At 65.6% G+C, this 57,671-nt stretch carries 42 protein-coding genes (1 of these 42 cut by a window edge); 23 read left to right on the plus strand and 19 right to left on the minus strand.

Annotation, left to right across the window (positions count from 1 at the left end; all coding sequences use genetic code 11):
• Positions 1–14: 14 nt before the first annotated feature.
• The 6 genes from QP997_RS02705 to QP997_RS02730 all read right to left on the minus strand — a co-directional run bounded on the left by QP997_RS02705 (position 15) and on the right by QP997_RS02730 (position 8,516).
• Positions 15–1,763, minus strand: coding sequence for a thiamine pyrophosphate-dependent enzyme (locus QP997_RS02705; protein WP_284846131.1), 1,749 nt, complete (start codon positions 1,761–1,763; stop codon positions 15–17).
• Between the two features lie 187 nt (positions 1,764–1,950).
• A complete protein-coding gene (locus tag QP997_RS02710) occupies positions 1,951–3,804 on the minus strand; it encodes a heavy metal translocating P-type ATPase (RefSeq protein ID WP_284846132.1) in 1,854 nt (617 codons plus the stop codon).
• Positions 3,805–3,937: 133 nt separating this feature from the next.
• Positions 3,938–4,813 (minus strand): patatin-like phospholipase family protein, encoded by an 876-nt coding sequence (locus tag QP997_RS02715; RefSeq protein ID WP_012359902.1) that lies wholly within the window; start codon positions 4,811–4,813, stop codon positions 3,938–3,940.
• Positions 4,814–4,820: 7 nt separating this feature from the next.
• Positions 4,821–5,747 carry a DUF808 domain-containing protein gene (locus tag QP997_RS02720; RefSeq protein WP_070760976.1) on the minus strand — a complete coding sequence of 309 codons (927 nt, stop codon included), beginning with the start codon at positions 5,745–5,747 and terminating at the stop codon, positions 4,821–4,823.
• A 74-nt stretch (positions 5,748–5,821) separates the two neighbouring features.
• The gene (locus QP997_RS02725; protein ID WP_284846133.1) at positions 5,822–7,732 is read right to left on the minus strand and encodes a DUF2339 domain-containing protein; all 1,911 of its coding nucleotides are present in this window, start codon (positions 7,730–7,732) and stop codon (positions 5,822–5,824) included.
• 37 nt (positions 7,733–7,769) lie between these two features.
• A complete protein-coding gene (locus QP997_RS02730) occupies positions 7,770–8,516 on the minus strand; it encodes a DUF4232 domain-containing protein (RefSeq protein ID WP_284846134.1) in 747 nt (248 codons plus the stop codon).
• A 155-nt stretch (positions 8,517–8,671) separates the two neighbouring features.
• Here QP997_RS02730 and QP997_RS02735 point away from each other — a divergent pair, with 155 nt between their 5' ends.
• The gene (locus QP997_RS02735) at positions 8,672–9,841 is read left to right on the plus strand and encodes an acyl-CoA dehydrogenase family protein (RefSeq protein WP_070757462.1); all 1,170 of its coding nucleotides are present in this window, start codon (positions 8,672–8,674) and stop codon (positions 9,839–9,841) included.
• Between the two features lie 195 nt (positions 9,842–10,036).
• Positions 10,037–11,266 carry a SulP family inorganic anion transporter gene (locus QP997_RS02740; protein ID WP_262369238.1) on the plus strand — a complete coding sequence of 410 codons (1,230 nt, stop codon included), beginning with the start codon at positions 10,037–10,039 and terminating at the stop codon, positions 11,264–11,266.
• A gap of 81 nt (positions 11,267–11,347) precedes the next feature.
• On the opposite strand, the gene QP997_RS02745 is transcribed toward QP997_RS02740, so the two are convergent.
• Complete coding sequence (locus QP997_RS02745) at positions 11,348–12,055, minus strand: Rv1157c family protein (RefSeq protein WP_148812527.1); 708 nt, start codon at positions 12,053–12,055, stop codon at positions 11,348–11,350.
• A 353-nt stretch (positions 12,056–12,408) separates the two neighbouring features.
• On the opposite strand from QP997_RS02745, the gene typA reads away from it, so the two are divergent.
• From typA to dapC, 6 genes are all read left to right on the plus strand, one after another.
• Positions 12,409–14,319, plus strand: a complete 1,911-nt coding sequence (gene typA / locus QP997_RS02750) for a translational GTPase TypA (protein WP_148812524.1) — start codon at positions 12,409–12,411, stop codon at positions 14,317–14,319.
• Between the two features lie 80 nt (positions 14,320–14,399).
• Entirely contained in the window at positions 14,400–16,271 is a 1,872-nt protein-coding gene (locus QP997_RS02755) for an ABC transporter family substrate-binding protein (protein ID WP_284846135.1), read from the plus strand.
• The gene (gene mshB / locus QP997_RS02760; protein ID WP_284846136.1) at positions 16,264–17,271 is read left to right on the plus strand and encodes an N-acetyl-1-D-myo-inositol-2-amino-2-deoxy-alpha-D-glucopyranoside deacetylase; all 1,008 of its coding nucleotides are present in this window, start codon (positions 16,264–16,266) and stop codon (positions 17,269–17,271) included. The genes QP997_RS02755 and mshB overlap by 8 nt, the downstream gene beginning before the upstream one ends.
• Positions 17,264–17,764, plus strand: a complete 501-nt coding sequence (locus QP997_RS02765; protein ID WP_284846137.1) for a hypothetical protein — start codon at positions 17,264–17,266, stop codon at positions 17,762–17,764. Before mshB ends, QP997_RS02765 begins: the two co-directional genes overlap by 8 nt.
• A gap of 76 nt (positions 17,765–17,840) precedes the next feature.
• Positions 17,841–18,158, plus strand: coding sequence for a ferredoxin (gene fdxA / locus QP997_RS02770; protein WP_012359913.1), 318 nt, complete (start codon positions 17,841–17,843; stop codon positions 18,156–18,158).
• Between the two features lie 97 nt (positions 18,159–18,255).
• Entirely contained in the window at positions 18,256–19,410 is a 1,155-nt protein-coding gene (dapC, locus tag QP997_RS02775; protein ID WP_284846138.1) for a succinyldiaminopimelate transaminase, read from the plus strand.
• A gap of 110 nt (positions 19,411–19,520) precedes the next feature.
• On the opposite strand, the gene QP997_RS02780 is transcribed toward dapC, so the two are convergent.
• Positions 19,521–20,945, minus strand: a complete 1,425-nt coding sequence (locus QP997_RS02780) for an amino acid permease (RefSeq protein WP_284846139.1) — start codon at positions 20,943–20,945, stop codon at positions 19,521–19,523.
• A gap of 166 nt (positions 20,946–21,111) precedes the next feature.
• Here QP997_RS02780 and QP997_RS02785 point away from each other — a divergent pair, with 166 nt between their 5' ends.
• Genes QP997_RS02785 through QP997_RS02800 form a run of 4 tightly spaced genes read left to right on the plus strand, consistent with a single transcriptional unit; the run spans position 21,112 to position 24,753 of the window.
• Positions 21,112–21,990: an LOG family protein gene (locus tag QP997_RS02785; protein ID WP_284846140.1), complete on the plus strand. Its 879-nt coding sequence runs from the start codon at positions 21,112–21,114 to the stop codon at positions 21,988–21,990.
• Positions 21,991–22,004: 14 nt separating this feature from the next.
• Positions 22,005–22,349, plus strand: a complete 345-nt coding sequence (locus QP997_RS02790; protein WP_070760952.1) for a DivIVA domain-containing protein — start codon at positions 22,005–22,007, stop codon at positions 22,347–22,349.
• 3 nt (positions 22,350–22,352) lie between these two features.
• Positions 22,353–23,840, plus strand: a complete 1,488-nt coding sequence (locus QP997_RS02795; RefSeq protein ID WP_284846141.1) for a leucyl aminopeptidase family protein — start codon at positions 22,353–22,355, stop codon at positions 23,838–23,840.
• 43 nt (positions 23,841–23,883) lie between these two features.
• Positions 23,884–24,753, plus strand: coding sequence for a methyltransferase domain-containing protein (locus tag QP997_RS02800; protein WP_070757441.1), 870 nt, complete (start codon positions 23,884–23,886; stop codon positions 24,751–24,753).
• A gap of 196 nt (positions 24,754–24,949) precedes the next feature.
• Here QP997_RS02800 and QP997_RS02805 read toward each other — a convergent pair whose 3' ends face one another.
• Together QP997_RS02805 and QP997_RS02810 are read right to left on the minus strand one after the other, a co-directional pair.
• Positions 24,950–26,560 carry a glycoside hydrolase family 32 protein gene (locus tag QP997_RS02805; protein ID WP_284846142.1) on the minus strand — a complete coding sequence of 537 codons (1,611 nt, stop codon included), beginning with the start codon at positions 26,558–26,560 and terminating at the stop codon, positions 24,950–24,952.
• Positions 26,561–26,675: 115 nt separating this feature from the next.
• Positions 26,676–27,356 carry an O-methyltransferase gene (locus QP997_RS02810; protein WP_284846143.1) on the minus strand — a complete coding sequence of 227 codons (681 nt, stop codon included), beginning with the start codon at positions 27,354–27,356 and terminating at the stop codon, positions 26,676–26,678.
• 185 nt (positions 27,357–27,541) lie between these two features.
• On the opposite strand from QP997_RS02810, the gene sigE reads away from it, so the two are divergent.
• From sigE to tatB, 3 genes are read left to right on the plus strand one after another with little or no spacing between them, the layout of a single operon-like run.
• A complete protein-coding gene (sigE, locus tag QP997_RS02815) occupies positions 27,542–28,162 on the plus strand; it encodes an RNA polymerase sigma factor SigE (RefSeq protein WP_148812509.1) in 621 nt (206 codons plus the stop codon).
• A 10-nt stretch (positions 28,163–28,172) separates the two neighbouring features.
• The gene (locus QP997_RS02820) at positions 28,173–28,646 is read left to right on the plus strand and encodes an anti-sigma factor family protein (protein ID WP_284846144.1); all 474 of its coding nucleotides are present in this window, start codon (positions 28,173–28,175) and stop codon (positions 28,644–28,646) included.
• A gap of 31 nt (positions 28,647–28,677) precedes the next feature.
• The gene (gene tatB, locus QP997_RS02825) at positions 28,678–29,256 is read left to right on the plus strand and encodes a Sec-independent protein translocase subunit TatB (RefSeq protein WP_284846145.1); all 579 of its coding nucleotides are present in this window, start codon (positions 28,678–28,680) and stop codon (positions 29,254–29,256) included.
• A 125-nt stretch (positions 29,257–29,381) separates the two neighbouring features.
• Here tatB and QP997_RS02830 read toward each other — a convergent pair whose 3' ends face one another.
• From QP997_RS02830 to QP997_RS02840, 3 genes are all read right to left on the minus strand, one after another.
• Complete coding sequence (locus QP997_RS02830; RefSeq protein WP_070760936.1) at positions 29,382–30,512, minus strand: Mrp/NBP35 family ATP-binding protein; 1,131 nt, start codon at positions 30,510–30,512, stop codon at positions 29,382–29,384.
• 177 nt (positions 30,513–30,689) lie between these two features.
• The gene (locus QP997_RS02835) at positions 30,690–31,223 is read right to left on the minus strand and encodes a DUF1003 domain-containing protein (RefSeq protein ID WP_284846146.1); all 534 of its coding nucleotides are present in this window, start codon (positions 31,221–31,223) and stop codon (positions 30,690–30,692) included.
• Positions 31,216–32,529 carry a magnesium transporter MgtE N-terminal domain-containing protein gene (locus tag QP997_RS02840; protein ID WP_187441046.1) on the minus strand — a complete coding sequence of 438 codons (1,314 nt, stop codon included), beginning with the start codon at positions 32,527–32,529 and terminating at the stop codon, positions 31,216–31,218. Before QP997_RS02840 ends, QP997_RS02835 begins: the two co-directional genes overlap by 8 nt.
• A 227-nt stretch (positions 32,530–32,756) precedes the next feature.
• Here QP997_RS02840 and QP997_RS02845 point away from each other — a divergent pair, with 227 nt between their 5' ends.
• The gene (locus QP997_RS02845; protein WP_262369236.1) at positions 32,757–33,323 is read left to right on the plus strand and encodes a hypothetical protein; all 567 of its coding nucleotides are present in this window, start codon (positions 32,757–32,759) and stop codon (positions 33,321–33,323) included.
• Between the two features lie 200 nt (positions 33,324–33,523).
• Here QP997_RS02845 and QP997_RS02850 read toward each other — a convergent pair whose 3' ends face one another.
• Together QP997_RS02850 and QP997_RS02855 are read right to left on the minus strand one after the other, a co-directional pair.
• Entirely contained in the window at positions 33,524–37,222 is a 3,699-nt protein-coding gene (locus QP997_RS02850) for a multifunctional oxoglutarate decarboxylase/oxoglutarate dehydrogenase thiamine pyrophosphate-binding subunit/dihydrolipoyllysine-residue succinyltransferase subunit (RefSeq protein WP_284846147.1), read from the minus strand.
• Positions 37,223–37,340: 118 nt separating this feature from the next.
• Complete coding sequence (locus QP997_RS02855) at positions 37,341–40,931, minus strand: ABC transporter ATP-binding protein (protein ID WP_284846148.1); 3,591 nt, start codon at positions 40,929–40,931, stop codon at positions 37,341–37,343.
• Between the two features lie 165 nt (positions 40,932–41,096).
• Here QP997_RS02855 and QP997_RS02860 point away from each other — a divergent pair, with 165 nt between their 5' ends.
• Both QP997_RS02860 and QP997_RS02865 read left to right on the plus strand, forming a co-directional pair.
• A complete protein-coding gene (locus tag QP997_RS02860) occupies positions 41,097–41,924 on the plus strand; it encodes a hypothetical protein (RefSeq protein WP_284846149.1) in 828 nt (275 codons plus the stop codon).
• Positions 41,925–42,077: 153 nt separating this feature from the next.
• The gene (locus tag QP997_RS02865; protein ID WP_284846150.1) at positions 42,078–43,385 is read left to right on the plus strand and encodes an NAD(P)/FAD-dependent oxidoreductase; all 1,308 of its coding nucleotides are present in this window, start codon (positions 42,078–42,080) and stop codon (positions 43,383–43,385) included.
• 102 nt (positions 43,386–43,487) lie between these two features.
• Here the strand turns inward: QP997_RS02865 and QP997_RS02870 are convergent, their stop codons facing one another.
• Complete coding sequence (locus tag QP997_RS02870) at positions 43,488–44,918, minus strand: amino acid permease (RefSeq protein ID WP_070759258.1); 1,431 nt, start codon at positions 44,916–44,918, stop codon at positions 43,488–43,490.
• Between the two features lie 248 nt (positions 44,919–45,166).
• On the opposite strand from QP997_RS02870, the gene QP997_RS02875 reads away from it, so the two are divergent.
• Positions 45,167–47,518 (plus strand): DEAD/DEAH box helicase, encoded by a 2,352-nt coding sequence (locus QP997_RS02875; RefSeq protein ID WP_284846151.1) that lies wholly within the window; start codon positions 45,167–45,169, stop codon positions 47,516–47,518.
• A 175-nt stretch (positions 47,519–47,693) separates the two neighbouring features.
• Here QP997_RS02875 and QP997_RS02880 read toward each other — a convergent pair whose 3' ends face one another.
• The 3 genes from QP997_RS02880 to putP form a co-directional block, all read right to left on the minus strand.
• Positions 47,694–48,179, minus strand: coding sequence for a hypothetical protein (locus QP997_RS02880; RefSeq protein WP_284846152.1), 486 nt, complete (start codon positions 48,177–48,179; stop codon positions 47,694–47,696).
• Between the two features lie 47 nt (positions 48,180–48,226).
• Positions 48,227–48,781, minus strand: coding sequence for an HNH endonuclease family protein (locus QP997_RS02885; protein WP_284846153.1), 555 nt, complete (start codon positions 48,779–48,781; stop codon positions 48,227–48,229).
• A 184-nt stretch (positions 48,782–48,965) separates the two neighbouring features.
• Positions 48,966–50,540 carry a sodium/proline symporter PutP gene (gene putP, locus QP997_RS02890; protein ID WP_070760917.1) on the minus strand — a complete coding sequence of 525 codons (1,575 nt, stop codon included), beginning with the start codon at positions 50,538–50,540 and terminating at the stop codon, positions 48,966–48,968.
• A 260-nt stretch (positions 50,541–50,800) separates the two neighbouring features.
• On the opposite strand from putP, the gene QP997_RS02895 reads away from it, so the two are divergent.
• The 4 genes in view from QP997_RS02895 to QP997_RS02910 are tightly spaced (at most 13 nt apart) and all read left to right on the plus strand, a layout consistent with a single transcriptional unit that may run on beyond the window.
• Entirely contained in the window at positions 50,801–53,980 is a 3,180-nt protein-coding gene (locus tag QP997_RS02895) for a DEAD/DEAH box helicase (protein ID WP_284846154.1), read from the plus strand.
• A complete protein-coding gene (locus tag QP997_RS02900; RefSeq protein WP_148812488.1) occupies positions 53,977–54,909 on the plus strand; it encodes an SWIM zinc finger family protein in 933 nt (310 codons plus the stop codon). Before QP997_RS02895 ends, QP997_RS02900 begins: the two co-directional genes overlap by 4 nt.
• Before the next feature lie 13 nt (positions 54,910–54,922).
• Complete coding sequence (locus tag QP997_RS02905) at positions 54,923–56,191, plus strand: metallophosphoesterase family protein (RefSeq protein WP_148812486.1); 1,269 nt, start codon at positions 54,923–54,925, stop codon at positions 56,189–56,191.
• Positions 56,192–56,203: 12 nt separating this feature from the next.
• A protein-coding gene (locus tag QP997_RS02910; protein ID WP_284846155.1) for an AAA family ATPase crosses the window boundary here: on the plus strand, positions 56,204–57,671 show its 5' portion. The gene runs 1,427 nt beyond the window's last position; only the first 1,468 of its 2,895 coding nucleotides appear in the window; the start codon lies at positions 56,204–56,206; the stop codon falls past the right edge of the window.

Below are 57,671 nucleotides of genomic sequence, written 5' to 3' on the forward strand. Positions count from 1 at the left end.
GAAGGTGCTTCCCGCTACTTCCGGAAGTTCACATCCGGCAGCAGCTCTAGCGCCTTCGCCCGGGCGAAACCATAAACCTGGGAGGGTTCGATTTCGCCCGGCACCGACACCTCGTCGGGGTTGGTGAGAACTTCGACCAGGTAGGGCTTGGGGGAGTGCACCGCAGTGCGCAGGGCTTCGGCCAGTTCCTCTGGCTCGGAGACCTGCACCGCCTCCAGGCCCATGGCACGGCCAAGTTCAGCGAAGTCTGGATTATCCAAATCAGTACCGTACTCCGGAAGGCCGACCTGTTCCATTTCCAGCTTCACCATGCCGAGTTTCGTGTTGTTGAAAACCACGACGGTGATAGGCAAATCGTAGGTCACCGCGGTGCGCAGATCGCCCGCCAACATCATGAGCCCACCATCGCCGGCCATGGCCACGACCTGGCGATCCGGGTACTCTGCCTGCGCGCCCAGCGCCATCGGCAAGGCGTTGGCCATCGACCCCAAATTATAAGAACCGATGAGGCGCCGGGTGCCACGCATCGGCAGCAGCCGGGAGGGCCACACCGTCGACATTCCGGTATCCGAGGTGAAGATCGCATCGTCGGCGCAGACCTCGTCCAGCGCGGTGGCCACACCCTCCGGGCGGATCCGCTTGCTGGGGTTATCGCCCAGCGAACGCAGTTTGCCGAGCAGCGTTTCATCGAAGTGCGGGTTAGCGAGCTTCTTCTGCCCGTCCAGCCAGCGCTCGTAGCGCTTACGCAGCCCTTCTGCCCAGTCCTTCGCATCCTTTTCGACGCCGGCGCTGCGCAGCGCGCCGATCAGCAGGCGGAGGCTTTCGGTGGCGTCACCGACCAGGGCGACGTCGATCTGGGCGCGGCGACCGATGTGGCTGGCGTTGATATCCAGCTGGATCATCTGCTTGCCGGAGGGGATCCACTCCCGGTAGGGGAAGTCCGTGCCGATCATGAAGATCGTGTCGGATTCCTCCATGGCCTTAATCGCCGCCGGGTTACCAATCAGCCCTGATTGGCCGAGCTGCCATGGGTTCTCGTCTTCAAGGAACTCCTTGCCCTTAAGCGTCAACACCATCGGGGAGTCCAGGATTTCGGCCAGCTCCAGCAGCTCCTCGCGGGAGTTCTGCGCCCCGCGGCCGACCAGCAGCGAGACCTTCTCCGCCGACTGCAGGGCGTTGACCGCCTCGCCGATCCGGTCGGCGGATGGGGTAGACCCCGTGGGCTTCGGCGCGAAGCGGGGGGTGGTGGCCTCCTTGGGCAGGGTCAGGCCGCCCACGTCGGCGGGGATGCTCAGAACCGCCACGCCACTCTGGGCGATCGCGGCGTTCACGGCCTGCTCGAAGAGGTAGGGCATCTGCTCGGCGGTGGTAACCGTCGCGGTGAAGACGGAGACGTCGTCGAAGAGGCGGTCGTTGTTGACCTCCTGGAAGAAGTTCGTCCCGATGGAGGCCTGCGGGACCTGGCCCACGATGGCAAGCACCGGGGCGTGGGACTTCTGAGCATCATAAAGCCCGTTGAGCAGGTGGATCGCGCCGGGTCCGACGGTGCCCATGACCACCCCGAGCTCACCGGTGAGCTGGGCCTGCGCGGAGGCGGCGAAGGCGCCGGCCTCTTCGTGGCGCACACCAATCCAGTCGATGCGATCCTCGCGCCGGATTGCGTCCGTAATGGGGTTGAGGGCATCGCCCACCACGCCCCAGACCTTGGAGACCCCGTGCTCGGCCAGAGCCTTAACCATCATTTCGCCGACTGTCATAGCCATGGGTTCAATCGCTCCTCGAATTCAGACCTAAGTTTCTGTTTTTTAAGAAGCAGTTGCGGCTGGTTGCCGGTCCGGGGCGACCAGCCACAGTGGTGCCCTTTGAGTCCCACTGTAACGGCCGGGTCAGAAGCCTGCAGAGCGTGCGCAGCGCCCCAGCATGGGGGCAGGCGAAGAGTGAGCGGTGCGGCTAACGCTGCGCGGAACCCTCGAGATTGGCCACTGGCGCCTGTAGCGCCCGCAGCGCGTACAGGATCGCCGCGAGGTCCACGACCTCCTGCAACAGGGCGCCCGCGACCGCCGGGATGTACCCGAATGCCGCCACCAGCATCAGCCCCACCGAGAGCGCGATACCGATGATGATCGCGGTCTTGGCGGTCCGCAGTGTGTGCCGAGCGACCTCGATCGCCTCGGCCAGGGGAGCGAGGCTGTCCTTCAAGATGACGGCGTCCGCGGCCTCGCCGACCGCCGTCGTTCCCCGCACGCCAAGGGCGATGCCGACGTCTGCCGCGGCGAGCACCGGGGCGTCATTGATGCCGTCGCCGACCATCATCGTCGGGTGGGGAGCGAGGTTGCCCGCCAGCTCCACCTTGTCCTTCGGCAGCAGCCCGGCGTGGACCTCGTTGATGCCTAGCTTTTCGGCGACGGCCGTCGCCGTCGGCTCTGCATCACCGGTGAGGATCGCGAGCTTGCCGACACCCTGGTTGCGTAGCCAGCGAATCAACGCACCCGCTTCCGGGCGCACCTGGTCGACCATGTGCAGTGATCCAGCGAACTGGCCGTCGACCGCGACATAGGCGACCGTCTCCCCGGATAGCGCCTCCGCCGCATGCGCCGCCGGGTCGGTCTGCTGGATGAAGCTCAGCTTGCCGACCCGGACCTGGTGCCGACCGACCTCGGCAGCCACACCATTCGTGGCGATTTCTTCGAAATCCGTGGCAGTGGGGACGGTGACCCCACGGGCCTCGGCGGCCTGCATGATCCCCTCGGCGAGCGCGTGGGTGGAGCCGCGCTCCGCTGCCGCGGCGAGAGCCAGAACTTGGTCTTCCTGCCAGCCATTGCTGGTATCGATGTGCTCCAGTTGCGGCCGACCCGAGGTGAGGGTGCCGGTCTTGTCGAAAGCGGCGGAGCGCACCGTGGCGAGCTGTTCCAGCACGCCACCGCCTTTGACCACCATGCCCCGCTCAGAGGCGCGCGACAGCCCACCCAGGAAGGCCACGGGGGCTGCGATGATCAGCGGACACGGGGTGGCCAGCACGAGCACCTCGGCGAAGCGGGTGGCGTCCTGAGCGATGAACGCCGCCACCGCAGCGAGGAGAACGGCGAAGACCGTGAATGGGAGCGCGAAACGGTCGGCGATGCGCACGACCGGGGCCTTTTCCTCGCGGGCCGTGGCCACCAGGTCGATGATCCGCTGGTATTGAGAATTCGCGGCCACCCGATCCGCCCGCAGACGAAGGGCCGCCTGGCCAGCCAGGGAGCCAGACATCACCTCGTCGCCGGTGTGCTTATCGACGCTGAGGGGCTCGCCGGTCAGCGCGGACTCGTCCACGCTGGCGTGTTCGGAAAGCAGCGTGCCGTCCACCGGGATCTGCTCGGCTGGGCGGACCAGGATGACGTCCCCGACCGCGATCTCCGACACCGCGATCTCCTCGACCTCGTCGGAATCCGCCGAGAGCAGGCGGAGCGCGTGCTGCGGGGCGCGGTTCAGAAGATTCGTGAGGTTGCGTTCCGCGCGGGCCTGCGCGTAATCCTCCAAGGCCTCGCCCCCGGTGATCATGAGGACGATGATCAGGCCCGCGACATACTCACCCACCAGCAAGGTGGCCGTCATTGAGACCACGGCGAGGATATCCAGGCCGGTGTGCCCGCGCAGCAGGTCGCGGATCATGTCCGCACCCACCCAGAGGATCACCGCCACGATGAATACTGAGGCGAGCCACTGGGCGGCGACTGGCTGCTCCATCAGCCGGAGCGCGCCCGTCGTGGCCAGGACTACCAGCGCGAGGTAGACCAGCCAGTAGCGTTGGAGATTTTTAAGCATACGCACATATTCGCCTATTAATGCGCGTTTCTCTAGCAAGGATAGCCTATCTGAACTGCGGTTATGCTGGGCTTCGGAAAGCTGAGGCTCGGCGGTCAGCCCCGGGTTCTTCAGGCCATTTCTGCGCAGCGGACTAGTCCCGCAGGAACTCCAACCACCGGGGGAGCTCGCGCATCGTCTGCTGCATCCCCAGCGCGTAATTTCGTCGCAGCGCGCGTACCTTGCGCTCGGTGCTGGTGACCATCATGTTCTCCGGGTAGAAGATCATGGCCTTGCCCTGGCGCTCCAGCTCGGTCATTTGCTCCCGCACCGCGTTATAACGCTCGTGTCTCGTCAATGCAGCCTCCGCCACCGCCGGGTACTTGCGGTTGAACAGGCGCACGAGCTGTGGGGACCCCATCGCCGGGCGCGTGTAGTTGCGAGGTTTCGTTGCCAGAATCAGGAATTTATCGAAGCCGGCCTCGATCGCATTCGGCAGCACGAGGCCACCCGTGTCACCCAGCGCGCCGTCCACGTAGGGCACCCCGTCGATGATGGTCGTCGGCATCAGGGCGGGGATCGTCGAGCTAGCCCGAACCTGTTTCATCAGGTCGCCGTCGTTGTGCTGGTCACCGCGACCCCAGGAGACCGTTTCTCCCGTGTCGGCCCGCAACGCGCTGATCGAAAAGGGGGTGTCGTCCGCGAAGAAGGTCTCGAAATCGAAGGGGATCGATGCGTTCGGCAGCGCGGCCTGCTCGTAGATGAAGTCCGAATTGAAGTAGCCGTTGCCCCGCATGAAGGACGACATCCCGCCCGCCGTGGGGTGGGCAGGAAGGGTGATGAAGCTCTCGCGGGCGCGCAGCCGGTCGCCGGAGAGGAAGTTCACGGTGTGCGAGGCACCTGCGCTCACCCCGCCGACCCAGCCGAACTTCACCTCATGGGCGAGTAGCTGGTCGATGCAGGCCGCGGTGTAGCTATTGCGCATGCCGCCGCCTTCCAGGACGAGGGCAACGTTTCTTGCATCCAGCATGTTTTCCCTACTTCTTCTTTATCGACGTCGCGATCGCCTTGCACACAGCGACGATGCCAAGCACGATGAACCCGGCGACGAGCCCAAACCCGAGGCTACACAGGGTTTCCGCGGTCCAGGAGGCGAAACCTCCCCAGGATTCGACGGCACCGCTCGCAGCTGCGGCGACCTCGTGTGGCCAATGCCAGCCGAGCTCGTCGAAGCCGGAGAGCAGGATGTGCCCGCCCACCCAGAGCATCGCGAAGGTGCCGATCACCGCGATGGTGTTCAGTATCTTCGGCATCGCCGTGACCAGGCCCCGGCCGAAGCGGGCGGCCGTGGGTTTGTCGGTGGCGATGAGCCGCAGCCCGATATCGTCGATTTTCACCAGCAGGCCCACGAAGCCGTAGACACCGAGCGTGATCGCTAGGGCGACGATGATGAGGATGAGGGTGCGGTTGAAGAAGGGTTCGGTGGCCACCTCGTTCAGCGAGATGACCATGATCTCCGCCGAGAGGATGAAGTCCGTGAGGATCGCCTGCTTTACCAGCGCGTCCTCCTCGACGACCTCTTCGCTCTCGGCGTCGTGATGGGCGACGATTCCGAGCTTCTCGGCGACCTTCTCCGCCCCCTCGAAGGAGAGATAGAACCCGCCCACCATCAACAGGGGCATCAGCGCCCACGGGGCGAGCCAGCTCAGCAGCAGCGCCAGCGGCAGGATGATCACGAGCTTGTTGAACAGTGAGCCCCGCCCGATGCGGAAGATGATCGGCAGCTCGCGGGCAGGGGTCACGCCCTGGACGAACTTTGGGGTCACCGCGGCGTCGTCGACCACCACTCCCGCGGCCTTCGCGCTCGTGCGTCCGGCGGCCGCAGCGACGTCATCCACCGTGGCCGCGGCCTTCTTCGCGATCAGCGCAACGTCATCCAAGAGGGCGGCGAGTCCACCTGCCATAGTCCGGTTGTAGCCTTTCGGTTCTGAGGCGGGGGCACAGTCGCGCTCGCCCGGGTTGCCAAGAAGGCCCAAGTTTAGTGTGCCGAGCGCTCCTTGGGGAGGAGCGGACCGATCGCGCCTGCTCCCAGGCACACATAGTTACCGTTCGCGGGGGTGGAGCGCTGCTGTGGGGCCGCCAGGACCTCGATCGTGTTCCCGCCCCCGGAGACCCGCACGTGCTGTTGGTTCAGTTCGGCGGGGACCGCGACCCGGTGCGCGCGGGCCAGGGAATCCTCGTAGCTTTCGAGCCCATTGGGGGTCAGGATGCGCAGCGTGACGGGGGTGCTCGCCGTGGTGTTCAGCACCCAGGTCCACTCGCCGAACTTCAGCGGCGCGCTGAGCTTGACCAGCGTCGGTTCGTTTAAGGGGATCCGCTGTCCGCATTTCTTGCCGCCTGGCTGCTCGTTGACCGCGAGTTTCAGGACGTCCGCGGCCACCAGCTTCCCCTCGTCGTTAAGGAACATGGGGCGTGGCGTCCCGGCTGACACGCCGGGCCAATCAGGCAGGGAGCGGGCGACCTCGCCGATGTCGACCCGCGGGCCGTCGTAGCGGTTCGCGATCATGGCTGGAACGGGTTGCGGCAGAAGCGGGGCGGGTGCAGCCCGCAGGCTGGACTTGACGGTGCGCAGCCACTCGGCGGTCTCATCGTCATGCCAGCTATCCAGATAGCTGACGGTCGTGGCGGTGGAGGAGGCGATGAATCCCACGGCGAGGACGGCCTGCACGATAGCGCGGGCCCGCGGAGTCTGGGACTTGCCCTTGGCACCATGACGGCGCGTGGTGCTTGTCCGCGGGGCACCATCAGCTGGTGCCGCGTGGCCAGCGATCCGATGGTCGGGGAGCGCTCGGGCCTCCGCCTGCACGGCAGCCGCGGTGCACAACAGGACGGCCGCGGTGAAGGCATCGGAGTAATAATGCAGCGAGGCGGTGATCACGTCCGCCGTGTTGGCACCAGAGCGGGCCAAGGCTAGGGCGAGAAAAACCAGCGCCAGGTAACCCAACGAGAGCACCAGCCCGCCGGCCCGCAGCCGAGTGCCAACGGGCCCCTGGCCATGCCGGACAAGCCACACCGCCACGAGTACGATGGCCCCGACCGCAGCGAGCCAGCCCACTGCAGCCGAGGGGGAGGCGAAGCTGCCACCAGGCGCCCAACGCTCAAAGCTCCACGGCCCACCGAGAACCCCGGGGAGAACTGCCTCCCGCAGCGCCCGCGGTACCGCACCCCACACCACGGACCCCGACGCCTCCCCGGTGGACGGCTCAGTCCGCGTCACCGCAACATAGAGCACCGCCCACGCGGCGGTGACCAACCACCCAGGCGCAAGGGTGAGGGCCCGCATGCGTCGCGACGCGACGTCCTGACACTGGGGATAGAGGAAGGACGGGAAGAACAGCGCCAAGGCGGTGAGCAGGGGGAGGATGGAGAGCGCCTTTTCCGTGAACAGCAACCCGACGAAGACTGTGACAGCCACCGCAGCACCGCGCACTGCAAGCCGAGCGCGAGAAGACGGCCTCGTCCGGCGCAGCAGCAACAGCGCCACAGCGCAGGTGATTTGCCAGGCCAGCGCGTTGATGGCCGCCGACCACCAGCCCAGCGCAGCCCCCAGGAATGGGGAGAAACAGAGCAGGGCGAGCACCAACGGGCGACCTCGAGCGACCCCACTGGCAGCCCACAGCACAGCAGACACAAAGGTGCCGACCACGATCAGCGTGGCCGGCAGCCACCATTCCAGAGCGGCGATGCGGTCGACCGCCAGTTGGAGGGCGATCGCGCCGGGCATGAGGTGCCCGTCGTGGGGGAGGAAGAGCCCCGTGAACGAGAGCTGCTCCGGGGCGCCGTAGGTGGCGGGGATCAGGAAGTCATCCCAGTACAGGGTGCGGCCAGCCACCCGATATGCGCTGAGCGCGGTGGCGGCGAGGATGATGGCGAAAGTGGCAAACCGCACTGACCTCGCTGCGCCCATGGAACCCCCTGGTCAGCTGCTACTGGGCGGCGCGCACTGGCTGCACGGACATGTACTTATCCTTCCCGGTGCAGCCCTCGAGCCCCTTGAGCTCGATATAGGCTGAGCGGGTCTCCTCCGGCGGGTAGACGCGGATCCCGTCGGCTGCCTTCGGGCTGCACTCCTCAGGGTCCAGCGCCCCGACCTTTGTGATGCGCACCGATGCGGTTGCGCGGTCACCCGGCTGGAGAGTCACCTTTTCGGACTCGCCGGACTCCTCGCGATCGGCGCTGGCGCCCAGCTGCGTGCCGTTGTTATCGGTCACGAGGCTGACCCCGGGGTATCCCTCGAGCGAGCATTCCTCGTCGCCAGTGTTCGTGAATACGATGTCCAGCAAGGTGCTGCCGGCCGCGCCCTGCATGTTGTCCGTGTCAATCTTCAGATCAGGGGTGGTGCACAGGCCGTCGCGCTTGCGCTCATCACCGGCGGCCGCCAGGCCAGCGGAAGCGGACTCGGCATTGGCGGTGGATTCGCGATCCGTCTGCGAGGACAGCGACTGTGGCTCGGCGTCCTCGGGGTTGTTGGCGCCCCCGCTACAGGCGGCGGTCAGTGCCAGCGCTGCTGCACCCAGCCCTGCAGCGGCGCGCCGGGCCCACCGGGAGGCGCGCGTGCCTGCGGGGGAGGAGGTGGCTGCGCCCAGTGAAACGGCAGGGATCGCGGGGTCGGTGCCCCTGCGGCCTGGCTGGGATGCGGATTTGGCGTTGCTGCGCGGCTCGGACTGAATCATGAATTTTAGGGTAACTAAGCTGCGGAAAAACCGAGAACCGGAAGGGATAAAAGTTGTGAAATCGTGACAATGCTGCCCCGGTATCCCGCGGCGCGCTACAGTGTCAGATAGTTATCTAGAACACAATTCCTAAACGCAATTTGTGGAGGTCACCTATGGGGTTCAACCCGGACTTCGAACCATTCAAGCTCCCAGAGGAGTACCAGGAGCTGCGGGAAGCCATCCGCGGTCTCGCGGAGCGCGACATCGCCCCGTACGCGCAGGACGTCGATGAAAATGAGCGCTTCCCGGAGGAGGCCCTCAAGGCGCTGAACGAATCCGGGTTCAATGCGATCCACGTCCCGGAGGAGTGCGGTGGCCAGGGGGCGGACTCCCTCGCGGCCGTCATTGTGATCGAGGAGGTCGCCCGCGTCTGTGGCTCGTCTTCCCTGATCCCGGCCGTGAACAAGCTCGGCACCATGGGCCTCATCCTCAACGGCTCCGACGAGTTGAAGCAGGAAGTGCTCCCGGATATCGCCAACGGTGAGCTCGCCTCCTACGCGCTGACCGAGCGCGAGGCTGGCTCCGACGCTGGTGCGATGAAGACCCGCGCGGTGCGCGAGGGCGACGAGTGGGTCATCAACGGTTCCAAGTGCTTCATCACCAACGGCGGGCGTTCCTCCTGGTACACCGTCATGGCCGTCACCGACCCGGAGGCGGGAGCCCGTGGCATCTCCGCGTTCATGGTGCACAAGGACGACCCGGGATTCCGCGTCGGTGGGCTCGAGCACAAGCTCGGCATCAAGGGCTCCCCGACCGCAGAGCTGTACTTCGAGGACTGCCGCGTGCCGGCTTCCCGCATGATCGGCGAAGAGGGGACCGGCTTCAAGACCGCCCTGCAGACCCTGGACCACACCCGCCCGACCATCGGCGCCCAGGCCCTCGGCATCGCCCAGGGAGCTTTTGATCAGGCCGTGGCCTATGTCAAGGAGCGCAAGCAGTTCGGTAAGGCCATCGCGGACTTCCAGAACACTCAGTTCATGCTCGCCGACATGAAGATGAAGATCGATGCCGCCCGGCTGATGATCTACACCGCAGCATCCAACGCGGAGCGCGGGGTCGCCGAGGGCGGGGAGCGACTGGGGCTGATGGCCGCGGGCTCCAAGGCCTTCGCCTCCGACGTCGCGATGGAGGTCACCGTTGACGCGGTTCAGCTGCTCGGTGGTTACGGCTTCACCCGCGACTTCCCGGTCGAGCGCATGATGCGCGACGCCAAGATCACCCAGATCTACGAGGGCACCAACCAGATCTGCCGCATGGTGATGGGTCGCCAGATTCTGGGCTAACGCCGCAGCGGGCCGTAGCCCATGATCCGCTCCGGAGCGCCACATAGCGCCGCCCGGGGCGGATTTTCTGTTTGTGCGCGGCAAGGATCAGTGCCGCGCATGGACTCAAGCAGGATGACCGCCACGCCTTCGAGTAGCTAACCCTCCTGGGGGCGGGGCCGTGGGGCATATCCGCAGCCCGTTATGCTTAACCACATGCCACGTACCGTTCCCCAGGGGCCGCCGTATCAATCGGTGGTGGGCTCCTTCCGCGAAGCCTTCAGCAGCCGACAGCGATTCCGCACGGAGGTGCTGGCCGGACTAGCCACCTCCTTCGCTCTGATACCCGAGGTCATTAGCTTCGCGATCCTCGCCGGTGTGAGCCCCGCGGTGGGGCTGTTTTCCACGGTGGTGCTGTGCTTCGTCATCGCGTTCACGGGTGGGCGACCGGCGATGATCACCGGCGCTGCCGGCGCCACCGCCCTAGTCATTGCGCCCCTCGTGGCCAGCCACGGGACGGATTACCTCATCGTGACGGTCGTGCTGGCCGGCATCATTCAGGTGATCTTCGGCCTGCTGGGTGTAGCCAAGCTGCAGCGCTTCATCACACCCGAGGTCATGGCCGGATTCGTCAACGCCCTGGGCATCATGATCCTCACCGCCCAGCTGGAGCACATCATCGGTGCCGACTGGCCGGTGTGGGTGCTCTTCGCCATTGGCATCGCCGCTCTGCTTATCTTCCCGAAGATCACCGCTGCGATCCCCGCACCACTGATCGCCATCGCGATCCTGACCCTGATGGTCGTGATTCTCGGCTGGCGGGTGCCGGATGTGGGGGACATGGGTGGTCTCACCGGTGGGCTGCCCGAGGTGCGCATGCCGGATGTCCCGTGGACCTGGGAGACATTCTTTCTCGTGCTGCCTTACGCACTGGGCTTCGCCGCCGTCGGGCTGGTGGAGTCGGTGATGACAGGCCAGCTGGTGGACGGGATGACCATGACCTCCTCCAACAAGACCCGCGAATCCTGGGGTCAGGGCGTGGCTAATATCGCCGCCGGTGCGCTGGCTGGAACGGGCGGCTGCGGCATGATCGGCCAGACGATGGTCAACGTTGAGGAATCCCATGCCCGCACCCGCTTCTCCTCGATTGCCGCTGGCGGGTTTTTGCTGCTATTCATCCTTTCGCTGCACCAGGTCGTCTCCGCCATCCCCATGGCAGCGCTGGCTGCGGTGATGGTCATCGTCTCTCTGAAGACGATCTCCTGGTACACCGTGAGCCCCAAGGGCTTACTGCGGTTGCCGTGGCAGCACTCGCTGGTGATGATGTGCGTCTTCACTGCGACCCTGGCCACCAATAACCTCGCGGTGGGTGTGGTTTTGGGTGCCGCGGTGGGCGTGGCGCTCACAAAAATCGCCCCCACGGAAAGTGGGGGCGAGGCAGCGTAGTCGCTTGTGTCTGGCACGTAGCCCGTGGCCTCGGAGGCCACGGGCTCTTTTGCTAGTCGGTGCGACTCAGCGCCGCCGCTCCTAGCGGACGTTGATCATCGCGACGGTCGGGCTGAAGCCACAGTTGGATGGGCCGAAGTCCTCCTCCACGGTGGTCACGCCGCCCTCAAGCAGAGCCAGGACGGTGCCCGGACCGGTCTTCGCAGCACCGTTGACGGTGCCCGGGCCCTTCGGGTTGATGCCGTTGTTGCCCAGCACGGTGGTGCCGATGCGGCCGTTGTTGATGTTCACCCAGTGGACGCGCATCGGGATGGCCTGCTTCTTCGCAGCCGGGCCCGTGCCCAGTGCGGTGAAGACGAAGTTCACCTCACCCGCTGCCACGCCAGGCAGTGGCAGGGCAGCCGGGCCCGGAACGGCCATGGCGGTACCAACGGCCTTGTTCTTGCCGCCGATGCACTTCATGGACATGGTCGGGAAAGCGAACTGGGTGAATGCCGGGCCGCCCTCCGGCAGGTAGACGCCAGGATCCTTGTCGCCATCGCCACGGAAGAAGCCGACCACCGACTCGAGGGCGGACTTGGCCTTGTCAGGCAGGCCAGGGGTGTTGGCGAACTGCTCGATCTGGTTCAGCACGTGCGGTGCCGGACGGCCGAGGTGATCGAGAGAGCCGACAGGAGCTGCCTGCGCTGGGCTGATGACGGCCGTGGCGCTGAGCGCCATCGCGGCGAGGGTCGTGGCGGCGCGGCGGCCCCACGTGCGCTTGCGAGAGGAAATGGCCTTGACGTTCATTCCGGGTGGTGCCTTCCAGTGCTGGTTGCGGAGTATTTCGGACCGGCAAGCCTGGTGCTGCTCATCACCGTTCTATGGGAGAGGGCAGTCAGCGCTTGCACGATTGTTGTTTGGTTTGGTTCACAATATCAGCACGGCGTGAAAAGTTGGGGAAAACGATAAAACTTTTCTGGCCGCCACCTGACCCCGGAAGCGGGGGAGTGCGCAGGGGTGACGAGCACGGGCTGGGATAACGCATGCAGAAAAACTTCGAGGCATGTGGAAAAATAGTGGAGTCAACCGCGGCGCTAACATTGGCTCCGTAGGAGTGGCCAATCGCTCATAGTCGATATTTTTAAGGAAGCGTTGAACTAGTGACCCATACCGAGTTTCGAAACGTCGCCATCGTCGCGCACGTCGACCACGGAAAGACGACTCTCGTCGATGCCATGCTGCGCCAGTCTGGCGCCTTCGACCCGCACGCGGAGGTCGAGGACCGTGTCATGGATTCTGGTGACCTGGAGCGCGAAAAGGGCATCACGATCCTTGCGAAGAACACCGCGATTCGCCGCAAGGGGCTCGGTAAGGACGGCTCCGACCTCGTCATCAACGTGATCGACACCCCAGGCCACGCCGACTTCGGCGGCGAGGTTGAGCGCGCCCTGTCCATGGTGGACGGCGTGGTGCTGCTCGTCGACGCATCCGAGGGGCCGCTGCCACAGACCCGCTTCGTGCTCGGCAAGGCACTGGCCGCCAAGATGCCGGTCATCATTTGCGTGAACAAGACCGACCGCTCGGACGCCCGCATCGACGAGGTTGTCGAAGAGGCGCAGGACCTGCTCCTCGAGCTGGCTTCCACCCTGGAGGACGAGGAGGCCATGGAGGCCGCCGAGTCCCTTCTGGAGCTGCCGGTGCTTTACACCTCCGGCCGCGAGGGCAAGGCGTCCACCGAGAATCCGGGCAACGGCAACGTCCCGAACTCCCCGGACCTGCAGCCCCTCTTCGACGTCCTGTACGACACCCTCCCGGAGCCCTCCGCCGACGTCGAAGGCCCGCTGCAGGCTCACGTCACGAACCTCGACTCCAGCTCCTTCCTGGGCCGCATCGGCCTGGTCCGCGTCCACTCCGGCGTGCTGCGCAAGGGCCAGCAGGTCGCGTGGATCCACTACGACGAGGAGGGCGAGCAGCACGTCAAGACCGCGAAGATCGCCGAGCTCCTGCGCACCGTCGGCGTGACCCGTGTGCCCGCCCAGGAAGTCATCGCTGGTGACATCGCCGCGATCTCCGGCATCGATGACATCATGATCGGCGATACCCTCGCCGACCCGGAGCACCCGAACCCGCTGCCACGCATCGCCGTGGACGAGCCTGCGATCTCCATGACCATCGGCGTGAATACCTCCCCGATGGCTGGTCGCGGTGGTGGCGATAAGCTCACCGCCCGCATGGTGAAGGCCCGCCTCGACCAGGAGCTGATCGGTAACGTGTCCCTGCGCGTGCTGCCGACCGAGCGCCCCGACGCCTGGGAGGTCCAGGGCCGTGGCGAGATGGCACTGTCCGTTCTCGTGGAGACGATGCGCCGCGAGGGCTTCGAGCTCACCGTCGGCAAGCCACAGGTCGTGACCCGCACCGAAAACGGCCAGCTCATGGAGCCCTACGAGAACCTCACCATCGACACTCCAGAGGAGTACCTGGGCAACATCACCCAGCTGATGGCCGCCCGCAAGGGCCGCATGGAATCCATGGATAACACCGGCTCCGGCTGGATCCGCATGCACTTCATCGTGCCCGCCCGTGGCCTCATCGGTTTCCGCACCGTCTTCATGACCGAGACCCACGGAACCGGTATCGCCAACCACTACTCTGCGGGCTACCAGCCCTGGGCCGGCGAGATCAAGGGCCGCCCGACGGGCTCCCTGGTCGCGGACCGCACCGGCCAGGTCACTGCTTATGCGCTGATCAACCTCGCCGACCGCGGTCAGTTCTTCGTCGAGCCGGGCGCCGAGGTCTACGAGGGCGTCGTCGTCGGTGCGAACAACCGCGACGAGGACATGGACGTCAACGTCACCAAGGAAAAGAAGCTGACGAACATGCGTGCCGCGTCCGCGGACACCACCGTGACCCTGGCGAAGGCCCACGAGATGAGCCTCGAGGAGGCCATGGAATTCTGTGGCTACGACGAGTGCGTCGAGGTCGCGCCGGACGTCATCCGCGTGCGTAAGCTGGTTCTTAACGCAACCGAGCGTGCCCGCGCCCGGTCCCGCGAAAAGGCTCGTAACAAGTAGTGTGCTCTTCGCCCGCGGTGGGGAGCCACCCGCACGGGCGTGATAGAGCGCAGTGGCGCTGACGGAGGTTGGTCTTGGCAATGACTCAGAGGCAACCCCGTCAGCGCTTTTTTGCTGCCCTCATGACCACCCCGGTGGCGCTTAGTCTCGTGCTGGCAGGCTGCCAGGCCCGCCCTGGAGATGCCCCCACCGTGGAGGAGCCGGCCAAGCCCAAGGCCAAGGAGCCTAACGAGGAAAAGAACGCAGACACCCCGGATTCGAAGCTGCGGGAGATCAACATCGGCGTCGATGAATTCGACGGCAATCTGAATCCGCACATCGTCGGCAACCTGGGCCAATCCACGATGGCGGTCGCTGATCTCACGCTGCCGTCCGCGTTCAACCGCGTCGGCAACCGCTGGGTGATGAACAAGGACCTCCTGGTCAAGGTGGATGCCGATAACCCGGTGGCGCCGACCGAGGTGACCTACACCCTGCGGCCGCACGCCCAGTGGTCCGACGGCACCCCGATCTCCGGCAGTGATTTCCAGTACCTCTGGGATGAGCTGCGCACCCAGCGCATCGCGGAGAATGCTGCCCAGTACAGCAAGATCTCTGGGATCAAGGTCTCCGGGGGAGGCTCAAAGGTTCGCGTGAGTTTCAGCGAGCCGCAGGAAGGTTGGCGGCAGTTGTTCCGGCACCTGCTGCCGAGCCATATCTACCGGGCTGAGGGGCAGCAGTTCGCCACGATGATGAACGAGCGATCGGTCGCTTCCGGCGGCGCTTATCGGGTCCACGCGGTGGACGCTGGGCGCGGTGTCATTGAGCTGCAGCGCAACGACCGCTACTGGGGATCAGCCCCTGCCGCCACGGATAAGCTGATCCTCCGGGCGGTTCCGGATGTGCACACGGGGGCGCAGATGCTGCGCTCCCGTCAGCTGCAGATGTACGCCTCTTACCCAGCGGGGCTGGCGGCGCTGACCCTCGGCGAGGTGCCGGATGTCCGCGGCACCCAGCGGGACCGGAAGGTCCAGCTGAACTTCGCTCTCAACCTCGATTCGGAGCGGATGAACCAGATGGCTGTGCGCCGCGCAGCCTTGGCGGCGATCAAGCCGGGCACCGTGGCGCAGATCGTCTCCGGGAATAGGGAGGTCACCCCTCCGGACTGGGGCGAGCGACCCATCGAACAGATGCCGGACGAGGCCCGGGCTTTGTTCGAGGAGAGGCCCTTCACCATCGCGGCTCCCAATAACGACAAGCAGGCGGCCATCGCCGCCCGCACGATCGCTGATGAGCTCAGCCGCAACGGGATCAACGCCCAGGCTCTGACTGTGGATGCGGAAAATCTGCTGGAGACGATGATCCCCGAGGGGGAGGTGGACGCTTCGGTGCTGTGGGGGCGAACACCCGATACCCCCACGGACGTGGCTAACCAGTTCTCCTGCGTCCAGCCGGAGACGCTGCGTCAGGCTGAGGAACGGACTGCCGAGGATAAGACCTCGGGCGAAGACAGCAAGTCTGAGGAGCCGACCGTCAGCTCCGCGACCAGCGAAAAGACCACCGAATCCGACAAGGCGAGCTCGCCGCCAGAGCCCCGCGAGACGGAGACCACCCCGTCGACGGAATCGGCAGAGGGATCCCCGCAGCGAACCTTCGGGGCGAACATCACGGGCCTCTGCGACCCGGCAATCGACGAAGCCATCGCCGAGGTGCGCGACGGTGAAGATTCCGCCGCGGCTATCGAGCAGGTGAACGCGCTGGTGCAGAACCAGTCCGTGCTGTTGCCACTCCTGCGCGATGAGCAGTACTACGCTGCGAGCCCAGAGTTCGTGGGCTCCGACAAGCCCGTCGAACAGTGGCCTTTCGATCCCTATAGTGGAATTTTTTTCGGCGGTGCCCGCTGGACGCGCCAAGACGTGGCGGAACCGACGACGGCAGCCCCAGAACCGGAGGTACCAAGTTCAGATGACTAAGCCCGCCACCCACGCGGCACCGCGCCGGGTGATGTTCATCCACGCCCACCCGGATGATGAATCCCTGTTTACCGGCCTCTTGGTGGCCGCGAGCTCCCGGGTAGGTGCGGAGACATCCGTGCTGACCTGCACGCTCGGTGAAGAAGGGGAGGTGATCGGGGAGAAGTACCAGAAGCTCACCTCCGAGCACTCCGACCTGCTGGGCGGTTTCCGCATCGGGGAACTACAGCAGGCCCTCGAGCACCTGGGGGTTCATCAGGGCCCGCAGTTCCTAGGTGGGCTGAGCCGTTGGCGGGACTCCGGGATGGCGGATACCCCAACGATCCGGCACCCCCGCGCCTTCGCCGGGGACTCGGAGGATAACTGGGAACAGCAGGTTGAGCAGCTGCTCGCGGTGCTCCGCCGTGAGCGCCCGGAGGTGCTCGTCACCTATGGCCCCGACGGCGGCTATGGGCACCCCGACCACATCCGGGCCCACCGGGTGACTCACGAGGCAGTCCGCCGCCTCGCAGACGCGGGCGCGGAGGCCACCCCGCAAGAGATCTGGTGGGCCGTCACCCCGGCAGGGGCATTCCACGCGGCGATGGCGGGCGCGGAGGCGCCGGAAGGCTGGCATGAGGCGAAGGACGGCGAGGTCGCGCTGGTCGCGGAAGAGTTTATCGACGCCTTCGTCCAGGGCACGCCCGAGGACGTCGCGGCCAAGCGAAAGGCGATGGCGGCGCACGCCACGCAGTTGTGGGTCGCCGACGGCACTCGAACAGACGTCAACCCCGAAGCTCGGGACGTGGTCACGCCGACGGGGGAGTACCTCTTCGCGTTGTCGAACCTCATCAGCCAGCCGATCCTGCCCGTCGAGGGCTATCAGCTGGGCTGGGTGAAGAACGCTGACCCAAACGCAAACAGACAGATCAGTCTGCTACACTTTGACTTCGTGGTTCCCAGCAACGGGACCGCCCAAGAACACGGTAACGACGGGAAGGCACGGGGTGAGAATGGCTGACAACGCGACGAGCCAAGGCCGCCGTGCCGTCAATCCCGAAGGGGCGCGCCTGAACGAGCCTCACTGGGGAGACCCGAACCGCAGCCAGGTCCGCCGTGACACCACCCGCCGCGAGCGGATCGCGGGCATCGCCTGGCTGAGCGTTGGGGCTGCCTTCGGACTCTTCGTCTCCGTGCTCTACCTGGGCAGCCGCATCAGCATCGGCGAGGTGAGCATTCCGTTCCCATGGACGATCCTCTTCGCGGGAGTGTTCAACTGGATCATCACCAAAACCGCGCTGCTGTGGACCCCAAATAAAGCGATCGCTGCCATCCCCACGTGGATCTGGTTGGCGGGATTCATCGCGCTGCTGCTGTGGCCTGCTATCAGCTCCAGCGGGGATACCCTGATCCCGCAAAGCATCACCACGCTCGGGCTGCTCGCAGCGGGGCTGCTGGGTGGCGCGATTCCGGTCATGTATATCGACCCCACGGCCGATCGTGATTCGAATTGAACCCGCCCGAGTGACAGAATAAAGAGATAAGTGCTTAGCCGTTAGCGCTAGACCCGATAGTGCATAAGGAAGAATAATGACCTACACGATTGCGCAACCATGCGTCGACGTCCTCGACCGCAGCTGCGTCGAAGAATGCCCAGTGGACTGCATCTACGAAGGCAAGCGCATGCTGTACATCCACCCAGATGAGTGCGTGGACTGCGGCGCGTGTGAGCCGGTCTGCCCGGTCGAGGCCGTCTTCTACGAGGACGACATCCCGGAGGAGTGGGAAGAGTACAACGACGCTAACGCGGCGTTCTTCGACGACCTGGGCTCCCCGGGCGGTGCTGCGGCGCTTGGCCCGCAGGACTTCGACGCACCGATGATTGCGGCCCTGCCACCCCAGGCCTAAGCGGCTGGAAGGCCGGCCTTCACTGTGTCGGCCGCGTGCCCGGCTCCCGGTGCTTCTGGTGGGGCACCGGGAGTTTTTCAATGAGGAGAGTGAATCCGTGACTCGACGGTCACCAGCTTTTCGCACCCCCGCCGCCGAGCGGCTTCCAGCGTTTCCCTGGGACACTCTGGCTGCGGCGACGCAGCGTGCTGCCGCCCACCCCGACGGGATGATTAACCTCTCCGTCGGCACTCCAGTCGACGACGTCCCCCCGAACGTCCAGCTCGCGCTGGCGGAGGCCGCGTGGCAGCCGGGCTACCCGCCCACCGAAGGTTCCGCTGAACTAAGGGAAGCCATCGTGGCCGCGATGGCCCGACGCTTCGGGGTCACCGGGCTCAGCGAGGACGCCGTGGTGCCGGTGATCGGCACCAAGGAGGCGATCGCGAGCCTGCCGATGGACCTCGGCATTCACGCCGATTCGCTGGTGGTCATCCCGGAGCTGGCGTACCCGACCTATGAGGTCTCCGCGAAACTCGCGGGCTGCCGGGTGCTGCGCGCTGATTCGCTGCTGAAGCTGGGGCCCGAAACCCCAGCCCTGATTTACCTCAACTCGCCCGCGAACCCGCACGGCGCGGTGCTTGGGGTTGAGCACCTGCGCAAGGTCGTGGACTTCGCCCGGCAGCGCGACTGCATCGTCGTCTCCGACGAGTGCTACCTCGGCCTGGGGTGGGAGGCCACTGAGGTGGCCGACGCTCCCGTATCCATCCTCGACCCGCGGGTCTGCGATGGTGACCACCGCAACCTGATCGCGGTGCACTCGCTGTCGAAGACCTCCAACATGGCCAGCTACCGTGCGGGCTGGCTCGCGGGGGATCAGCAGCTCATGGCTGAGATTCTCGGGATCCGGAAGCACGCTGGGGGCATGGTGCCGGGGCCGATCCAGCACGCGATGATCGCGGCGCTTAGCTCCGATGATTTCGAGACCCTGCAGCGGCAGCGCTACCGGGAGCGCCGCGAGGTGCTGCTTGCCGGGCTGGCCGCTGGTGGCTTCACGGTCGAGCACTCCGAAGCCGGGCTCTATATCTGGGCCACCGAAGGGCGGGACGCATGGGAGACGGTGGACCGGTTCGCGGAACTCGGCATCCTCGTGGCTCCGGGGCACTTCTATGGCCCGGCGGGAACGCAGCACGTGCGGGTGGGGCTGACCGCCAGCGATGAGCAGATCGCCCAGGCCGCCCAGCGCCTTGCCACGCTGGGTGAGGGTGCGGTCTAGATCCAAAGAAAACGGCCTCGGAAGCACAAAGCGCGCTTCCGAGGCCGTTGGCTTTTGTCAGGGACGAGCTGCGCCCCGGGCGGGGCCTGGGCGCAGCAGCCGGTGACGTCCTAGAGCGTCATCTCCTCGTGATCCTGGGCAGCAGGGTTAACCTTGCCCACGATGTAGCCCACTGCGGAGAGTACAGCGAATGCGACGGCCACGGTGATGACCTGGGCACGAGCCGAGGGATCCCACAGCATGAGGATTGTGAGCCCCAGCAGCAGGGCAACGGTCAGCCACGGCAAGAACGGGTAGCCCCACATCCGGACTGTCATCTTGCCGCGGGCCTCGAGAGCCGGGCGCAGCTTGATTTCGGAGAGCACAATCATCACCCAGATCACCAGCAGCGAGCCGCCGACGGCGTTGAACAGGATGCCGATCAGGTTCTCTGGGCCCCACACCTGCAGGGTCACCGAGAGGAATGCGAAGAACAGGGATGCCCACACTGCCGGAATCGGAACCTGCCTGGAGTTCGTTTTCCGGAAGAACGTCGGTGCGTAGCCAGTGCTACTGAAGCTGAACAGCAGGCGGGAGGTGGCGTAGATCTGGGCGTTACATGCCGAGAGCAGGGCCAGGACGATGACGATCTCCATGAGCATCACAGCACCCGGGATGTTCGCCAGCTCCAGCACGCGGGTGAAGGGGGACTCTGCGGCGGTCTCAGCGTCACCCAGGGTGGAGTACGGAAGCAGGGCGGTGATCAGGAAGACCGAGCCCAGGTAGAAGACGGAGATGCGCCAAATGACGGCGCGCACGGCGGAGGCAATGGAAGTGGTGGGGTCCTTGGCCTCGGCTGCGGCGATGGTCACGATCTCGATTCCGCCGAATGCGAAAGCAACAGCGAGCAGGCCGGCAGCCATGCCGGAGATGCCGTTCGGCGCGAAGTCGCTGAAGTGGGACAGCCCAGGGCTCTCGAAACTCGGGAAGAAGCCGAAGAGCAGGCCCAGGCCGATGGCGAGGAAGATAACGATGACCGCGACCTTGATGAACGCGAACCAGTACTCAAACTCGCCGAAGCCGCGCACGGCGGTGAGGTTGACGATGGTGAAGAAGACGACCGCGATCAGGCCAGGAATCCAGCCATCCACGCCGAACCACTTACCCATGATGGCGCCGGCGCCGGTGATCTCGGCGCCCATGACCATCACGAGCATGAAGTAATACAGCCAGCCGAGCGAGAAACCCGCCCAGTTACCGAATGCCAGGCGGCCATAGGTGGCGAACGTGCCGGAGGCCGGGCGTGCGGCCGCGAGCTCGCCCAGCATCTGCATCACGAAGATGACGATGACACCGGCGACGATGTAGGACAAGAGGACAGCAGGGCCGGCCGCTTCGATGCCGACGCCTGTTCCGAGGAACAGGCCAGCGCCGACGGCGGAGCCGAGGCCCATCATGGTGAGGTGTCGGGTTTCAAGCCCCTTGCCGAGGGCGGAGCCGCTCGCTGGGTTTGCCGCTGTGGTGTCGGCAGCCGACTGAGTATTGGGGGAATTCATGTATGAATTAGACCATATTCACGCGCGCGTCAGACAATGAAGTCCACTTCTTTGCCCACTTCCGGGCCCGCGGGGGCGCGCACTGCACCTGTTAAGGGGGAATGCTGACCGTGCCAGGAGATTGCCGGCGGCCACGTGTTCTGGGCCACCGTTAATATAAGTAGCGATGACTACTGAAGATTCCACCCCCAACTTTCCGGCCACCGATTCGGCCAATCTCTCCGATTTTCGTTTCCGTGGGCCCGTTCTGTACCGGGGGACCCCGGACTCGGAGCCGAAGGACTCCACGACCGACCAACGCCTGCTTCAGCCCCAGGACAGCACCGACTGGTTGCACACGGATCCGTGGCGCGTGATGAGGATCCAGGCCGAGTTCGTTGACGGCTTCGGCGCGCTCGCGAAGATCCCGAAGGCGATCACCGTCTTTGGCTCCGCACGCGTCCGGGAAGACCACGAGTACTACAAGCTCGGCCAGCAGATCGGCACGCTGATCGCCCGCAGTGGCTACGCCACGATCACGGGCGGTGGTCCAGGCCTGATGGAGGCCGCGAACCGGGGTGCGGCAGATGCGGGCGGGCTCTCCATCGGCCTGGGCATCGAGCTGCCCCACGAGCAGCGCCTCAACGACTGGGTGCAGCTGGGCATGAACTTCCGCTACTTCTTCGTGCGCAAGACGATGTTCCTGAAGTACTCCCAGGCCTTCATCTGCCTGCCTGGCGGTTTCGGTACCCTCGACGAGCTCTTCGAGGCCCTGGTGATGGTTCAGACTCGGAAGATCCAACGCTTCCCGATCATCCTCGTCGGGACGGAATTCTGGGGTCCGCTGGTGGACTGGATTAAGGAGCGACTCGTCGAGGAGAAGATGATTTCTCCCGAGGACGTCGACCTGATTCACCTCACAGACGACCCCGAGGACGCCATGGAATTTTGCCACCGTGCGCACGATAAGCACACCGAAAGCTTGAAGCGCCGCCGCGAGGACCTCGAACGCGAGCGCGGTCGAATCGAGGAGGAGCTGGAGATGCTCCGCCGGGAGCAGCCCTAGGAGAAACCCCAAGGATGTACTGGATCTTTTCGATCGCCGGCGCGGCACTTGTCGCGGGGCTTCTCGTTTACCTGGTGGGGCGCGTATTCGGCCCGGGGGAGTACACCGGGCCGCGAGCAGACCACCCCGCCGAAAGGCAGGCAGCGGAGTTCCGCGCGAATTGTGAGCTCACCGGGGCGAACCTACGGCAGGTGAAGTTCACCCGCTCCCTCCGCGGGTACGACGCGGCCGAAGTCGACGCCCTGCTCGAGCGGCTCGCCACCCACCTCGGCGACCCAGGCCAGCCGGGCGACTATAAGCAAGCGCCCCCAGCCGCCGGGGATAATAAGGAAGATAAACAAGCAGCAGAAAGGGCATAAACCGTGGCTCCCATTCCCAAGATTCCGCAGGCCGTACCCGAGATCACCTTCGGCGCGCCCGTCGAGGGAACCGAAGTGCTGAATGTGCGCTTCGACGCGGATCGCGAGCCTGCCCGCGGAGTTGAGATCAGCGCGAACGGAGAACCCGTCGAATGGGTCGTGGGGCTGCCTGATGCGCCCACGCGGGCATCTGACTTTTCCGAGCACAGCGACTTTCTCGACGACGGCTGGCGCGCCCGCGGGGCGCAGGTCATCCGCCACATGAACCAGGTCGTCGCAGGCCACCCGGTGCGCTCCAAGCGTCATCTCGTCCAGCTTCACCTGCCCGCCAATATCAAGCCGCGCCAGCTACGCTCCCTCATCATCGGCGCGATCGTGGGCGGCCACGAGTTCGTCACAACGAATGAGAAGCGACCCGGTGCGGTACGCAACCTCCACCTGGCATGGGACAACCCGGCGCACCGCAGCATCGACAATCGCACGAACCTGGGGCTGCGCCGCGCGGTGCGCGACGGCGTGCAGCTGGGTAAGGCAACCTGCCTGTCCCGGGATCTGGCGAACGCCCCCAGCAACGTGAAGTCCCCGGAATGGCTGTCTAAGCGCGCGAAGAAGCTGGTCGGGAACATCCCGGGCGTCAAGGTGAAGGTCCGAGACGCCGAGTGGCTCCGTAACAAGGGCTTCGGCGGCATCATTGCGGTGGGCTCCGGATCTTCCCGGCCGCCGGTCATGGTGGAGATGGTGTGGGATCCCGAAAGCATCGGCCTGCCACAGCGCCGCAGCCCCATCGCCATGGTCGGCAAGGGAGTGACCTTCGATACCGGTGGTATCAGCATCAAGCCCGCCGCTGGGATGGACCTCATGCGCACGGACATGACCGGCGGGGCGAGCGTCATCGCCGCCTTCCGGGCCCTCGCGGAAGGACAGGTGCCGCGCAAGGTCGTCGCGATCGTCCCGATGGCGGAGAACATGGTCTCCGGGGACGCCTACCGGCCGGGAGATGTCGTCGAACACTACGGTGGCATCACCTCCGAGGTGACCAACACCGACGCCGAGGGCCGCATGGTCCTGGCTGACGCGATCAGCTACGTGGCTAAGAAGTACGACCCGAACGCCATCATCTCCATCGCCACGCTCACGGGTGCCGCGAAGCTGGCCCTGGGGCTGCGCACGGGAGCGGTGTTCGCGCCCACCCCGCAGGTAGCGCTGAAGCTCGCGCGCCGGGGCGCCCAGGTCGGTGAGCAGTGGTGGCCGCTGCCGCAGCCGAAGTACCTGGAGCAGGCGGTGGATTCGAAGATCGCGGATGTCCGCCAGGCACCGAAGGGGCCGGGTGCGACCACCGCGGCGATGTTCCTCCGCCGGTTCACCCGCGGGGTCGACCTGATCCACCTGGATATCGCTGGTCCGGGGCGTGCGGAGCAGACCTACGCGGAGGTCTCGCCGGTCGGTACCGGGTTCGGTGCCCGCACGCTTGTACAGTGGTTAGCCAAATAGTTTATAAAAGAAGTTCTTGAGGCTTGAATGAAGGAGCGCGACTGTGCTTTCTGATGTGATTGATCTGCTGGCGGACCCGGTGGACGGAACCGCGCTGTCGGCTGGTGACGCGCAGTGGCGAACCCTCGTGTCCGACTCGGGGCATAGCTACGACATCGCCCGCCAGGGCTACGTGACGCTCGCCGGCGGAGCCGGGCTTCGGTACTCCGGCGATGACGCCGCGATGATTAGCGCCCGCGAAACCTTCCTCACCGGCGGGCACTTCGCGCCCTTCGTCGAGGCCGTCACCCACAAGGTGGAGGACGTGCTGGACGACGCCGGGGTCGCGCCGAGTAGCCACCCAGGGCTGGTAGAGATCGGTGCAGGAACCGGCTACTACCTGAGCCACGCGCTCGACACCATCGAAAACTCCCGCGGCGTGGGCATCGACGTCTCCACCGCGGCGGTCAAGCGCCTGGCTAAGGCCCACTCCCGCATCGGCGCCATTGTCGCGGACGCATGGTCGCGACTTCCTATCCAGGACGAGTCCGTGGACGCTATCATGGTCGTCTTCGCTCCGCGCAACGCTGCCGAGTTCGCCCGGATCCTGAAGCCCGGTGGGGAGGTCGTCGTCCTCACGGCGGACGCCGGTCACCTGCACGAGCTACGCGAGCCACTGGGCATCATCGAGGTTGAGGAGGGCAAGGTCGAGCGCATGATCGAGCAGGCCTCCGGCCACCTCACACCGGTTGGGGAGTCGGAGACCGTGGAGTTCGAGATGACCCTCGACCAGGATTCCATTGCCGCGCAGATCGGCATGAGCCCGTCCGCGCGCCACATTCACTCCAAGGTGCTCGCCGAGCGCATTGAGAACCTGCCGCCGCAGATGAACGTCACCGCGCGCGCGAAGATCACCCGCCTCGCGAAGGCCTAACGCGAGCAGCAGGGGAGAGTCAAAGCCCCCTTGCTGTCGCTGACATTGTTGTTGACGCCTCTCCGCGGCACGCGCGCTCACCAGCGGCCAGCCACGTCAGCGCCCCATAGCAAAGCTAAAGCCCGGGCAGGGAACTCGCGTTCCCGCCCGGGCGTTGGCATTCCTCACGCAGGAAAGCCGTGGCAGATACTCCGAGCTAGTCCAGGTCCAGCAGGTCGTCGATAGCCCCGGCTTCGATGTCCCGATCAGCTTGCGCAGAATCTGCGATGATCTGCTCCTGAGCGGCGGCCGAGTTCAGACCCGCGTGCAGGCGCTGCAGCTGGCGGCCCAGGGTGACCATCGAGACTTCGGTGCGGGCCCCGCCGGTCGCGGTGACCTTAACGTCACTGACCGGTACCGCCGCCGAGATGCTGCTCGTCAGCGTCGCCGCACCTCCGTCGGCGTAGACCTCGCACAGCGGGCCGTCGATGAAGACGGTGAGCACGTCGGCCTCTGGGTCTGCGAGGGACGCGGTGCGCGTGTCCCCGTCACGGGTGACGGACACCGCGTCCTTGGTGCAGGTGATCAGCGCGATCTCCCCGCCGTCCATGTTGCGCACGCTGAGCTCCACCTTTCCTTCGCCTGGAGCAAGCTGTCCGGTCCAGATGAGCCCGAAGTCGGAGAAAGCGTGCACGGCTTGCGGGGCGCCAACGATGTCCTGGTACAGCGACCCGTCCAGCAGGGTGAGGGCGCGCGGCGTGGATAGGCAATTGGCCCAGTCCGCGCCGGTGCTGGCGTCCGGGTGGGCGCCCACCAGGCCAATCAGCGCGGGGGTGTCGCCCGGGATGATGCGGGGGCGGGTCAGGTCGTGGCCGTGGTCCAGGACGCGGAACTCACCCTGGGGGTGGAAAGTGACCTTCCCTGCGGCGGGGGTGTCGATACGTCCGACGAGGTAGCCGGTGACCTCGTCGCCCTCGGCCTTCCAGGTGCCGTCGTCGCGGTAGGTGAGGATGAGGACGTGGTAGTCCTGGCCATCGCCCTGGTCGGTCATCTTGACCAGACGCGGGGCGAACGGGCGGGATGCGGGCAGGGACACGTCGTCGTCGATCTCGACCGCACCGGCCACGCGCCAGCGCTGACGGTCCTCGGAGAGAAGCCAGACGATCTCGGCGTCCTCGTCGTTGACGAGGTTCAGAGCCAGCATGCCCCAGCTATCCTCGCCGAGGGGGACCACACTCGGGGTGACCAGGTCAGCGACCGGGTGGGCGGAATCGTCGACGTCGATGGGGCCCAGGCGGCGCACGCCAGCGGCCACGGCCTTCGGGTCGTCGGAAACTTCGTTGAGGGTGGCGAGGTTGTCGATCTGGGCGCGTTGGATGCGGAAGGTACGCGCGCCACGGCGGCCATTCGCGACCTGGCTGCCCAGCAGTTCTTCGCGCTTGGCGCCCGCGTCGCGTGGCTCGGAGGTGACGAAGATCAGCTCAACGGTCTCCGGGGTGCCGTCTGCGGCGGGGAGGGTGAGGGCGGAACCCGCGAGGACGTCCAGCTCCTCGTCCTCCGGCTTGAGGACGTCGTCGTTGATGTCCCAGTCGTAGGGAATGTGGGACGCGGTGACATGCGCCCACCGCGAGCCGTTGCTGCGCTTCGTGCGGAACTGGTGGAAGACGTGGATCGCGCCATCGGCGAAGACGGCTCCCGCCGGGGCCTCGAGCACACCGCGTTCGGCGGTGATGTGAAGCTCTGGGGCCTGGTGGGGGAGCTCCGCGTCAGTGCCTGCATGCTGCGGGTTGACCGGCGCGGAAGTGTGTTCTGCGGAAGGGTTAGCCATGACCCCGTTTATACCAGCGGATTGCGTGCGAGGCAGGGCGGAGTTCGCCCAGCTAGCGCCTGCCCGGAGGCTGCCGCCGTTGGAAAGAGGGGAGCCGTGGGGGGCGAAGGAGAGGCTAGTGCTTTGTGATGATGGTGGCGCCGGCGCCGACGGGCAGGCGGGCGGCGGTCACGCCGTCCAGGCTCGTGATGTACTCGTCGGCCTCGCGGGCACAGACAGACTGGCGATCGGTGCGCTCCGCGTCGGCGAGGGTGCCGTCCAGCAGCGTGTCCAGCAGGAGGAGGACGCCACCGGAACGAAGAGTGGGGAGGGTGGCTGCCACGGTGGCCTCGATGTCCTCGACCGCGCACTCTGCAATCGCGAGGTCGTAGCTGGTGGAGGCGAGCCGGCCGATGACGTCCAGGGGACGGCTGGGTAGGAAGCGGAAGCCGTTGCTGGCAATGCCGATCTGCTTGAAGGCATTCTTCGCGAGCTGCTGGTGCTGGACCTCAGGCTCGATGCAGGTCAGGTGCGCCTGGGTGGCGCCGGCGGCGTAGAAGCCACGGAAGAGATGGGAACCCAGCAGGCCGCAGGCGGGGGACATGATGATCCCGGTGGGGGTGTGGCCGCCCAGCGCCGCGCGGCCCGCGGTGTTGGCCGCGAGGAACCGGAGGAGTTCTGCGGTCACGGCGTCCGGGACGAGCAGACCGAACTCGCGGGCAGCTTCGGCCGCGGCGGCGAGTGCCTCATCGGCAGGGGTGGTCTGCTCGACGTAGGACTTGATGGCGTTGATGCTGGAATTATTTGCAGAGTTCACGATTGTCGAGACTATGGCACGGGGACTTGATTTGGGTTCAAGACATGCCTGATAGGGCGGGGTTTTTAAGGAAATAGAAACGCTTGTTAATCACTGTGGCCAAAGTGGGGTGGCGGCCAAAGTTCACAGCGTTTCCCCAGTCGGAAACTACCCCGCAGGGAACTCCGCATGACATGCTGAAAAACATGACTCACTCGAACGCCAGCCCCCACCCCCAGGCTGACGGGCAGGTAACGAGCCCTGCCACCACCGCCGCATTTGATGCCGGCGAGGCTGAGATGCCCTCCTGGTCCGAGCTGGTGGCCGAGCACGCTGATCGCGTGTACCGGCTGGCATATCAGCTTTCTGGCAATCAGCAGGATGCCGAGGATCTGACCCAGGAAACCTTTATGCGGGTGTTCCGCAGCCTCAAGCACTACCGTCCTGGCACCTTTGAGGGCTGGCTGCACCGCATCACCACGAACCTCTTCCTGGACATGGTGCGCCACCGATCCAAGATTCGGATGGACGCACTGGAGGAATACCCGGAGTATTGGACCCCGGCCGCCTCCTCGGAGCCCACGCCTGAGGCTGCCTTCGAGCTCAACCACCTCGACCCTGCCTTGGATGCGGCGCTGGCCGACCTGCAGCCGGAGTATCGTGTGGCGCTGGTGCTACGGGATGGTCTGGACATGAGCTACGACGAAATCGCCGTCACTCTTGGCGTGAAGTTGGGGACAGTGCGCTCCCGCATCCACCGCGCTCGTGCGCAGATGAAGGCTAGGCTCGTGGAAAAGCAGGGTGAATTGCACTACGTCGGATCCTAAGGTGGGAGCTATGGAGATCGGTCACTTGGGGCCGGAGGCCATCGCCGCCCTCGTGGATGGGGAACTGAGCCCCCGCGCGGCTGAACGCGCGCGCATTCATCTTGTGAACTGTGCGGACTGCCGCCGTGAGGTGCTGTCCCAGCGCGAGGTTGCCCAGGCGATGCGTACCGCCATGGCGCAGCAGCACGGCCCGGGCCACACGGTTGAGCACGAGGGCCAGGGGCTGCCCGCCGCACTGCTATCGCGGCTGGCGGCGATCCCGGAGGACTCGGTCGATCCCCAGGCGGCTGCGCGAAACGGTCACAACACGCGTGCCGTTGGTGTCGCCGCTGCTGGCGACCGTGGCCGCGCGGGTGCGCGCAGTGGGGGAGATGGCGCCGAGCAGAAGCTGAATTTCGATATCGCTGGTCGGCGATTCCCGCGCACGCTGGCGGCGAAAATCGAGCTGTTCATTCACCAGCTTCGCGACGCCAGGAGGTCTTAAGTCCGCTTGTCCGGTGGGCTAAAGTGGAGGCGTGTTTTCTTCCATCAGTTGGTTCAACATCCTGGTGCTGCTGATCATCGGGCTGATTGTTATCGGCCCGGAGCGGCTGCCGGGAATGATCAAAGATATCCGCGCGGTGGCGTTGGCCTTTCGCAACCTCGTCAACGACGCGCGTCGCCAGCTGGATGAGGACTTCGGCCCTGAATTCAAGGAATTCCAGAAGCCGCTGAGCCAGATCAACGAGTACCGCCGGATGGGGCCGCGCGGGCTGGTAACCAAGGCTCTCTTCGATGGGGACGACGCCTTCTTCAACGACCTGGAGAACACCGGCCGCCAGTTGGCCGACTCGGTGAACTCGGTGACCAATCCGGCCGGGCACACCAGCGCCGAGCGCCCCTCCTCACAAGCCCCGCTGGCCGGCTCCCAGGCAGGGGCGGGGGACCAGGGCGCAGGGAGCGCCTCCACCGCGGCGGCTTCGGCCAGCTCTGTCGGCCAGGGAGCACCGGGCGGCTCCCCGGTGCGCACGCCGAGCCAGCAGCCCCAGCAGACTGCGGCGGGGGAGCCCGCGGCGCCGCCACGGGCAGCCGGGGTGTGGGACGACGTCCTCTAACACCCACTGGGAGCCCTAGCCGGGAGCGCCGTGCACTTTAGTTGCTCCGCCAGGGCACTGTGAGAAAGCGAACCGCCCGCTCGCTGAAGATTCAGCGAGCGGGCGTTAGCCGTTGAGTCCAAAAGCTACTTGCGGGTGACCCCCAGGCCGAGGGACTTGCCGGCCAGGGAGGAACGCCGCAGCGCCAGGTGATCGGCGATCGCGCCGAAGGCCTGAGCTGCCTCAGAGTTCGGCTCTGAGAGGGCGATCGGGTTACCCAGGTCGCCGCCAATGCGCAGGTTCGGATCCAGCGGGATCTGGCCCAGCAGCGGCACCTTCGTACCCGCGATCTGCGACAGGCGATCGGCCACCAGCTGGCCACCACCGGAGCCGAAGATCTCGTTCTTCGAGCCATCCGGCATCTGCATCCAGCTCATGTTCTCGATCACGCCGCCGATGCGCTGGCGGGTCTGCTGCGCGATGGAGCCCGCACGCTCCGCGACCTCCGCGGCAGCCGCCTGCGGAGTCGTCACGATCAGCAGCTCAGCGTTCGGCACCAGTTGCGCGACCGAGATCGCCACGTCGCCGGTTCCCGGTGGCAGGTCGAGCAGCAGGATGTCCAGGTCGCCCCAGAACACGTCGCCGAGGAACTGCTGGATCGCACGGTGCAGCATTGGGCCACGCCACACGACCGGGGAGTTGTCGCCGACAAAGTGGCCGATGGAGATCAGCTTCACGCCGTGCGCCTGCAGTGGCATGATCATCTCGTCGACCTGGTGCGGTCGGTCGGTGCTGCCCATCATGTTCGGGATGGAGTGACCGTAAATATCGGCGTCGATCACACCGACCTTCAGGCCACGGCGCTGCAGGGAGACCGCCAGGTTCACCGTGGTGGAGGACTTGCCCACACCACCCTTGCCGGAGGCCACAGCGTAGACGCGGGTCGTGGAGTCCGGCTGCGCGAACGGGATCACCGGGTCGGCGGCGTCGCCGCGGACGAGCTTGCGCACCTCGCGGCGCTGCTCGTCGCTCATCACGTCGGTGGTGACGGTGACGTTCTCGACGCCGGCCACGCTTTCTGCGGCCTTCCGCGTTTCCTCCGTGAGGTGGGACTTCATCGGGCATCCCGCGATGGTGAGGTAGATCTCGACGGCCACGTCGGCGCCGTCGATCTCGATGGACTTCACCATGCCGAGTTCGGTGATCGAGCGGTTCAGCTCCGGATCCTCGACCTTCGACAATGCGTTGCGAATATCAGATTCTTGAACCATGGGCATCGCCTTAAATCTGCTTCTTTACCTATAAGTGTTTTCGAGGGTCGTGGTCACAGAAACCGACCCTCAAGCCAATAAGCCACTGTACCTTGGGCACGGTCGCTTTATTCAACCTCGGCACCCGTCACGAGGCTCACCGCAGGCCCGCTAGGCCTCCCCACGAGGGGATTCGCTGGCACTTCACGTACCGTCCGCCGACTCGCGCTCGTCTTCGTCGTGGGCACGGTCCTCGAGTTTGTCCTCGATCCGACGCATCAGCTCGGAGAGTTCTTCCAGCTCGCGGCGTAGATAGTCGCGGGTCACTGTTTCGCCCACCGCAATGCGTACGCCCGCCAACTCCCGGGCCAGGAACTCCGTGTCGGCCTTGGTTTCCGCCGCGCGCCGACGATCCTCGTTCAGCGCCAGGCGGTCGCGGTCGTCCTGCCGGTTCTGGGCCAGCAGGATCAGGGGTGCCGCGTAGGCCGCCTGCGTGGAGAAAGCCAGGTTGAGCAGGATGAAGGGATAGGGGTCCCAGTTCCACCACATGCCACCGATGTTGAGGCAGATCCACACCACCACGATCAGGGTCTGCCAGGCGAGGTACTTGCCGGTGCCCAGGAATCGGGCCACCTTCTCCGCGCCTGCGCCGACGGCGTCGCCATTGAAGGAAAACAGCGAGCGACGTGGCCCGGTGACCGGGGTGTCGAGGGCGGGCTGGTTGTAGTTCTTAGGCATCCGCGTCACCTTCCTGCAAGGACGTCTGTGGTTCCTTCTGTGCTTCGTTGCCGACGCGCCAATCCTGGTCGCGCCAATCTTCCGGCAGCAGGGCGTCTAGCAGGTCGTCGACGGCGAGCACCCCGAGCAAGTGGTTCCCTTCGTCGACCACGGGCGCGCAGACCAGGTTGTACGTCGCGAAGAAGCGCGCCGCGGTCTCGTGGCTATCGGCCACGGACAGGGCTGGTAGGTCGAGGTCGAGCAGCTCGCTGACCAGGGTGGCGGGCGGATGGCGCAGCAGCTTCTGCAGGTGCACGCAGCCCAGGTAGTGCCCCGTGGGGGTGGACTGGGGCGGGCGCACCACGAACACCAGGGAACTCAGAGAGCTGGACACATCAGGGTTGCGGGCGTGCGCCAGCGCCTCAGCGACCGTCGCCTGTGGGGTGAGGATGATTGCCTCGGAGGTCATCACGCCACCGACCGTGTCGGCGGAGAAGCTCATCAGGCGGCGCACAGGGGCAGAGTCCTCGGGATCCATGAGGTCGAGGAGAACGTCCGAGGTGCCGGTCGGGAGCTCGGCGAGCGCATCCGCGGCGTCGTCCGGCTCCATCTCCTCCAGAACCTCGGCTGCGCGCTCCACGCCGAGCTGATTGAGGATCGCGATGCGGGAGTCTTCCGGCAGCTCCGCGACGACATCCGCGAGGCGCTCGTTCGGGATCTCCCGGGCGAGCCTGGTTTGCTGTTCTTCTGGCAGGTCGTTCAGCGCGATAGCGATGTCTGCGGCGCGCATTTCCTGGAAGGACGCCAGCAGCTCGGCGTTGTTATCTGCAGGCCCCGTCCCGCTCGCGCTCAGGCCCTGGATGCGCGAAAGCGGGACCACCGCGACCTTCCCCAAGCGGCCCAGGCGGCCGCGCTGGGCGACGGCGACGCGGCTGACTTCCCAGTCCCTGGTGCGGGACTGCTTCAGCTCCACGTCCACGATCTCCAGCGCCTGGCCGTGCAGCTCGGCGTGTTCGGGATCGTCCGTGTGCACCTTGGAGCCCACCAGCTCGTGCTGAATGCTGATCTCGCCGGAGCGGGACTGGAAGGGTTTCAGGTTCACCGAACTGGAGGTCGCCATCACCTCCGAGGGGTTGATGCTGGCCACGCGAAGGATCGGCAGAAAGATCTGGCGCTTATTGGGCAGGGCGATGACCAACCCCAGGACGTGGCTGCGGTGCTGGTAGATCGTGACCACCACGTCCCGCACTCGGCCGATGGAGTCCCCGTAGGGGCCCATCAGCATCATTCCGGCCAGTCGGCCTGCATAAACGCGAGTTTCTGTCATGGAAATCAAGAATACTTGAGTGCCCACGCAGCCACGATGCCCGGCCGGGTGGCAGGCCCGCGATAGGATGAGGAGCATTCCTCGCAGCCAAGCCTTTCGCTGCGGACCCAAAAGCTGTGAAATCCACCCAAGGAGAGCTGCAAGCCGTGTTTTTTCCGCGCAATGCCAATGCTGGGCGCACCCCGAAAAGAAAGCGTGTGGTGGTAGCTGGACTGGCGCTGGCACTTGTGGCACCGCTTTCGTCCTGCGCGGAAAAGGAGCAGATCGTGATCGGGGTGCCGGACGCCGGCACCGGGACCCACGGCGGGCAACGCATGGAGGAAGAGCTGATCGAGCCGCTGGCGCAGGAGTACGTCGAGCAATTCGAGGACATCAGCGAGGACACCCCAGAGGTCTCCACGACGCAGATCTCCGCCGAGCAGAGAATTGACCAGCTGCGCGAGGGCAAGGTCAGCATGACTTTCGGCTGTGTGGGGGAGCTGCTGGACGTTCTCGACCCGGCGAAGGGCCGGGAGCTACGGGAGATGTATGCAGCGGAGGAAGAGCCCGACCGTGTGAAGTGGCGGGACATCACTCACTCCACGATGCTCTCGGCTCTCCCTTCGGAGCTGGCGGCAACCCACCCTGGCGCGGCTGTGATCTGCGAGGACGATACGTTGCCGCAGAACATCGTCGCCCTGTGGGCCAAGCCGCAGCCTGATCGTTATGAATTGCGGGCGGCCAATAACGTCGCCGGCGGGGTGTCCACCGAGAAGCTGCGTGCGACTGCTGCGGGCGAGGACTACGTCCAATAAGCGAGGGCTGGGGAGAGCGGGCGTCCTAGCCGGGCGCACACAACCCAGGGGCTCGCCAAGAAGAGCAGGGGGTGCCTCGTAGCCGGGCGGGCACGCGAAGGGGGCTCGGCGAGAAAACCAGCGGGGGTACAGAGCACTTCTCGACGCAAGAAAAAGCTCCCCCAGCCAGCTGGCTGGGGGAGCAGGGGGCAATCTACCGACTAGTCGGCGAAGGCCTCCTCGAGCAGTGCCTTCTCTTCAAGCTGGTGGACCTTAGCCACACCAGTTGCGGTGGAGGACTGCGGGCGACGGGACACGCGCTTCAGCTGGATACCCGGCAGGTACTCAGGCAGCTCCAGCGCGATGAACGGCCACGGGCCCTGGTTGGCCGGCTCGTCCTGCACCCAGCGGAACTCCGCGTTCGGGTAGTTGGACAGAGCGTCGCGGATGCGGTTGAACGGCAGCGGGTGCAGCATCTCCAGGCGGATGATGGCGACATCGTCGCGGCCATCCTTCTGGCGCTTCTTCTCCAGCTCGTAGTAGATCTTGCCGGAGCACATCAGGACGGTCTTGATGTCCTTGTTCACGCCGTTCTGGTTCGGGTCGTCGATCACCGAGGTGAACTTCTTCGTATCCGTGAAGTCCTCAACAGCGGACACCGCGGCCTTGTTGCGCAGCATCGACTTCGGGGTGAAGACGATCAGCGGGCGGGTCAGGGAGCCCAGCGCGTGGCGACGCAGCAGGTGGAAGTAGTTCGCCGGGGTACTCGGCTGAGCCACGGTCCAGGAACCTTCCGCGGACATCTGCAGGAAGCGCTCGATGCGTGCGGAGGAGTGGTCCGGGCCCTGGCCCTCGTAGCCGTGCGGCAGAAGCATGACCAGGTTGGACTTCTGGCCCCACTTCGCCTCACCGGAGGAGATGTACTCATCGATGACGGTCTGGCCACCGTTGGCGAAGTCACCGAACTGTGCCTCCCACAGGGTCAGCGCGTCGGTGTTACCCACGGAGTAGCCGTACTCGAAGCCCAGGCCCGCGTACTCGGTGAGCGCGGAGTTGTAGGCCTCGAAGCGGCCACCCTTGCCGGTGTCCTCAGCCAGGGACTGCAGTGGGCTGTAGCGGTCGAAGTCCTCGTTGTCGAAGAGGACCGCGTGGCGCTGGGTGAAGGTACCGCGCAGGGAGTCCTCGCCGACGAGGCGGATGAGCTTGCCCTCGGCAGCCAGGGAACCCAGGGCGAGCAGCTCGCCGAAGGCCCAGTCGATGTTGCCGTTCTCGCTCATCTCCTTGCGACGCTTGATGATCGGCTTCACACGGTGGTGGGCGTTGAACCACTCCGGAGTCTCGTAGAACTTGTCGCCGATCTGGCGAACCAGGTCCTTGGAGATGGAGGTGTCCAGGCCGTGCGGCAGCTCCTGAGAGCCGGTGATGCCGGTCTGCTCGGCCGGAGGGGCGCCCTTCTCAGCCTCGCGGACCTGGTTGAACACGGTCTCGAGCTGGTCGTGGAAGTCCTGTGCAGCGCGCTTGGCCTCTTCCTCGGAGATATCGCCGCGGCCGATGAGAGCCTCGGTGTACTGCTCGCGGGAGGTCGGCAGCTCGTTGATGATGTCGTACATCAGCGGCTGGGTCATCGACGGGTCGTCGGCCTCGTTGTGACCGCGACGGCGGTAGGTCACCAGGTCGATGAAGACATCCTTGCCGAAGCGGTTGCGGTAATCGACCGCCAGCTGTGCCACCCAGACGACGGCCTCCGGGTCGTCGCCGTTGACGTGGAAGACCGGGGCGTCGAAGCCCTTGGCAAGGTCGGTGGCGTAGTAGGTCGAACGGCCGGAGTCCGGGGTCGTCGTGAAGCCGATCTGGTTGTTCACGATGACGTGGACGGTACCGCCGACGGAGTAGGCGTTCAGCTTGGAGAGGTTGATCGTCTCCTGGACGATGCCCAGGCCGGTGAAGGCTGCGTCGCCGTGCAGCAGGATCGGCATGACCGAGCCCTTGGCGTCCTCGCCGTGCTTCTCGGTGAGCAGGTCCTGCTTCGCGCGGGAGATGCCCTCCATGACCGGGTTGACTGCCTCCAGGTGGGACGGGTTGGCAGTCAGGGTGACGTCGATCTCGTTGTCGCCGAACATCTGGATGTAGGTGCCCTCGGCACCCAGGTGGTACTTCACGTCACCGGAACCGCCGGCGGAGCCCGGGTCGATGTTGCCCTCGAACTCGGTGAAGATCTGGGAATAAGGCTTGCCCACGATGTTGGCGAGCACGTTCAGGCGGCCGCGGTGGGCCATGCCGATGACAACCTCGTTGAGCTTCGAATCCGCAGCGCGGTCGATAGCGGCATCCATCAGCGGGATCAGGGTCTCCGCGCCCTCCAGGGAGAAGCGCTTCTGGCCGATGTACTTGGTCTGCAGGAAGTTCTCGAAGGCCTCAGCGGAGTTCAGCTTCTGCAGGATGTACTTCTGCTCTGCGGAAGAGTACTTCGGCTGGCCACCCTCGACGTGCTGCTGCAGCCACAGACGCTCGTCCTTGTCCATGACGTGCGCGTACTCGTAGCCGACCTTGCGGGTGTAGGCCTTACGCAGGGTGTCGAGCACCTCGCGCAGGGTCATGGTCTCGCGACCGTTGAAGCCACCGACGTTGAACGTGCGGTCGAAGTCCCACAGGGTCAGGCCGTGGGATTCGATGTTCAGGTCGGAGTGGTCCGGCATTGGCAGGCCCGGCTGGACCCAGTGCAGTGGGTCGATGTCCGCGATGAGGTGGCCGCGGGAGCGGTAGGCCTCGATGAGCTGCGCAACACGGGTGGACTTGTCCACGCCAGTGTTCGGCAGGTCCTGGGACCAGCGGATCGGCGCGTAGGGGACGTGCATGGCCTGGAAGATCTCGTCCCAGAAGCTGTCGTTGATCAGCAGGCGGGACATGGTCCGCAGGAACTCGCCAGACTCCGCACCCTGGATGATGCGGTGGTCGTAGGTCGAGGTGATGGTGACGAGCTTGCCGATGCCCATCTCGCCGAGGCGGTCGACGGAGGTGCCCTGGAACTCGGCCGGGTAATCCATCGCACCAACGCCGATGATCGCGCCCTGGCCGTTGGTCAGACGCGGCACGGAGTGGCGGGTACCGATGCCACCCGGGTTGGTCAGGGAGATGGTCACGCCCTGGAAGTCGTCCATCGTCAGCTTGCCGTCACGGGCACGGGCGACGATGTCCTCGTAGGCGTCGACGAACTCGGAGAAGTTCATCTTCTCCGTCTCCTTGATCGCCGCCACGACCAGGCTACGGCTGCCGTCCTTGTTGTTCATGTCGATCGCCAGGCCCAGGTTGATGTGCTCTGGGGTGACGACGGTCGGCTTGTTGTCGACGACCTTGTAATTCAGGTTCATGTCCGGGTGAGCCTGAACCGCACGGATCAGGGCCCAACCGATGATGTGCGTAAAGCTGATCTTGCCGCCGCCGCGGGCCAGCAGCTGCTGGTTGATGATCGCACGGTTTTCGAACATGAGCTTCGCTGGCATGTCGCGGACCGTGGTTGCGGTCGGGATGCTCAGCGAGGCATCCATGTTCTTAGCGATGGCGCGGGCGGCGCCTCGCAGCACCTGCTCGCCGGCCTCGGGGGCCTCTACGGGCTGCTTCGGCTCCGGCGGGGCGACTCGCTTCGGAATGGCGTCATAAGTTGCGACGACGCGCTCGTCGGCGTCGCCACGCAGGCCACCACGCCGACCGGAAGCGGTGGCGGTGGCGCCTGCGGAGGCGGCAGGGGCGCTCTGGGCGCTCGTAGCGGCACTGTTATCTGCGCCCGCCGAGCTGCCAGCGATCTCGCCGTTCTTCTCGAAGTACTTCCGCCATTCGGGGTCAACCGACTCCGGATCCTTCTTATACTGCTGGTACATCTGATCGACCAGCCATTCGTTCTGACCGAAATTCGCGCTGCTCACAGCAGGTCCTCGCCTCTTTTCATCATGACTTCAGTCTCGCTGTAACAGCCTACACGATGTGCTATGCGATTTCGCTTCCAGGTGGCGCGTCACCGACCGGCGAAAAACGGCGTGTGACCTAGCGAGATTCCCGGGATGCGGCGACGAGGTCCGCGTATCTGCCGCTGGATTCCAAAAGCTCCTGATGACGGCCTTGTTCAACAATTTTTCCAGCGCTGACGACCGCAATATTGTCAGCCAACTCCGCGGTGGAGAGTCGGTGGGCGATGATGATCGCCACCCGCGAACGCGTAGCCAGTGCGATGGCCCGAACCACGTCAGCCTCGACCGCAGGATCGATATTCGCCGTCGCCTCATCCAGGACCATGATGTCCGGGTCGATGAGCTCCGCGCGAGCCAACGCGATGATCTGCTGCTGGGCAGAGGACAATCCCCGGCCCCGCTCACCGACCTCGCCGGCGAAGCCGCCGTCGATGCCGGCGATAATGTCCGTGCCTCCGATGGCAGCGATGGCCGCGGTGATCTCCTCCTGGCTCGCAGTCGGTCGACCATAGGCGATGTTCTCGGCCACCGTGCCGTGAAACAGGTGCGCCTCCTGGGGGACGTAACCTACCCGCGTACGCCAGGCCCGCAAGGGGAGCTGCTGGAGGTCGAGGCGCTGTACTTCGGGGTTATCCGTGTCGAACACAGCGGTGATGGTGCCCGCCGACGGTTGGTACCACCGGGTGACCAGCTTCGCGATCGTCGACTTCCCGGCGCCCGTCGCGCCAACGAGGGCGGTCGTGCCGCGGAAGCCCAAGCATGCGCCTCGAAGGGAGTCCTGCTCGGCACCGTCGTAGTGGAAATGCACGTCAGAGAAGTCCACCGCGGCGACCTTGCCCGGCAACCTGGCATCGGCGCCGTCGTCCCCAGTACTGGGCTCGGTAGGGACGGCCAATAACTCGGAGATTCGCTCGAAACTCACCGCGGCCTGCTGGAACTTATCGAAGATCTGCGAGAGCTGCTGGACGGGGCCGAAGAAGAAGGTCAGATACAGGCTGAAGGCGACCAGCGCGCCGTGGCTCGTCGTGCCTTCTGCGACCCGAGCGGTACCGAAAAATAGGACGGTCGCCTGGGCAAGCTCGGTGATGAAGGAGATGCCGGGGAAGAAGATGCTGACCGCTGCCTGCGCGCGGGTGCGCAGCCCCACGTACTGCTGCGACTGCTCCCCGATGCGCTCGGAAAGCACCGGGCCGAAGCCGTAGGCCGCCGCAGTGTTGAGCCCGTTGACCGCCTCCTGGAAGTGGGCGTTGACCGTGGAGACCTGGGAGCGGGCGGCCCGGTAGAGGCGCGAGGAATAGCGGCGGAAGACCCACGCGCCCACCCCGATGACCGGCAAGAACAGTGCGGTGATGCCCGCCAGCGCAGGGTCGGTCCAGATGAGCATGCCCAGCACACCCAGCAGCATCGTGGTGGAGACGATGGCCTGGGAAAGCCCGGTCTGCAGGAAGCTGGAGAGATTGTCGATATCCGTCGTCATTCGGGTCATGACCCGGCCCGAGGCGTTCTGCTCGAACCAGCTCATGGGCAGCCGGTGGAGGTGCTCGAAGCTGCGCACGCGAAGGGCGTAGAGCAGGCGCTCGCCGGTGTGTGTGGTGAGCACCGTGTTCCACGCGCTGGCGGCCCAGGAAACACAGACCAGGAGCAGGGCGCCGAGCCCCAGAGAGAACAGTGCGCTGCGGTCTGACCTGCTGATTCCCTCGTCGATGGCCTTGCGCACCAGGGATGGCAGCGCAATGTCGGCGACGAGCCCCAGCAGGAGCGTTGCCACGATCACCGCGGTCGCGACCGGGACGAGCCCCACCAGAGTGCGCAGCCGCAGTGCGGGGGTCGAGTTCTCGGACTCCGGGCCGGTGGGCGTGGCGTTGTGAGAAGTCGGCTCCTGCCGTGACGGGGTGACGCGGCGCAGCGCTGCGGCGTCGGCCTCCAACATGTCCGTGAACCTCGCAGCGTCGGCCGCTCGCGCGCGCCCCTCGTCGTCGCCAGTGCCATCGGTGACGCCCAGCAGCTCCCGATTTGCGCTTTCCTGGATCTCCTCCCAGCTGCGCGGCCACAGCGGACGGGCCGGGGGAGCGGGCAGGCTGATGACGCCCGTTTTCTCGGCGTCAGCGTTAGTCGCGCCCGTATCTTCGGGCGCTGCCCGGTGGTCGACGATCACCATCGTCAGGTTTCCCTCGCCCGCGCGCTGATGGAGATTGGCGATGATCTTCTGTTCGGTGACGGTATCGATGGCGCTGGTGGCACTGTCCAGGATCAGGACCCTAGGGTTGCGCAGCACCGCGCGGGCCAGCGCGATGCGCTGCCGCTGCCCGCCCGACAGTGTCAGGCCGCGCTCACCCACGATGGTGGAATAACCCCCGAGCTCGTCGATGAAGTCGGCGGCACAGGCGATGCGGGCTGCCTCCGCCACCTCGGCGTCGCTCGCCTGAGTTCCCATACGGATGTTCTCCGCGATGGACATGGAGTAAAGGAAGGGCTCGTCGAAGACGATCGTCGGCCACTGCGTGAGGGGCAGGTCTCCCAGCCGGACCGCGGTGCCGCCCGCGTAGGCCTCAAAGTCGGCCTTAACGTCCGCCGATTGCCCAGCCAGAGCCAGCGCCAGCGCCGACTTCCCGGACCCCGCAGGACCCGTGATGTACGCGGTCGACCCGGGAGTGACATCCACGGCGAGGTCCTCGCCCGCCCGGGTGCGGAAGGTGCCCCGGACCCCGACGGGGCCATCCGGGAGCTTTCCCGGGTTCTCAGGCGCCTGCCGTTGGGGGAGGGCGAGGATATCCTGCACGCGGGAGACGGCGGCGTTCGCCAGGTGCAACATCACCAACATCCCGGCGCCCATGCGTGTCATCCGTGACAGCAGGGTGACGTAAGCCGACGCCGAGAGGAACTCTCCGATGGTGATCGAGCCCCGCATCGCGAGCAGGCCGCCGGCAACCACGGTGGCGATCAGCGCAATCTGTGGGACGGCAGCCAACGCCGGTTGGAAGCGAGCAGTGAGCTGCCCGACGTGCAAGCGCAACCCGAAGAGCCTGCGGGCCCGAGCCATAAAGCCGGTCTGCTCGCGCTCCTCCTGGACGAAAGCCTTGACGATGCGCACGCCCGTCACGGTCTCCTCCACCTGGCTGGCGACGTCCGCGGCCTGCTGTTGGGCCTCCCACGTCGCGTCGTAGAGCCGGCGGCGGGAGAAGAAGGCGATGGCGGCGAGCACCGGAAGTTGAATGCTGAGCAGCACCGCCAGCGGCCAGGAGAGCCAGAACATGATCCCTAAGATCAGCACGACCTCCACGAAGATGCTGCCCATGATGGGCAGCATCGCCAGCATCCCCTGGATCTGGTTCAAATCCGAGATGGTTCGGGAGACCACCTGCCCGGTGCGCACCTGGGCCATCGCCGCCGGTGATGCGCCCTGCAGGGCTGCGAGGCAACGCATCCGGATGTCGTGCTGGACGTCGACGGAGAGCTTCCCGGCGAAGAAGCGCCGCGCACCGTGGGTGCAAAACCGGGCGAAAGCCGCCGCGATGAGCAGGCCGATCGCGCCCCGGCTACCATCGATCGCCCGGCCGGCGAACAGCGGGATCAGCACGGCCGCGGCGGGCATGAGAACGCTGAGCAGGGTAATGATGCCCAGCTGCATGCGGTGAGCGCTCAAGGGGGCGCGGAGGAAAGCAAACACGATAGCTATCAGCCTATCGCTTGCACCAGGTAGGAAAAGCCCGCCACCACGGCAGCGGGCGACGTCGAAAGCGGGAGCCGGGAGAAACGGCCCCGGCGCGAGGCAAATAAACCGGGTTAAGATCAACGCAGGAGACGAACCGCGCCGCGGAGAGAGGATTCCTCAATGGGATTTTTGGAAAACATCGCCCAGGCCCTCGACGTTGAGGGCATCGAGTCCCGAGCCACCGATGGAACGCTGTTCGTTCCAGTCTCTGTGGAAGTGGAGATCCAGTTCGAGCTGATCGAAGGGGTAGCCGGGGTCAGCACGCCGGCCGCGAACGTCTTCGTCGCGCTCGCCGACGTCACCGATGAGGATGAGGACTTCGACGCCGCCCTGGTCGGTGTGGTCTTCACCCCGGAGGCCGCGGTCGAGGCGGTGAACCGGCACATGGCCACCGACGAGGTGATCACGGTGCTCAATGAACTGCTTGATGGGCAGGACCCGCGCGTCGAGGACCTCGAGTTCGAACAGGATGATTACGACCCCCTTGTCCTGCGCGCGAACCTCAGCGCTAACTCCAAGGTCACCGTGAAGATCTCGGAGGGCCAGGGTGCGCCGACCGCTGCAGTGAGCTTTGTGGTGCTGCCCGATAGCGTCTTCGATCTCGCGGAGAACATCGCCGCGGAGATCCTCGTCGATGAGGAGGACGAGCAGGACCCGGCGAAGCTGGACATGCTGGACGCCACCCTGGACGAGCTGCGCACGCAGTACCAGGAGGTGCTGGACCTCGGCGTATTCGAAGATTTCAACCAGCTCTTCGACGTGCTCGCTTATGTCTCGCAGCAGGCCGAGGACTGGGAGGACCTCCTGGTCACCCTCGACGACGGCTCCGAGGACCCGTTCTTCGAGTGGGTCGAGGTCGAGGACAGTGACGTTGAGGACGATGACGCCGACGACGTCGCTGCCGACGGGGAGGACGGCGACGTGACGGCAGACGGTGAGGAACGCTAGCTTTCCACGAACCGCGACTGGCGGGGCGCGGGTGGTCAGGCGCGGCCGGGGTGTGGGCTAGCATGGCTAGCGTGATGATGGGCACAGCCCCCGGCACGGCGCCGGGCACATGCTGTGCCACCCAGCGTTGAGCGAGGACCGCAGGAGGGGCACGTGACCGAGGTAGCCATCATTGGGGCCGGCATGGCCGGCCTTGCAGCGGCCCGCACGCTCTCTCAGGCTGGGGTGCGCTGCACCCTCTTCGACGCCGCTGACCGAGTGGGCGGGCTGGTGCGCTCGGAGCAGCACGGCGAGATCACCGTGGACCGGGGACTGCAGTTCTTCAATACCTGGTACCCGGCGGTCAAGGAGATCCTGAACCCCGGGGAGTACTCCGCCCTCAAGATCAAGAACTTCCAGCCGGGGATCAACACCGTCACGCGTGAGGGCTCCGCGCTGATCATCGATCCCGTTCGCGCGCCATCGATGGTGCCGAAGCTGCTGCGCTCGGAATTCAGCTCCGCGCTACGGCTGGGTGAGCTCGTGCGCATGCGCAACTGGCTGCGCAGCGAGCTGATGCACCGCTCCTCACTGGAGCTGCGTGGCCCCAGCCGCTTCGGGCACGCCAGCGACGAGCCGGTCGCGGAGTCGCTTACCAAGGCCGGCATCACCGGCCCGGTCCGCCAGAACGCGGTCGACCCAATCCTGCGCGCCTTCCTCTATGACCACGGCGGGGAAACCTCCGCGGAGTTCGCGAAGTGGGTGTTCGTCACCCTGTTGCGCGGCACGCTGGCCCTGCCGGAGCGCGGAATGGGGGACCTGGCGGCGACGATGGGGCGCCTCGGCGGCGTCCGCGTCGAACTGAACTCCCAGGTCAGCGCGGTGGACGTCCAACCGAATGGGGTGGAGCTCACGGTGAACGGCAAGACCGAGCGCTTCTCCCATGCGATCGTGGCCACCTCTGCGCAGGCGGCCCACGAGCTGATCGGCACCGCGGTGCCCGAGCATCGCGGGCAGAGTACCTGGTGGTTCACCGTGAGCGACGAGGTGCACAGCGACAGGCTCGTGACCGTGGACGGCAGCGGTGAGCTGTGCATCGACCTGGCCGGCGAGGTCACATCCGTGGCCCCGGCCTACGCGCCGGGAAGCCAGCTGATTGCTGCAGCGACCTCCCACCCGCACAGCAACGGCGATTTCGACGCTGCCCGCGATCTACCCACCGAAATGCAGGTCCGCCGTGACGTGGCCAGCATTTACGACTGCAGCCCCGAGGCCCTGGAGTTGGTCACCCGCCACGACATCCCAGACGCCCTGCCACTGGTCGGGCCCAATCACGCGATCCAGGCCCAACCGGCAGCCGAGCTGCTCGATGGGCGCGTGGCGGTCGCCGGCGCTCACACCGCGACCTCAACCATCGATGGTGCTATCCGCTCCGGGCAGCGTTCTGCCCGGGCTATCGCGGAGCTGCTGGCAGAAAAATAGCCCCGTGCCGGGCGGGGCGACTCTGGGGCCACCGCCTGGCAACAGGGCAATAATCCACAACAATCCCCGCACTCTGCGGGGATTCATTGCTTCAGGGGGGGATTAGGCCGCGGCGGCCTCGGCTTTGTTCCTCCGGTCGATGAAGTAGTAGCGGATGGACATTGCCACCGTGAACACCACGCCTGCGATGAGGGCGGAGTGGAAATCCGACATCCAGAACATCGTGCCGAAGGTCAGCAGGATCATGGCGATCGCGAAGTATTGACCCAGCGGCCATAGCGGCACCGTGAAGTGCGCGTGGGCGACGTCCTCGGAGTTCAGGTGCTTGCGGTAGGCCAGGTGGCTGATGAGGATCATCAGCCACACGAAGATTGTGGCGAAGGTGGCCAGCGCGGCGATGTCCTGGAACAGGCGCTCAGCGGTCGGGTTGATCAGCTGCAACACGATGCCGATGACCAGCACGATGAGCAGGGCACTGATCGTGGAGACCGGCACGCCATTGCGCGGGTCGATCTTGGCGAACATCTTCGGGGCGAGCTTCTGGCGAGCCATGCCGTGAATCACGCGGCCGGCGCCGTAGAGATCCGAGTTGATCGCGGACAGTGCCGCGGAGAGAACCACGACGTTCAGCAGGGCAGCGGCCCAGCCGATGCCCAGGGAGCTGAAGATCTGCACGAACGGGGACTGCTCGCCGGTGATCTCGCGCCACGGAATCACCGCGACGATGACGAAGATCGCGAGCACGTAGAACAGCAGGATGCGCATCGGCACCGTGTTGATGGCCTTCGGGATCGTCTTCTCCGGGTCCTCGGCCTCGGAGGCCGTCACACCGATGATCTCCGTGCCACCGAAGGCGAAGAGCACCAGAATGAGGGCGGACAGCACGCCGGTGAAGCCGTTCGGGAACAGGCCGCCGTCGTTCCACAGGTTCGAGATGCCGACGGTGCCGCCGGTGTCCACGTTGAACACGAGGATGGCCGCACCGCCGAGGATCATGGCGACCACCGCGGTCACCTTGATCGTCGTGAACCAGAACTCCAGCTCACCGAACCAGCGGGCGGAGGCGAGGTTCGCCGCCCCCACGATGATCAGCGCCACCGCGACCCAGACCCAGGAGGCCGTCTCCGGGAACCAGAACTTCATATACAGCGCCACGGCCGTGAGGTCGGCCAGGCACACGATGATCATCTCGAAGGCATACATCCAGCCGGTGATGTACCCGGCCCATCCGCCCAGGTAGCGGCGGCAATATTCCGCGAAAGAGCCAGCGACGGGGTGGGCCACGGACATCTCGCCCAGGGCGCGCAGCATGAAGTACACGATCGCGCCGCCGAGCAGGTAGACGAAGATGACACCGGGGCCCGCCGCGCCGATCGCGCCGGCGGAACCGTAGAACAGCCCGGTGCCGATGGCCGAACCCAGCGCGATGAAGTGGATGTGTCGGTGGCGCAGCGCGCGCCGCAGCTCGCCCTGGTGGCTGTCAGTCGTGGATTCGCCCGCCGTGGCGGCCTCGGGCGCTGGTTGTTGCGACATGGGATTGTCCTCCGGATTCCGTCAAGCCGCGAAAGTCAGATCGATATCAGCCGTAGTATGCCACGTCACACTCCGGGCGAAAGATTCGGGTCGGCGCTGGATTGGTACTGGGGCTGCACCGGGGTCGGTGCTGGGGCAGCACTGGGGTCAGTACTGCCAGCAGCCACAATCAGTGCAGGCTACGATCTGCCTTCCACCGGGTGGCGCGGTATGGCTTTTGCTGGCCGCAGAGCGTACTGTCAAGTGCGATGAGTGATACTGATAGCGTCTCCGGCGACGTCAACAAGCCGGTGGATAACGATTACTCGGTAGCTCAGAACAATCTGCAGGAAGAGGCTCAGCAGGCGCCGGTCAACGATGCGCCGCTGAATATCTCTGATGTGTTGGGGGAGAACACCGAAGATTCCGCGATGGAATCCGCCGGTGGCTCCGCTGTAGCCGAGGGCGCAGAAGATTCTGGGAAGACCGACAATCTCAACAACGAGAAGAACAAGAACGAGAACCCAGAGGACACTGTGGCCGATCAGCAGGCGGAAACCGTAGAAAACAACAACGACAACGACACCACCCCGACCGCGTCCATCCAGGACGTCGCCGTCGCGAAGGACGACGAGCAGGCAGACAACGCGAAGGAAGACAAGGACGACGACGGTGCCGGTTTCGGTGACCTGGGTCTGTCGCCGGAGGTGCTCGACGCCGTCCGTGCCGTCGGATTCACCTCGCCGTCCCCAATCCAGGAGCAGACCATCCCGCTGCTGATGGCAGGGGAGGACGTGGTCGGCCTCGCGCAGACCGGTACCGGTAAGACCGCCGCCTTTGCGCTGCCGATCCTGTCCCGGCTGAACCTGAAGTCCCGCAAGCCGCAGGCCCTGGTGCTGGCACCGACCCGTGAGCTGGCGCTGCAGGTCGCGGAGTCCTTCGAGGACTTCGCGGGGAAGATGGGTGGGGTCAACATCTTGCCGATCTACGGCGGCCAGCCTTATGGCGCGCAGCTCTCGGGCCTGCGCCGCGGCGCGCACGTCGTCGTCGGCACCCCGGGTCGCGTGATCGATCACCTGCAGAAGGGCAGCCTGGACATCTCCGAGCTGCGCTTCATGGTGCTCGACGAAGCCGACGAGATGCTGAACATGGGCTTCCAGGAGGACGTGGAGCGCATCCTGGAGGACACCCCGGAGGAGAAGCAGGTCGCGCTGTTCTCGGCGACGATGCCGTCCGCGATCCGCCACCTGTCTAAGCGCTATCTCAACGAGCCGCAGGAAGTGACGGTCAAGTCCACCCAGCGCACCGCGGAGAATATCGAGCAGGACTACCTGATCGTGCACCACCGCGAGAAGCTGGACGCGCTGACCCGCATCCTCGAGGTCACCGACTTCGACGCGATGATCATGTTCGTCCGCACCAAGAACGACACCGAGGAGCTTGCGGAGCGCCTGCGCGCCCGGGGCTACGAGGCTGCCGCCATCAACGGCGATATCGCCCAGGCGCAGCGCGAACGCACCGTGGACCAGCTCAAGGACGGTCGCCTGGACATCCTGGTCGCCACCGACGTCGCCGCTCGTGGCCTGGACGTCGAGCGCATCACGCACGTGTTCAACTACGACATTCCGCGTGACACCGAGTCCTATGTGCACCGCATCGGCCGCACGGGGCGCGCGGGGCGTTCCGGCCGCGCCGTGCTGTTCGTGACCCCGCGTGAGCGCCGGATGCTGAAGTCCATCGAGCGCGCGACGAAGTCCCGCCTCAACGAGATCGAGCTGCCGAGCGTTGACCAGGTCAACGAGGCCCGCAAGGCGAAGTTCAACCGCGAGCTGACCAAGAACCTCGAGGATCCGCAGGTCTCCGTGTTCCGCGAGCTGGTGACCACCTACGCGGAGGACAACGGGGTCACCCTGGAGGACATCGCTGCGGCATTGGCAGCCGGGGCCCAGGGCGGGGAGAAGTTCCTCATGGAGGAGGCTCCGCGCCGCGAGCACAAGCGCCGCAGCGACGACCGTTACGGCGATGCCGACCGCCGTGGTGGCGGGGCGTACCGCTCCTTCGAGGAGCGCTTCAACAAGCCAGCCCCCCGGTTCACGGACCGCAACGGCAACGAGATGGAGGTCTACCGCCTCTCCGTCGGCCACCGCCAGCGCGTGCGCCCGGGCGCAATCGTGGGTGCCCTGGCCAACGAGGGCGGGTTGAACTCCCGCGACTTCGGCCGCATCAGCATCTTCTCCGAGCACTCTCTGGTGGAGCTGCCGGCGGATCTGCCGAAGCAGGTCTTTGAGGCCCTCGACCAGACCCGCGTGTCCGGTCAGCTGATCAACATCGAGCCGGACCCGGGCGCTCCGAAGGGGCGCCCGGGCTTTCACCGTGGCCACCGCCGCGACCGCGATGACCGCCGCGGTGGCTATCGCGACGACCGGGGCCGGGGCGACCGCCGGGGCGGTGGCCGTTTCGACCGCGACCGCGACCGCGGTGGGCGTGGGCGTGGCCGTGGGCACCACAACCGCTTCGAGGACTCCCGTGGGGATCGCCGTGGCGGCGGCCGCCACCGGGACGACCGTGGTTTCGAGGGCCGTGGTGGCCGCGGCAATAACCGTCGCGGGGGACGCTACTAGCTGAAACCTGTAAACCCGGCTGACGTGGAAGAAGCCACGTCAGCCGGGTTTTTGCATGGGATCAGCCGGGCCCAGTGGCCGAAGCGAGGAATAAAAAATAGCCGTGGGAGCGAGTTTTCGCCCCCACGGCTATGTGGCTTTCGCGCAGCATGTGAGTGGCTGCGGGAATCAGTGCCTAGACGAACATCAGGATCGCGGTGACCAGCCACAGCAAGTTGAAGATGCCGCCGAACATGGCAGCCTTGCCGGGCAGGCCCTTGGCAGCATCGCCCTGGATGGCGGCGAGCTCATCCTCGCTCGCCGGGGTGTCGGATTCGTCCAGGCCGTCAACGGAGATCAGGCCGCGGCGCTGCTGCGGGATCACCGCCAGCAGCAGGACCAGCCAGGCTGCCAGAGAGGTGAGGATGGCGGCGTGGAAGGCGTAGTTTTGCATCGCGCCGTCCACCGTCATGAAGGCGACCAGCCCCAGCACGGGAACCAGCAGGGAGATGTAGCCGTAGCGGCGGGTCATGCCAGCCAGGGTTGCCACGGAGCCCACCGCCTTGGCGGAGCCGGACTGCGCGGCGCGCAGGGTCGGAGCGAATGCCGAGGTAGCGACCGCGACCGGTCCGATGAGGAGGATCGCGGCGATGACGTGGAGAGCAGTAATAAATTGATCCATGCAAACTACTCTGTCAAAAAAATCGTGACTAGTCACAAACTCCCCGGTCAGCGAGGTAGCTGGCAGGCCTCCCGGGCCACGGCAGCATCGCCGGTGGTGATCGCCAGCCCGTAGCGTGCCGCAACCACGAGGTACCGGGCCACGTAGGGGCAGCGGGCCGCAGGGTTGGGCGGCAACCAGGCCTCCAGCGTCGCATCAGACTTCTCCCGGTTCAGCTCCGAGGCGGTGACCGCCAGGTTGTAGTGCCAGTCATTGGCGAAGCGATGACGCTTCTCTGCTGTCCAGGCGTGTGCCCCCAAATCCCAGGCCGCGGCGAGTGGAACAATGTGGTCGATATCCGTGCCCTGCGGGCGTACCGGTTCGGCGGAGTACTCATCGGATGCCTCGCCGGTGGCCCGCGGGCAGGGGCTGGCGGGTTCGGTGGGGAAGTTCAGGTTCAGCACCAGCTCACGGGTCGAGCAATAACTGCCATCAGGTGCGATGCTGTGCGCCCAGCCCTGCAGAAACCGGGTGCGGTCGTAGCCCACCACTCGGATCCGCTGGGGCACGACCTCCACCCGCGCCAGGGCCTGGCGGGCCAGCTCCTGCGCGCGCTGATCCACAGAGCGGCCCCCAGGCAACCAACCAGTTGGCACCGGAACCGACGTCGTGAAAAACAACAGACCAGCCACGGCGGAGAGAAAGACTAGAGAGAAAAAGAAACGTCGCCCCATGTTGTCTTAGACAACGCGAGGCGACGTTTGGTTCCCGAGGTTGCGGAAAAATTTTCCGCAGGGAGGGGAGGGGCTACTTAGCGGCCTCCTCCACGAACTCCTTCTCGGTGAGGCGATCGGCCTTGTTGCTCAGCTCGATGGACTTGTCGAACTCATCCAGAACCTTCGCGGAAGGCTCCTTGGTCATCAGGGTCACGCCGACCATGAAGACCACGTTGGCCAGCACGCCCGGGATCATCTCGTAGAGGCCGAACGGCTTATCGGCGATGCCGAAGTTAGCCAGGCCGCCCCACAGGAAGCTGACGATCGCACCGGCAGCCAGGCCGGCGATCGCGCCCGGGGCGTTCAGGCGACGCCAGTACAGGGAGGCGATGATGACCGGGCCGAATGCGGAACCGAAGCCGGCCCACGCGAACTCGACCAGGCTCAGCACGCCGGAATCCGGCTTGGCCGCGATGAACACCGCCAGCAGGGCGACGACGAGAACTGCGAAGCGGGAAAGAACCTGCAGCAGGCGATCGGAAGCGTTCTTGTTGAACAGGCCCTTGTAGATGTCCTCGATCAGTGCGGAGGAGACCACCAGCAGCTGGGAAGAAATCGTGGACATGATGGCCGCCAGCACTGCGGTGAGTACCAGACCAGCGATCAGCGGGTGGAACAGGATCTGGCCCATGTCCAGGAAGATCGTCTCGAAGTTGATCTGGTCGACGATCTTGATGTCCGGGTTCTCGGTGAAGAATGCCGGGCCGATGATCGCCACGAAGACGGTACCGATCATGGACAGACCCATCCAGGTCACGCCGTAGAACATGCCCTTGCGAGCAGACCGCGGGGTACGCAGCGCCATGAAGCGCACGATGATGTGCGGCTGGCCGAAGTAGCCCAGGCCCCAGGCCAGACCAGAGATGATGGTCACGAAGCCCACGCCGTTGACCAGGGAGAACCAGTTCGGGTTCGGCTCCAGGCCGGAGGCAGCGTAGGCGTTCTCCGTCTGGAAGCTGAAGATGGCGCTCGGGTCCTCCATGTGCAGAACCGCGAAGATCGGCACCAGGATCAGGGAGATGAACATGATGCAGCCCTGCACCGCGTCCGTGTAGGACACAGCGAGGAAGCCACCGACGAAGGTGTAGATCACGGTCACACCGGCGATCACGGCGATGCCGACGGCGTAAGAGGAGTCAAAGGTGGACTCGAAGTAGCGACCACCGGCGACCATGCCGGACGCCACGTAGAAGGTGAAGAACAGCAGGATCACGAGGCCAGCGACCACGCGAAGCACGTGGGACTTGTCCTCGAAGCGGTTCTCCAGGAAGCTCGGCACGGTGATGGAGTTGTCCGCGATCTCGGTGTAGGCGCGCAGGCGTGGTGCGGTGAACCACCAGTTGAGTGCGCAACCGAGCAGCAGGCCGATGGCCACCCAGAGCTCAGAGAAGCCGGATACGAAGATCGCGGCGGGAAGGCCCATCAGCAGCCAGCCGGACATATCGGAGGCGCCAGCGGACAGGGCTGCGACGAACGGGTTAAGGTTTCTGCCGCCCAGCATGTAGTCCTCGTACTCGTCGGTCTGCTTATAACCGAGGAGTCCAATGAACATCATGGCGATCAGATAGATCACCATTGCTGTGACGAACCATGCTTGGTCTGTCATACAGAATGTCTCTTTCTTTGTAGGGTCGAGACTTCCTGAAAGACCACCCGGGGCCGATGAAGAGCCGGCCGAATGGTTAGTCGAAGTCAATATTTAAAACTTGAGCATGGCCATGATGCCAGAATTCTCAACGCTTTTCTGCCAAAATCCTGAAAAAAGACCGAAAGAATGCCGTGTTGCTGGGCTTTAATGAGAGGAAAATGGGCAGTCTACGTGCGCCGATTCGGTGTGTCCGCGGGGCATGGTAGACCCTTATAACTATGGGATATGCTTTTCTGCTGCACGCGCTCGTGCCCGCCGGGGGCGGCGTGCAGCTGTGGGCCGAAAAGGTGGCCGGCCGCCAGATCGTCATGCGCGCCGAGGACATCCCCGACGGGCAGTGGCCCGCAGAGCTGCGCGCCGTGCTGGCTGCTAAACCGCTGCGCTCCCGAGGCCAGGTGCTCGTCTCCACCCCGAGCGGTAAGCCCACCATCCTCGCTATCCCCACTGCGGCGTGGGTGCCAGAACAATCCATCGCGCTGATGGAGCAGCTGCGCCGGATCGCCACCGATCCCGAGGTTCGCGAGGGCCTGGGCCCCGAGGTGATCTTCCTTATCGATCTATTCGAATACGTGGAAGCCACCGTGAAGGCAGGGCGGGTCATGGTTCGGATGGAGCGGCAGGATCAGCAGTGGCACCCTCGCTTCACCCTGGCTACCGCCGGGGAGCATTCCGCGGTGCTCAATGAGTTCCGGGCGCAACTCCCCGGAGTCCTGGCGCGCAACGGCAACGGGGACATGGTGGGGGATGCTGCCGACGACTGGGCGCATTGGATGGCCGTGAGCCTGATCTCCGATCGCGCGCAGCCGCCGGACTACGAGGAGCTGCACAGCCCGCTGGTCACCGACCTCCTCGCCGGGCGGGCCACCGCGAAGGCGGGACCCGCCACCGTCAGCGCGCTCAACGAGTGGCGCAGCAGCGCTAGGGATGCAGCCACCCAGCTGGTCTTCCGGCTCACGGATCCGGCTGATGCCAGGGAGCTTGGGGAGCCGGTGGCGTCGTCGTCCCTGGCGGAAGACCGCTCCACCGCCAACCGGGAACGCGAGCAGGACCAGGCAGCCGATGATGCGGCGAAGCAATTCACCTGGCGGCTGGAGGTGGGACTGTCGGTGGACGGGGCACCCGCCGAACCGGTCAACACCACGACCACCGGCAATGAGCAGGCGCGCAAGATCCAGCAGCGGCTACACCAGGCGGCGAAGGTATGGCCGCGCTTGGGAAGGCACCTAGGCCCCGTCGACCGGTGGGCAACCGTGGGCCGCTGGGTCCCACCGGAAGCTGCCTATACCGGGGACCCCGCCCTCGACCGCCAGCTGGCGTTCAGCGTGGACCTCGACGACGTGGCGGATTTGCTGGACACCAAGGCTAGTCGACTGCAGGAGGCGGGTTTTCCCGTCATGATCCCACGGGCTTGGGCACCGAAGACCACGCAGGTGGGGGCCACATTTCAGGCGGTGGGCTCCGGGCCGGGTTCCGGGAAGCTCGGGATGGACCAGCTCCTGGACTTCGAATGGAACCTCTCGGTGGACGGCACCCCGGTTGGGGAGTCGGACAAGCTGGAACTCATCAGCTCTGCCCGCCAGATCGTGCAGGTCAACGGGCAGTTTGTCTTCCTGGACAAGAGCTCGCTGAGCAAGGCCCGAGGGTGGCTCAGCGCGCTCACGGACGCGGCGGAGAAGGACGCGGCGGAGCTCAGCGAGGTCACGCTGGCGGAGCTGCTGGAGGCGGAGGCCACCGCCGAGGCTCACGGGGGCGATGACCCGGACCACAACATCCGGGTGGATATGGACGGCTGGGTGCGTCAGCTCTTCGACCGTGAGAACGTGGTCGCGCCCGCCCGGCAGGTGGAGCTGCCAGCGACGGTGCTGACCGAATTGCGCGAACACCAGCGCCGCGGTGTGAACTGGTTGGCGTGGATGGCGGAGCACGGCCTGGGGGCGATCCTTGCCGATGACATGGGGCTGGGGAAGACCCTGCAGGTGCTGGCCCTGCTGGCCTGGGAAAAAGAGAATGCATCGGAGGAGGGCACAGGCCCGGAAGCTATGGAACCGACCCTGGTGGTCGCGCCCACCTCCGTGCTGGCTGCCTGGCAATCGGAGGCCACCCGTCACATCCACGGCTTCTCCGTGCTGGTGGATCACGGGGCCGGGAAGGTGACCGACGCCGAGTTCCCGGAGCATGCCCGACAGGCGGACCTCGTCGTCACCAGCTACGGGACGGTCGCCCGCAACCCGGAGCGCTATCAGAAGATTCGGTGGCGCCGCGTGGTCGCCGACGAGGCGCAGAACATCAAGAATCCCGCGACGAAGCAGTCCCAGGCCGTGCGCGGGATCCCCGCCAATCACCACATTGCGCTCACGGGCACGCCGGTCGAAAACCGGCTCTCCGACCTCTATGCCCTCATGGACTTCGCGAATCCGGGGATTCTGGGCTCGGCCGCCGCGTTCCAGAACCGCCTTGCTATCCCCATCGAGCGTTATCAGGACGTCGGCGCAACCGAACGTCTCAAGCGGATCGTGGAGCCTTTCATCCTCCGGCGTCTCAAAACAGACCCTGCAGTGGGGGTGGCGCTGCCCGAAAAGCGGGAACACGTGGAAACCGTGCCACTGTCCGCCGAACAGGCAAGCCTCTACCAGGCCTATATCGCGCAGGTCGAGGAGGCCCTGGAGCAGGGATCTGCCAGCCGCCGTGGCCTGATCCTGGCCTCCCTGGTCAAGATCAAGCAGATCTGCAACCACCCCGCGCACTTCGCGGGAGATGGCTCGGGGATCCTGCGTGGCGGGAAGCACCGCTCGCCGAAGATCGAAAGGATTTTCGAGCTCATCGGCCAGGCCGTGGCGGAGGGCAAGAAGGTGCTTCTATTCACGCAGTTCCCTTCCTTTGGTCGGATGCTGGCACCCGCGATCGAGGCCGAGTACGGGATGCCCGTGCTTCAGCTCGACGGTTCAGTGAGCAGGTCGCGGCGCACAGAGCTGGTGGCGCAGTTCCAGCGCGATACCGGTCCGGGGGTCATGCTGCTTTCGGTGCGCGCCGGAGGTACTGGAATCACCCTGACCAGGGCTTCCGTGGTGATTCACATCGACCGCTGGTGGAATCCGGCGGTGGAGGACCAGGCGACGGACCGCGCCTATCGCATCGGTCAGGAACGTGACGTCGATGTGTATAAATTTGTCTCGGCGGGCACCCTCGACGAACGCATCCATGAGATCATCACCGGCAAGCGGGACCTCGCGGGAGCCGTTGTGGGTGAAGGCGAAGGCTGGATCGCGAGCCTGAGCGACGAGGACCTGGCCGAGCTCTGGCAGCTACGAGAGTCCTCGGACGTGTCTGCTGCGGATGCTACATCTGTGGCTACCAAGGTTCCCGGAGCGGATAACCAGTCGGATGGAGGCAGCAGATGAGTAGGAAGAACACTCCTCGGACCACCTGGGAAGGCAACGTCATCCTCGCGGATTTCGGGGCCCGCCGCCGTGCGGAGGCAGTCACCCCGCGCCCGTCGATTCCCATTCCTGCCGATCCGCTGGGCCCAGAAAGCTGGGCCGGGGCGCAGCTGCTGGAAGCCGTCGCTGGCGCCACCGACCGCGGTCGGCTGGAGCGAGGCCGGGATTATCACTGGGGCGGCCACGTCCAGAGCATGGAGCTGAGCACCAACACGGTGGTGGCGTTAGTCGCCGGCACCCAACCACAGCCCTTTGAGGTGGTGATCAAGGTGGCGGCGCTGAGTGCGAAGAGAAGGGACTTCATCGCCGCGGAGGTCGCCGCCGACCCAGCGCTCCTGCGCACCATCATCCGCGGGGACGCGCCCCCGACGGATCTCGCCGCGATGCTGCTGCGGCCCGACCAGATCCGCTTCGAGGGCTGCACGTGCCCGGATGGGGCGCCGGTGTGTAAACACGCGGTCGCCGTGGCCTATCAGCTGGCGGATACCTTTAACCACGATCCCGCAGCCATCCTGCAGTGGCGTGGGGTCGAAGCAGCCGAGGCGCTGCGCAGCGTCCAGCTCAGCCACGCCGGGGAGCAGGAGAGCAGTTCAACCCAGCCGAACTCGGGAGGCTCCGCCCAACAGGCCCCGGAGGTGCTCGACCAGGCGGAGTTCTGGGGCTCGGAGGAACGCCGGGTGAGCTGGTCGGCGCCGCCCGTGGAAAGCGGGCTGGAGCTCGGGGATCGCGATGCCTTGATGCGGGCTCTGCGCAGCCTGAGCTGGACCAGCGTTGATCAACTGCAAACGATGCACGAACTGGAATTGTGCCTGGAGATGATCACCGATGACTCCGGGCGTTTCGACCCCACCCCGTGGGCCCGCCCGGTGACGGGCACGAGGATGAAGTGACAAGGTGAAGAACATGAGCGATGCACAGCTGACAACGGCGTCTTCCCGGCCACGCGATACCGGCGTGGGTGCGCATTCGGTGCGCTTCCTGCACACCTCCGATTGGCAGATCGGGATGGGGCGGCGCTTCCTCGGCGAGGATAACCAGCGGCTCTTCGACGAGGCGCGGCTGGCAGCCGTGGAGAAGCTCTTCGCAGTGGCTGCCGACCGGAAGTGTGAGGCCATCGTCGTCGCCGGGGATGTTTTCGACGACAACCTCCTGGCGGAAAAGACCTGGACGCGGATCCTCGATGTGCTGCGCAACGCCCCGGTTCCGGTCTACCTGCTGCCGGGCAATCACGATCCGCTCAACCCGGCGAGCATTTACCACCAGCCGAGCCTGCAGCAGCTGTCCCCAGACAATGGCGGGAAGGTGACTGTCCTGCGGGACTCGACCCCAAGGCCACTGCGCGAGGGCGTGGAGATCATCGGCGCGCCGCTGCTGAGCAAGGTGGCCAGCGAGGATCTGGTGTACCGGGCGCTTGCAGACTTGTCGCCGGCAGGGAATACAATCCGCATCGCGGTTGGTCACGGGCACACGGAGTCGCGGGACAGTGTCGCGGATCCGTCGGTGATCGACGTCGCCCGGCTCAGCGAGCTCGTCCGGCAGCGCGTCGTCGACTACGTGGCCCTGGGGGACACGCACTCCGCGATGCCCCTCGATGACCGTGGCGTGGTGTGGTACTCCGGCGCTCCGGAGGTCACCGACTTCAAGGAGCCCGACGGCGGTGGCGAGTCCAACTCGGGTAAGGCGCTGGTCGTGGAGGTCGGCATCGACCCGGAGAACCCGGCTGCGCCCGCGACCGTTGCAGTGGAGCAGGTTGAGATCGGCCAGTGGCGTTTCCTGGCGATGACGGAGGACATCAACTCCCCAGAGGACGCCGAGGACTTCCTGGCGAAGCTGGCCAGCCTGCCGCAGCCGCGATCGACCGTGGTCAAGTACGCGCTGCGGGGGAGCATCGACCTGATGACAGACATCCGGTTGGAGACCGCGCTGGCTGAGCAGCGCCCTCGCTTCGCTGCGCTCTACGAGCGCACCCGGCTGATGGATCTGCACGTGTCCCCGGAACTGTCGGAGCTGCGTGGGGCCCTCCAGCTGCGGGGCTACCCAGAAATCGCGATGGAGAAGCTGCTCGCACTCGCCGAGGACCAGCGTCAGGCCCAAGGAACTCGAGATCAAGCCACGGATGCCCTGAAGCTCCTTTACCGCTTGGCCGCCAGCGTGCAGGTCAAGGAAAGCTAGGTGACGAGGACAATGACTAACTCACAGCAGCACAACGCCGGGGCCGGCCTGGCCATCCACCGCCTGACCTTGGACGACTTCGCGGGAGTGCCGCACGTCGACCTCGACCTGGCGGATTCCGGGGTCACCGTGGTGCACGGGCGCAACGAATCCGGAAAATCGACCCTGCTCACGGCCATGAAGCTCCTGCTCAACACGAGCGTGAACACCAAGACCCGCAAGCAGGAGGTCATGGCGCTCAAGCCGGTGGGCAGCAATGGCAAGCCCACGGTCGCCGCGGAGATGAGCATTGGGGCTTACCGGCTGCGGATCGAGAAGAGCTTCGGCACCGGCCGGCACGCGGCCACACTCGATGTCTCGGCGCCCGCTGTGGAGAACCTGGTGGACCGGGAGGCTGAGGAACGTTTCGCGGAGATCCTCAACGAGACGGTGGACCGCACGCTGCTGGATGCGCTGACAGTGGAGCAGGGCGCGAGCCTGGAGGCTTTCTCCGCTGGCCGAATCCAATCCCTCAGCACCGTTCTGGCGGCACAGAGTGACCAGAGCGCGGAGGCCGATACCGGCCACGAGGTGGACGCCACGGCCGCGGAACTGCTCGCGGCGATCGAGAAGGAATACGATCGCTATTTCACCGCCAAGGGGGCTGTGAAGAAGAATGGTGAGCTGCAGAAGGCCCGTGACGAGCGCGAGGCCGCAGAACAGGCCCTAGCAGAAGCCACCGACATCTATGACGGAGCACAGCGGCAGATCCGGGCGATCACGGAACTGGAAGAGGAAGAGCGCCAGGCTGCGGCGGAGCTGCCCGAGGCGAAGCGGGCCGTCGAGGAACTCGAGGAACAATTGCAGACCGCCCGGGCGGCACAGGAAAAACTCCGGGGCTTCGAACGCGAAGTCAAGAACGCGCACCAGGCACTCGATCTAGCGAAGTACCGCCATGACGCGCGGAAGAAGCAGGTTGAAGCGGTGACTGGCAAGCGAGCCGAGCTCGAGAAGGAACAAGAGCGGCGCGATGAGCTCGCCACGAAGGCGGCCAAGGTCGAGGAAGAACAGCGGAAGCTGAAAGCGGAATACTCCAGCGCTGCCGAGCAGCAGCGATTCGCACGAGGCTACGTTGCGTGGGCGCAGGCGGGCGCCGAATATCGCGAGGCGGAGAAGAGCCACAAGAACGTCGCCGAGCGCGCAGCGGAGGCAGAAAAGACGCTGGAGAGGCTGCGGGAGCTTGAGAATAAGCTCGCGGAGAATCCGGCGACCCAGCAGGCCCTGGACGCGCTGAGTAGCGCCAACACCCAGCTTGCCGTGGCCACCGCGCAGCAGGAGGCAATCGCCACCGAAGTGAAGATCACCGGTCCCGCTGGCACGGTGCGCGACGGCGAGGAGGATGTCGAACTCACGGCGGAGGGGTACCGCACCCTGGTGAGCTCCCCGCGTCAGTTCGCACTCGGGGACTACCGCGTTGCGGTCACTCCGGCCCGCGACACCA

This window comes from Corynebacterium sp. MSK039, from assembly GCF_030232315.1.
Taxonomy (GTDB): Bacteria; Actinomycetota; Actinomycetes; order Mycobacteriales; family Mycobacteriaceae; genus Corynebacterium.

Bases quoted from the DNA above. Each gene is read 5' to 3' on its own strand.
- QP997_RS02905 (WP_148812486.1), top strand. From the start codon at position 54,923: ATGAGCGATGCACAGCTGACAACGGCGTCTTCCCGGCCACGCGATACC.
- QP997_RS02880 (WP_284846152.1), bottom strand. From the start codon at position 48,179: ATGGATCAATTTATTACTGCTCTCCACGTCATCGCCGCGATCCTCCTC.
- QP997_RS02895 (WP_284846154.1), top strand. From the start codon at position 50,801: ATGGGATATGCTTTTCTGCTGCACGCGCTCGTGCCCGCCGGGGGCGGC.
- QP997_RS02735 (WP_070757462.1), top strand. From the start codon at position 8,672: ATGGGGTTCAACCCGGACTTCGAACCATTCAAGCTCCCAGAGGAGTAC.
- fdxA (WP_012359913.1), top strand. From the start codon at position 17,841: ATGACCTACACGATTGCGCAACCATGCGTCGACGTCCTCGACCGCAGC.
- QP997_RS02745 (WP_148812527.1), bottom strand. From the start codon at position 12,055: ATGAACGTCAAGGCCATTTCCTCTCGCAAGCGCACGTGGGGCCGCCGC.
- QP997_RS02765 (WP_284846137.1), top strand. From the start codon at position 17,264: ATGGCTGACAACGCGACGAGCCAAGGCCGCCGTGCCGTCAATCCCGAA.
- putP (WP_070760917.1), bottom strand. From the start codon at position 50,540: ATGACAGACCAAGCATGGTTCGTCACAGCAATGGTGATCTATCTGATC.
- QP997_RS02780 (WP_284846139.1), bottom strand. From the start codon at position 20,945: ATGAATTCCCCCAATACTCAGTCGGCTGCCGACACCACAGCGGCAAAC.
- QP997_RS02805 (WP_284846142.1), bottom strand. From the start codon at position 26,560: ATGGCTAACCCTTCCGCAGAACACACTTCCGCGCCGGTCAACCCGCAG.
- QP997_RS02720 (WP_070760976.1), bottom strand. From the start codon at position 5,747: ATGGCAGGTGGACTCGCCGCCCTCTTGGATGACGTTGCGCTGATCGCG.
- QP997_RS02860 (WP_284846149.1), top strand. From the start codon at position 41,097: ATGGGATTTTTGGAAAACATCGCCCAGGCCCTCGACGTTGAGGGCATC.
- QP997_RS02830 (WP_070760936.1), bottom strand. From the start codon at position 30,512: ATGCCCATGGTTCAAGAATCTGATATTCGCAACGCATTGTCGAAGGTC.
- QP997_RS02730 (WP_284846134.1), bottom strand. From the start codon at position 8,516: ATGATTCAGTCCGAGCCGCGCAGCAACGCCAAATCCGCATCCCAGCCA.
- QP997_RS02740 (WP_262369238.1), top strand. From the start codon at position 10,037: ATGCCACGTACCGTTCCCCAGGGGCCGCCGTATCAATCGGTGGTGGGC.
- QP997_RS02875 (WP_284846151.1), top strand. From the start codon at position 45,167: ATGAGTGATACTGATAGCGTCTCCGGCGACGTCAACAAGCCGGTGGAT.
- QP997_RS02790 (WP_070760952.1), top strand. From the start codon at position 22,005: ATGTACTGGATCTTTTCGATCGCCGGCGCGGCACTTGTCGCGGGGCTT.
- mshB (WP_284846136.1), top strand. From the start codon at position 16,264: ATGACTAAGCCCGCCACCCACGCGGCACCGCGCCGGGTGATGTTCATC.
- QP997_RS02785 (WP_284846140.1), top strand. From the start codon at position 21,112: ATGACTACTGAAGATTCCACCCCCAACTTTCCGGCCACCGATTCGGCC.
- QP997_RS02705 (WP_284846131.1), bottom strand. From the start codon at position 1,763: ATGGCTATGACAGTCGGCGAAATGATGGTTAAGGCTCTGGCCGAGCAC.
- QP997_RS02870 (WP_070759258.1), bottom strand. From the start codon at position 44,918: ATGTCGCAACAACCAGCGCCCGAGGCCGCCACGGCGGGCGAATCCACG.
- QP997_RS02715 (WP_012359902.1), bottom strand. From the start codon at position 4,813: ATGCTGGATGCAAGAAACGTTGCCCTCGTCCTGGAAGGCGGCGGCATG.
- QP997_RS02835 (WP_284846146.1), bottom strand. From the start codon at position 31,223: ATGCCTAAGAACTACAACCAGCCCGCCCTCGACACCCCGGTCACCGGG.
- sigE (WP_148812509.1), top strand. From the start codon at position 27,542: ATGACTCACTCGAACGCCAGCCCCCACCCCCAGGCTGACGGGCAGGTA.
- QP997_RS02820 (WP_284846144.1), top strand. From the start codon at position 28,173: ATGGAGATCGGTCACTTGGGGCCGGAGGCCATCGCCGCCCTCGTGGAT.
- QP997_RS02755 (WP_284846135.1), top strand. From the start codon at position 14,400: ATGACTCAGAGGCAACCCCGTCAGCGCTTTTTTGCTGCCCTCATGACC.
- QP997_RS02900 (WP_148812488.1), top strand. From the start codon at position 53,977: ATGAGTAGGAAGAACACTCCTCGGACCACCTGGGAAGGCAACGTCATC.
- QP997_RS02840 (WP_187441046.1), bottom strand. From the start codon at position 32,529: ATGACAGAAACTCGCGTTTATGCAGGCCGACTGGCCGGAATGATGCTG.
- QP997_RS02710 (WP_284846132.1), bottom strand. From the start codon at position 3,804: ATGCTTAAAAATCTCCAACGCTACTGGCTGGTCTACCTCGCGCTGGTA.